Raw genomic sequence first — 57,671 nt, forward strand, 5'->3', positions numbered from 1 at the left:
TGTAAATCTCTAATTAAATCTTCAATAACCGTCGATGCAATCGGATCTAAACCTGCGGTAGGTTCGTCATATAAAATAACTTCTGGAGTCTCCCTGGGATTTTCGGGATTTGGCATAATTGCACGGGCAAAACTCACTCGTTTTCGCATTCCTCCAGACAGTTCTGCGGGATAGCGATCGCCAATATTGGGTAATCCTACCATTTCTAACTTTTCATTCACTAATTCTTTAATTTTTCGAGGAGGTAATTTTGTATGTTGATACAATAAAAAACCAATATTTTCCGTAACGGTTAAAGAATCAAATAAAGCCGCCTGTTGAAACACCATAGCAATTCCAATCGGATCAGTAATATCATCGACCCATCCTTCTCGTTTTTTTCCTAATACATAAACTTCCCCCTGGTCAGGAGGTAAAAGTCCAGCAATAATTCGCAAAATCGTTGATTTTCCTGTTCCTGAAGGGCCAATAATTCCTAACGCTTCTCCCCGATAAATCGTTAAATCAACCTGCTCTAAAATCACTTGAGAACCAAAAGCCTTACTGACTCCTTTTAACTCAATTAAAGGTTCTAAGGATTCTGATCGTTTAGATAAGACCAAGTTATCTTTCAAATCCCTGGGTTCAACTTCAATTCGATGACTTTTTCCGGTTGTACTGTCTTTCATGATCTTGCCAAACCCTTCTCATCATTGTACCTTTCACCCTATGCCCTTATTCTGAGCCTGAAGGGATAACCCTCATCCCCTTGATTTTTCCTTGGGGGAATCCTCAGAATAAGATAGAAAAATAGCCTTGTTAAGTTCAACTCTAGTCGTTATTTTACGGCCAGCCTCCCATACTGTATTGTAAATTGGTCGTCAAACCCTGCATATCCATCTGAGATCTATACCTATGCCAACTGGTTCATTCAAACACACCCTTCGCAGGATGATGAAATTCAGACTCTATCTGGGTTTTTCCAACTCTCGTTCTCCTCGGATGATTAACCAATGGTTTAAATGGTTAGCCCCCGGACTATTTGTAAAACGCTGGATGGCCATTAGCGCCACCGGGGTGTTAGTAACCAGTTTGGGGTTAGCGATCTGGACGGGAATGACCCCAATTTATTACATCCTACAATTGCTGAAAAATTTCTTAGGATGGATTACCACTGTTATTCCGAATTATATTTCAGGGCCATTGATGATTGCTTTGGGAATTCTTTTGATTCTGTGGAGTCAAACCCGCAGTTTAAATTCTATTAGTGAAGCGTTTCATCCGGCTGGAGATGAACAATTAGTTGATCGATTATTAAGTCATCGTCGTTTATTACGGGGGCCGAAAATTGTAGCTATTGGAGGCGGAACTGGGTTATCGACTTTATTGCGAGGATTGAAAGAATATAGCGCTAATATTACCGCTATTGTTACCGTTGCTGATGATGGGGGTTCTTCCGGTCGATTACGTCGAGAAATGGGGGTTTTACCACCGGGAGATATTCGCAATTGTTTAGCAGCTTTAGCGGATGAAGAACGATTATTAACGGAATTATTTCAATATCGATTTACCGCAGGAGATGGATTAACCGGACATAGTTTCGGAAATTTATTCTTAACAGCAATGTCAGAAATTGAAGGAGATTTAGAACAAGCAATTGCCGCCAGTTCTAAAGTTTTAGCCATTCGAGGTCAAGTTTTACCTGCTACTTTAACTGATGTTCATTTATGGGCAAAATTAGCCGATGGTCGGCGGATTCATGGGGAATCTAGTATTACCGAAGCGAAGGGAAAAATTGTAACGATTGGTTGTATTCCCCCGAATCCTCCCGCCCTTCCCAAAGCCGTACAAGCGATTTTAGAGGCAGATTTTATTATTATCGGCCCTGGGAGTTTATATACCAGTGTGATTCCTAATTTATTAGTACCCGAAATTGCCGCAGCAGTAGCGTCTCGAAATATTCCTCGGATTTATGTTTGTAATATTATGACTCAGCCGGGAGAAACGGACGGTTATAGCGTTTCGGATCATATTAAAGCCATTGATAAAGCTTGCGGTTATCAACTCTTTGATGCGGTGTTACTTCAAGGGACAGTTCCCCCAGCCAATGCCTTAATTCGCTATGCTCAAGAAGATTCTCATCCGGTTACTTTAGATCGAGATCTTGTTAAACAATTAGGCCGAAGAATTGTGATGAGTAATATTATGGATGTGGATGAAAATACGGGATATTTACGCCATAATCCCTATCGTTTAGCTCAAGTTCTATTACGCTGGTATAACAAAAACTAACTTTATCCTAGATAATTAATAACTGACGATGGGCGAGAAAACCTCGCCCCTACTGATAACTGATAACTGATAACTGAATATGACTCAATTTCATCTACCCAACGCTGAAGCTACCCATGAATTCGGCAAAAAATTAGGGCGATCGCTCCCGGCTAATAGTATTCTATTATTAGAAGGAAATTTAGGAGCCGGAAAAACCACTTTTGTCCAAGGTTTAGGAGCAGGGTTAGGCATTCCTGAATCCATTGAAAGCCCGACATTTACCTTGATTAATGAATATACAACTGGGCGAATTCCTCTCTACCATTTGGACTTATATAGATTAGACCCCTCAGAAATTGAAGACTTGAATTTAGAACAATATTGGGAAGGAATTGAAGTAGAACCGGGAATTGTTGCCATTGAATGGGCTGATCGTTTACCTTATAAACCGGACAGTTATCTACAAATTGAATTAACCTATACAGAAACAGGGGATCGGATTGCGACTTTATTGAATGTTGGCCAGGATAATGTTAACTGGGGTTCTAAGTTGGGGACTAATTAATAAAATGCGATCGCAAAACAACTTTACAAAATTATCCTGTTGTAAGATAATTTAAACAGATTGAATTCCAGTCTAACCGATTGCAAAAATAACCCCATGATTCACCCAGCAAAACCCTTAGTATTTCTCGCAGCTTTTCTGTGTTTGAGTGCTGTTAGCATTCCTCTAACTGTTCAAGCTCAAACTAAAAGCAAAATTACTCTCAGCATTGACGGATTAAAAAATAAAAATGGACAAGTTTGTGTGAGTTTATTTGCGAGTAATAAAGGCTTTCCCAGTAATGGAGACGATGCGATTCAAAGTCGTTGTACCAGTATTACACAAGTTCCTGTGGTCATGACTTTTGATAATTTACAACCGGGTAGTTATGCCATTGCGGTTCTTCATGATGCGAATAACGACAAAACAGCTAACCGTAATGGGTTAGGAATTCCTACTGAAGGATTTGGTTTCTCTAAAAATCCCGCTATTCTCACAGGGCCACCAAAATTTAATGATGCGGCTGTTGTCGTGGCGGGAGATAATACTAATATTAATATTAAATTGCAGTATTTATTTGGGGGTTAAGGATGAATTTAGGTTATATCCCGATTAATATGATATGATTAGAATCAGGTTAACCTTGAAACTCTTTAGGTATGTATATTGAGGAACTTCATCTCCAAAATTTTAGAGGATTTAAAGAATTAAAGCTTCAGTTTCCCCGTAACTTAGCTGTTATTATTGGTGTGAATGGTTCGGGGAAATCTTCTATTTTAGATGCGATCGCTATTTTTTTAGAATTTTATGTCAGTAAAATAATGTTTAAAACACGGCGAAACAAATCAACATCAAGTGATAAAACAGCATTAACAAAAGATGATATTTATATTAAATCTCACGAATCTTATAATTTAATTCAGGTTGTCATTGAACCTTATAAAAAAATTTCATGGTCAATTAGAAAAAGTAAAGATAATTCCAAGAATCAAAAAGTTGAAAAGCAAGAATTATTAAACCACATAAAAAATACTTTAGAAGATTTAGGGAATGATCCATCGTTAAGCCTACCAGTATTAGTTTATTACCAGACTCATCGAATGGTTTTAACATTTCCATCTCAACTAAGATTATATTCATTAACAACCGCTATCAGACCCGGAAACCAACTCAAGGCTTATGAAGGAGCTTTTTCAAATGAAGTGAATAATTTTCAAGACTTCTTTCAATGGTTTAAAGAGGAAGAAGATTATGAAAACGAAATTCGCTTAAGAGAAAATACAAACTATAGAAATAAAAATCTTGAAGTTGTTAGAACAGCAATTACAAAATTTTTGAATCACTTTCCTCAAACGTATTTTTCTAACCTTCATGTTGTTCGATTGAGGACAGATCAAGAATTGGAAACCCGCCGATTTACTCCAACGTTAACCATAGAAAAAAATGGTCAAAATTTCAAATTAGAAAAACTATCGGATGGGGAGAAAATGTTGTTAATGGTGGTAACAGATTTAGCTAAACGATTAGCAATACTTAATCCATCGGTAGAGGAACCTGAAAAAGTATTAGAAGGAAAAGGGATTGTTTTAATTGATGAAGTTGACTTACATCTACATCCCCAATGGCAAAGAATCGTTGTTCCAGCATTAACTAATACCTTCCCCAATTGCCAATTTATCGTTACTACACACTCACCTCAAGTATTAAGCCGAGTTCATAAAGAAAATGTGTTTATCTTAGAAAATTATCAAGTTATTGAAGAGACTCCTTATACTTTTGGAAAAGATAGTAATTCCATCCTTTATGAACTGATGGGAGTTACAGAACGTCCGCTTGAAGTTCAACAACAGTTAGATGAATGCTTCCAACTGATTGATGATAATAAAATTGAAGATGCCAAAATTAAGTTAAAAAAATTAACCAATTTACTTGGAGAAGATGATCCAGAATTGGTTAGAGCTTACACCCTAATTAATTTTTTTAACCGAAAAGAATGAAGCGAATTATTAAAAGAACAGAACCCTCTTGTTTGTTGAAATATCGGCAAACTGCAAATGCAACCTATGAGGATTATCGACCAAAAGACCCCCTCAAAAAAGCATTACTGGAAGAACAAGGTTATATTTGCTGTTATTGTATGAAACGGATTTCCGAAGAGAACATGGAAATTGAACATTTCAAACCTCAATCCGTTGATCAATATCCAGAATTACAGTTAGATTATCGCAATTTGTTAGGTTCTTGTCAAGGAAATCGAGGAAAACCTCAACAGATTCAACATTGTAATGCTCGGAAAGGGGATAAAGAAATAAGATTAAATCCTGCTGACCCTCAAAGGAATTGCGAGGATTCTATTAAGTATGGAAGTGATGGAAAAATTTATTCAGATGATACAACAATTAATCATGAGTTGGATAACATTCTAAATCTTAATAATCAAATATTAAAAACTAACCGAAAAAAAGTTCTTGAAACAATTATTGATGAGTTAAATAAAAGGTTTCCAGGAAAAATATGGTCTAAAGAATTCTTGCGAAAAAAACTTAATGAATGGCAAAATAAAAATAAAAAAGGGCAATATAATGAGTATTGCCAGTTTGTTATTTACTATTTAAGTAAGCGGTTATAAGATATTCATCAGTACATCCTAAGACGCATCAAACCTTAACGCTTTCCCACAAACATTAGAACAAATTCGTCCTGACTCATAAACCACTTTTCCCCCAACAAGGGTATATTCTGGCCATCCAGTTAACTCCCACCCTTCAAAGGGACTCCAACCACATTTTGTTAACAATTCTTCCCGCAAAACCGGATGATAAGTTTCTAAATCTACTAAAATTAAATCGGCATCATAACCCACTTCTATTTTGCCTTTATTCGGTATTTTATATGCTTTTGCCACAGCCGTAGACATCCAATTAGAGACTTGTTGAACCGTGCATTTTCCCGTCATGGCTTGTGTTAACATTAAGGGTAAAGAAGTCTCAACTCCCGGCATTCCTGATGGCGTATTTGGATAGCCTTTTGCTTTTTCTTCTAACGTGTGAGGAGCGTGATCTGTGGCGATAAAATCGATTACCCCATCTAATAATGCTTGCCATAAGATTTCATTGTCTTGAGGCGCTCGCAATGGCGGATTCATTTGGGCTAAAGTTCCGATTGTTTCATAAGCATTAATATTTAATAATAAATGCTGAGGGGTAACTTCTGCTGTCACCCATTCCGGTTTATCTTGACGTAATAACTCCGCTTCATCTCCCGTTGAAAGATGCAGAATATGTAATCGCCGTTGATATTTTTTAGATAATTTTAAGGCGAGTTGAGTAGCTTGTAAGGCAGCTAAATTATCTTGAATGGTAGAATGAATGGCTGGATCAGTGATTCCGGCAAATTCTTGACGACGTTGATTAATTCGAGCTTGATCTTCAGCATGAACCGCAATTAAGCGATCGCCTTTTGCAAAAATACCGTCTAATATTTCTTCTTGAGAAACCAATAAATCTCCGTGCATCGACCCCATAAATATTTTAATCCCTGGAGTCGGATTAGCTTCTAATAAATCGGGTAAATTTTCGGCTGTCGCCCCAATAAAAAAGCCATAATTAACAATACATTTTTCAGAAGCCCGTCTTAATTTATCATCTAAATTTGCTTGCGTTGTTGTTAAGGGGCGGGTATTGGGCATTTCTAAAAAAGAAGTTACGCCTCCTTTTGCACAAGCACAACTCGCCGTAAATAAATCTTCCTTATATTCTAAACCCGGTTCGCGGAAATGCACCTGCGGATCAATCACACCCGGTAATAAAGTTAACCCTTCTGCATCAATAATTTCCCAATCATCGACCCCGAAAGTATGATGATCAATGTCAGGAGCAACCTCAACAATTTTATCATCCAGAATGACGACATCTCCGAGCAGAAAATCACCATTCGGTAACAAAATCTGAGCATGATGAATCAATACACCATAAGAATTAGACATAATCTGCTTTATCCCATCTACTATTAAACGATTTAACCTCAAATTTGTCTTTTGATGATCAGGAACTTTCATTCCCCAATTTCAGACAAATTTGATATGATGAATGTAGTTTCTTGTCCAGTGATCCGTTGCGTATGAGTAGCCCGCCCAATCAAGAGCCAAATCCCGTTAAACCTTCCCCTCAACAGCAAGAGAACCCTTGGGTAGAAATCCTCAAAACCATTACTTTGAGCATCTTTTTGGCGTTAGGCATTCGCACCTTTGTTGCTGAAGCTCGCTACATTCCCTCTGGGTCAATGTTACCAACTTTGGAAATTAATGATCGATTGATTATTGATAAAGTTGGCTATAAGTTGGGAGAACCCCATCGGGGTGATGTGGTGGTGTTTAGCCCCACAGAGGAACTCAAAAAACAATATAAAGATGCCTTTATCAAAAGAATTATCGGTTTACCCGGGGAAACGGTGGAGGTAAAAAATGGGTTAGTGTTTATTAATGGTGAACCTCTCCCGGAAAAATATATTGCGGAAAAACCTCAATATAATTGGGGGCCAGGAACAGTCCCAGATGGCCAGTATTTAGTGCTCGGTGATAACCGCAATAATAGTTACGATAGCCATTATTGGGGTTTTGTCCCCCGTGAAAATATTATCGGTCGAGCTACGGTTCGTTTTTGGCCTCCTGACCGCATGGGTGGACTGGGTGATCCTGATTATCCGCCTGATGAACAAAAATAATAAAATAATAAAATCAAGACGGTTTCTAGGCTAAATTATAAACCCTGAGTCTTACATTTAGCCTAGAAATTTCTGTTTTTATCCTAAGTTTGGGGCGACCAAGTTTGTACAACTCGACCTGTAATTTTTTGTCCCAACCAAGGGGTATTAATAGAGCGAGATTTCAGGGTATTTCCATTGACTATCGAAGGCTGTTGAGGGTCAAATAATATCATTTCTGCGGGTTGGTCGGGTTGAATAGAAGGGGGTGTTTGTTGTAAACAAAGAGCAGGTTGACTGCTTAAGACTCGCCATAAATCTAAGGCTGACCATTGCCCAGATTCTACAAAGGTTTTCCATAATAAGGGTAAGGCTAATTCTAAGCCAATGGCACCCGGAGGAGCGTCGGAAAAAGCGACGGTTTTTTCTTCATAAGAATAGGGAGTATGATCAATAGCGATCGCATCAATAACTCCCGTTTCAATTCCTTGAATTAAAGCTTGTTGATCCGCAGGATTTCCTAAAGGCGGATCTAATCTTAAGTTAGGATCATAGGGGAGAGGAATAGAATTAACAACAGTTAGATTTTCTAAGGTTTCAGCATCTTCTAACGGTTGATTCCAAATGCGATTAATGGATGTTGTATTTAATAATAAGTGCATCCAGGTTATACTGGCTGTTATTGGTAAATTTCGGGCTTTCGCTTGAGCAATTAATTCCACACTTCGCGCCGTAGAAACCCGCATAATATGAATGGGGGTTTTTGTGACTTCAACTAATTCTAATATAGCGGCTAAGGCTACGGTTTCAGCATAGTCTGGAATTCCGGGTAAACCGGATAAGATAGAATCATGACCTTCTCGCATGACTCCATTAACCACTAATGTGCGATCGCAAGGATAGAAGGCTAAGGGTTTATTTAAAGGTTTTAAATATTCTAATATTCTTCGTAATAAGGCTAAATTTTGTAACGGTTGACCATCGGCAAAACCGACAACACCTGCATTAGCTAATTCGCTAAATTCTGTCATGTTTTGACTCGCAACATCTTGGGTGAATGCGCCCCAAAAATGCAAGTTTGGAACCGAAAATCCAGAATTTAGAGAAACTTTCTGAGATCGTTCTTTTAATAAGGTTACTGTTGCTGGATTATCAATAGCAGGAATCGTATTAGGTAAAATCGCTAACCGAGTAAATCCTCCGGCTGCGGCGGCATTTAATAAGGTATTTAAAGTTTCCCGCTCCTCAAATCCTGGTTCTCCACTATGACTATATAAATCAACTAATCCAGGGCCTAAAATCAACCCTTCGCTATTAATAATTTGGGTATTTTCTGGGTAATGATTAATATAAGATTCAATGGTCTTAATATAACCATCTATCACTAAAACATCAGCAATTTGATCTCGTTTAGAAACCGGATCAATCACACGAACTTGCTTTAACAGTTGACAATTCATATTCAGAAGAAAACAGTTAAACCGATAACTGATAACTGGTAGAGACGTGCCATGGCGCGTCTCTACACTGATAACTGATAACTGATAACTGATAACTGATTATAACGCTCCAGCCGCAGTTTTATCGAGAATACTACCGGATAAATGGGTCGTAATATTAGCAGCTTGTAACACAGGTAAACCCTCAATTCCGTGAGGATAATCAATCACTGTCACCGCACCATTCCCTTGTTTAAAATTCCAAAAATGCTCCGGTGGTAAATTAAATAACTGACACAAAAGGGCTTTATTAATGGCATCATGGGCAACCACTAATATTGTTACAGATTGGTGATTATAGGTTTCAACAATTTTCTTCCAAGCCATTAAAGATCGTTGCCAAACCTGTTGTAAATTCTCCCCTTCCGGCATTTGAACCGTTTGGGGTGCTATTTTCCATTCCTGTAATAATCCAGGGTAAAGCTGTTCGATTTCCGTCTCGAATTTACCTTCCCATAACCCGTGACTAATCTCGCAAAATTCCGATTCTAATTGTAATTCAATTCCTGGATGTTCTTGCAAAATAATCTCGGCGGTTTCTTTCGGACGTGCCATCGGACTTGTGACCGCAAAATCAATTTTAATGTCTTTTAAAAATTCTGCGGCTTTGCGACCTTGTTCTCGACCATTATCATTTAATGGCACATCAATTTGCCCTTGAAATTGCCCCATACGGTTCCATTCTGTTTCCCCATGACGCACTAATAATAATCGTGGCCCTTGATGTCCGGGGCGCACCGAAGGCACTTTATGACCGACGTGAGTAGTTAGGTTCATCGACTCTAATTGAACATCCGCAGGTTTCGGTAATTCTCCGGGGATAATATTAGTAAAATTCAAAATACTAATGCCACAATTAGATTGTTGTAAACCTTGGTAAAATTGAGGTTGAATTCCCAAAGCCGTCGCAATTAAACAGCGATTAATTCCATTATGAGCTACTAATAAAACCGTTTGATTTTGATGACGGCTTAAAATTTCGCGCCAAAATTGTTTAGCTTGTTCAAATAATGCCAATACCGGAAAATGTTGTTTTTCCCCTTCCGGTGTCGGAACCCGCATCGAAAACCCATGGGGACAGTCTTGCCAAGCTTGATATTCATCAGGAAACTGTTCGAGAACCACTTGACGTTCCATCCCCGCCCACAACGGTAAATCAATTTCCATCAACAAATCATGGGGCTGAAGTTGAGGTGGGTTTGACAGGCGCGTTACAATAATTTCAGCCGTTTGTTTCGCCCGTTGCAGGGGACTGCAATACAAGGCATCGAACGTCAAACCAGTCAAGGCATCACCCACTTTTTGCGCCGCCACAGAACCTTTTTCTGTTAAAACAGAGTCGTCCAAGCGACCTTGAATTCGACGTTGGGCATTATAGGTACTTTGACCATGACGGACAAGAATTACACGGGTCGTCATTTTTTAATTGAGGAGTTGGACTTTTAAACTAGAGTTGAGCCGAATTTAAGCCAGATGTCATTGTACCTTGTTTAGGACAGCATCAGTTAAAATATTGTGTTTCTGGCTCAAACTCGGTAATGTTTTACCCTCACGCTTGCAACTCATGACACTAAAACGCTGGATTTTAGCAATTTTAACAGTAGTAGCGGTTAGCTTTTTGAGTTTATCTTTACTTGATAGTTGGACTCAACCGCAAATTCAAAGCCGTTTGGAATTATATCAAACCAATTTACTGCTTCATGCCTCCCAATGGCAAAGCCAGGGGACAGAAGAAGAAAGTTTAATGACATTGAAGGATAACTTAATTGGCAAAACTCCCGTAGAGGAAGCTTATAAGCAATATCAACAGGTACAAGAATCTGCTGGAAAAAGTTTAGCTAAAGTTCAAGCCAATGAAACTTCAATTGCACCGGATTCTTTAAAACAATTACAACAACTGAATCAAGATTTACAATTGCAAATTGGCATCTTACAAACTCAGTTAGAACAACCCGATAAAGCCTTAAAAACCTGGAAGGGTTTAATCGAACCTCAAGATAGTGAATTTCTCGTTTTTCCAGCTGAAAAAATGACAGCGCAAGTGTTAACAGGATTATGGAAAACTCCCGCCCGATTATTACCCGATGCTGAACCGATTTTACAAAAACAGTTAGACGGTTGGTTTCGTTATCAAGCTTTAGTTAAGCTCTATACCTTACAACAGCGTCCAGAAGCATTAGTTGCTTTAGAAACCCAAGAACAACAACGGGCAGAACAAGCGGTTGTTAAGTTAATCATTGTGAGTGCTATTCCAGGAATGGGATTAGTTATTGGACTTTTATTAGCTATTGTTTTAGGCATTCAAACCCTTCTCAAAGGCAAGGCTTCTATCCTTGCAACAAATATGGATGTTGCTTGGTTAATTCCTTGGAATGGAGAAACAATTTTACAAGTTTTTGTGGTGGGATTTGCTTTACTGGGTCAACTGTTTATTCCCCTAACCTTAAGAGCCATTTTCCAAGCGTTAAATATTCAGCCCAGTAGTTTTGAAATTAGGACTCAAGCGGTTTATATTTTAATCACCTATCTATTATTAATGGTAGGGGGATTTTCCGTTTTGTATGTTTCAATTAAACCCTATTTTCCTTTACCTGAAGGCTGGTTTACCCTGAATTTTAAAGGAAATTGGTTTCTCTGGGGTTTAGGGGGATATTTCGTAGCCTTACCGTTGGTGATTTTAGTCTCTTTAATTAATCAGAAACTTTGGGATGGACAGGGGGGCAGTAATCCGTTATTACCCATTGCCTTAGAAAGTCGGGATAGTGTGGCGTTAACGATCTTTTTTATGACTGCATCCATCGCTGCTCCAATCTTTGAAGAAATTATGTTTCGAGGATTTTTATTACCCTCCCTAACTCGTTATTTACCTCTAGGGAGTGCGATTATTTTAAGTGGTTTTTTGTTTGCAGCAGCCCACTTAAATATTTCGGAAATTTTACCGTTAATGACGTTAGGAATTGTGCTAGGGTTTGTGTATACGCGATCGCGTAATTTATTAGCCTCAATGTTCATGCACGGCTTATGGAATAGTGGCACTTTGTTGAGTTTGTATATTCTCGGAAGTGGGGGAATTTAGCAATCAGAAACCGGGTTTTTGCCTTAACTTCATACTCAACCTCAAAATTCCTATAAAAACCCCGTTTCCCGACTTTGCAGTTAGGTTTCAGAAACCGGGTTTTTGAGTTAACTTCATACTCAGTATCAAAATTCCTATAAAAACCCAGTTTCTCGACTTTGCAGTTAGGTTTCAGAAACCGGGTTTTTGAGTTAACTTAATACTCAGTATCAAAATTCCTATAAAAACCCGGTTTCTCGACTTCACAGTTAGGTTTCAGAAACCGGGTTTTTGAGTTAACTTCATACTCAACCTCAAAATTCCTATAAAAACCCGGTTTCTCGACTTCACAGTTAGGTTTCAGAAACCGGGTTTTTGAGTTAACTTCATACTCAACCTCAAAATTCCTATAAAAACCCGGTTTCTTACTCTAATATTAAGAAATATGAAGCAATTGAGGATCAACGCGGGTGAACACGGGACGACGGGTGATTGTGATTGGGGCGGGAATTGGGGGATTAACCGCCGGGGCGTTATTAGCTCATCGGGGATATTCCGTTTTAATCTTAGACCAAGCTATTGTACCGGGGGGGTGTGCTTCCACCTTTCAACGTCGGGGGTTTACCTTTGATGTCGGGGCGACTCAGGTGGCGGGTCTGGAACCTGGTGGGATTCATCACCGCATTTTCAACGAATTAGGCATTGAACTGCCCCCAGCGACCCCCTGTGACCCCGCTTGTGCGGTGTTTTTACCCGGAGAAACCCAACCCATTCAGGTGTGGCGAGATCCGCAAAAATGGCAACAGGAACGACAACGACAATTTCCGGGGAGTGAACCGTTTTGGCAGTTAATGGCGACCTTATTTCAAGCCAGTTGGCGGTTTCAAGCCCGTGACCCCGTGTTACCGCCTCGGAATTTATGGGATTTGGGACAGTTAATTCAGGCCGTGCGTCCCGATACCTTAATTACTTTACCTTTTGCCGGGATGACGGTGGCTGATGCGTTACGGTTATATAATTTACAGGATAATTTGCGCCTCAAAACCTTTTTAGATTTACAACTGAAATTATATTCTCAAGTTGATACGGAAGAAACGGCTTTATTATATGCAGCAACGGCGTTAGGGGTGTCTCAGGAACCTCAAGGATTATCCCATCTTCAAGGTAGTATGCAGGTATTAAGCGATCGCTTAGTTGAAGCCTTAGAACGAGATGGCGGTAAACTATTAATGCGGCATACCGTTGAAGGAATTGAAACAGAAAAGGGTCAAGCCGTAGCCGTTAGAATTAGGAATCAAAAAACCGGGGAAGTTTGGCGAGAAACAGCAGATCAAATTGTTGCTAATGTCACGGTACAGAATTTAATTCAATTATTAGATGAAAAACCTAAGAATACACGCCCGACCTTATCGATTTCATTACCTTTATATCAACGACGAATTGAAAAAATACCGCCTGCATCTGGCGCATTTGTGATTTATTTAGGAGTGCAACAACAAGCCCTTCCAGCCAATTGTCCTCCCCATTTACAATTTCTCTATGATGATCAAGGCGTTATTGGCGAAAATAATTCTTTATTTGTATCAGTCAGCCACCCCGGAGACGGACGAGCACCTGAAGGACAAGCTACAATTATTGCTTCTAGTTTTACCGATACTCAACAGTGGTGGAACTGTTCAGATTATCAACAATTAAAACAACAGTATACCGACACCGCCATTAACCGTTTAAAGTCTTATTTTGACTTAACTCCAGAAACCATTATTTATCAAGAAGCCGCCACCCCTCGCAGCTTTGAACGTTATACCGCCCGTGCTCAAGGAGTCGTTGGGGGAGTGGGTCAACGACTTTCCACCTTTGGGCCTTTTGGATTAGCAAATCGTACCCCCATTAAACACCTTTGGTTAGTGGGAGATTCTACCCATCCGGGTGAGGGAACCGCAGGGGTTTCTTATTCCGCTTTAACCGTTGTTCGACAAATTGAAGCCATGAAATCTTTATTCGTAATTCCTAATTCGTAATTCGTAATTCCTAAAATTCTGAGTGACGGAGAACGGTAAGAATCAGGGTTATATCTTCATTCGGAAGGGGAATTTTAGAAGACTTTAATAACTCTGGTTTGAAAGAATCAGCAAGGACGAGATAACCCTCGGAATCAAATGTAAAATCTTCTAAGGTTAATCCTGAAACAAGAAGTTTGTTAGAGATTTCTTGATGAATCACGTCCCTAACATTGACTTCTGGTTCTAAACAGTGGGGATGCTGTAATAACCAAAGAGTTGTTTGAGGACAGGTATTAACGACGGCTTGAACAGCCTTGATCAAGACTTCTTTAATATGATTAGGATTAGGAATAAAGCTGAGAAAATTTTTCAGAATAGAAAGGTTATTGACGTTTTTATCTTTCAGTAACGCAATAGCAATATTAATAGCTATTTCAAAATCTTGTGAGTAGGTATACATTGTTTTGATGATTAATTAGGGACTCAAGAATAACGCTAATGATTTACATCTAAGATTTATCCGGGAATTGAGGAAACTTTAATAGAGGCAAAAACTAGCTTTATTTTGTTTTGGTTCATCCGGCAAATAACAATGCAACATTTCTAACAACATTTGGGGCCAGAAGGGTTTGTATAAAATGGCATTGGGTAAGTAATTAGTTTGCCAGCTATCAGTAGTTTTCAATTCATATCCAGTGGTTAAAATAAACGGCGTTTTTTCATCCTTAAAATCCCTGCGAATTTTTTGTAGCAATTCTAATCCAGTCCCATCAGGAAGGGTGTAACTCGATAAAACGAGATCAGGATTTTCTTCTTTTAGCCGTTCATAACCTTCTTGAACTGTATGAGCTTTTACAGAATAAAAACCCATTTCCATTAGCCATTCCGATAAAATTTCCAGCAGAAATCTATCATTTTCAAGAGTTAATATTTTGTACATAAATGCTCCCATTTGGGGATTTTATCTATCTTCTATTTACAAAAAATTTATGAATTTTTTATGAATTCAATAAAAACTTAATATTTTCTTTAACAATAGGGAATCACAAACAGCCAGAAAAAGAATTGACCCTTTAACTATATCCGTTATTTTCTATAGCAGGCAACAGGACTAACAACTAACAACTGGTAGAGACGTGCCATGGCACGTCTCTACTGATAACTGATAACTGATTTTAGTCATTCCAATTCAACAGCAAGCGCATCTGTTGAACTAAATCGGGTGCTGTGAAGGGTTTAGTAATGACTCCAGCAATAGGAAGTTCAATCAATTGTTGCTTTTCGTAAATCTGAGCTTTTGCCGTTAATAAAATCACCGGAATCGATGAAATAATTGAACTTTCCTGTATTTTTTTAAAGGTCGTAATACCATCCATTTCTGGCATCATCACATCTAATAGAATAACATCAGGATGGTCTACTAACGCTCGATCAATGCCTTGCTGACCGGATGTTTCCATCAATACCTCCCAACCCGCAATTGCTGTTAAGGAAATCTGGACAATTTGACCAATCGCCCGATCATCATCAATAATAAGAACTCGCTTCATAATTAATAGGAATTGTAAAATAAAATGTGCTGCCGACTTGGAGACGACTTTCCACCCAAATTTGTCCCCCATGCTGTTGAATAATACTCCGACAAATAGCTAATCCTAAACCAGTTCCCCCTTTTTCCCGCGAATCAGAACTGTCAACTTGGTGGAAGCGTTCAAAAATACTCTCCAGGTTTTCTTTCGGAATTCCCCGTCCTTGATCTCGAATTGCAAATAACAAAAAGTCAGAGGTTAGGGGTGGATAAATTTTGTTGGAGGTTGAAGCTTGATGTGTATTGATAGTCGGTTGTTCATCATCTGAAGAAGATTGATAAAGATGCACTGAAAGATGAATTACAGAGTGATTAGGAGAGAATTTAATGGCATTACTCAGCAGATTAATCAAAACTTGTAATAATCGATCTGGATCAGCATCAATCTCAAAAGGTTGAATCTGACTTTCAAGGACAATCCCACCTTGATTGGCTAACTCCTGCATTTGAGCAATCGCGGTATTGATTAAAATCGTAACATCACAAGGGCGAATTGCCAGACGAATTTTACCCGATTCCAAACGCTCTAAATCTAAAATATCATTCACCAAACGCACCAACCGATTAACCCCGGTCATGACAATATCCAGGGTAATTTGTCCTTCAGGAGACTGCGGTGCAATAATATTGCTATGAAGTAAACTCAAACCCGCCTGCATAGCAGTTAGTGGCGTGCGTAACTCATGACTGACCATCGAAATAAATTCAGCCTTCATACGTTCGAGTTGATAGCGTTCTGTAATATCTTCTCCAATACTGAGGGTACCAATAGGCTGACCCTCAACATTTTGTAATAAAGTATTATTCCAGGCGATTATGCGTTCCTCTCCTGATTGGGTGAGAATAGAATTTTGATAATAGGGATGGAAATCAGTCGCCATAATCTCTTGGAACGTCTTGTTGACTTCTAATTTTTGATCAAGGGGAACAAAGTGATCAAACCACATTTTTCCTAAAACTTCCACTTCTGAATATCCGGTTAATTTCAGGAAAAAAGGATTGACATATTCAACCTGACTATCCTGATTTAAAGCTACAACAATTAACTGCACATTATCGAGAAGAGATTGCCAACGTCGGTTGGATTCGCGTAAGGTTGCTTCTGTTTGTTTTTGCTGTGTAATATTACGAATAATAGTAGAAATAAATTGAACTTGATTCGTCCCAAATGTATGAGCCAGGATCACTTGAGAAACCGGAATTTCCGCTCCATCCGATTTCAAAATAGCCGTTTCTCCCATCCAAACCCCTTCTCGAATCGCAGTGGGAATTCCCTGATTTTTAAGAATAGAAAAAGCCCAGGGCGGGTGTACATCAGGAATCGAAAGTTGATCAATTGGTGTGTGTTCTGAAAAGCCAAACACTCGACAACCTGACAAGTTCAGGTATTCTACCTCCAGGGTATTCACCGCCGCCGTTGCGATAATATCGGACGTTACTTCTAAAATATCAATTAGTTTTTCTCGCTCGATTTCAATTCGTTTGCGATCGCTAATTTCTATAATAATATTCCCAATTGCATTTTGATTTTTACTGTTTCCTGGAATTGGAAAATAGGACACTAACCAATAGCGCATCACGTTGGGTTCTTGGGGTAAAGCGATCGCCATTTCTAAATTAGATACGGCTTCTCCCGTTTCCAATACCTGTTGTAATAAAGGTTGAATTGAGGGAGCTAGATGGGGTAAAATTTCTGTGACTGAATGATTAAGATGGGCTTCAATAGAATAACCATTCATATCAGCAAAGGCTTGATTGACTTGCACAAAGCGGAACTGATGATCTCGAATTCCTAAGCCAATATTAGCAACGGAAGCCGCATCAAAGAAGCTTTGTAACAGTTGTTCGGTGTTTTTTAATTCGTTCTCCATGATTTCTCTGGCTATCAGTTCTTCTTGCAGACGATTATTGATTTGAGTTAATATTTTTGTGCGTTGTTTAACCTTTTCTTCTAGTTCTGTATTCAGATTATGTAGGGCAATTTCTGCTTGTTTACGCGGGGTAATATCCTTGATCACCCCTAACATTCGAGTCGGTTGATCTCGGAGAATGTTACCCGCACCCCAAATCCAATGCAAGCTCCCATCGGGCTTAATAATTCGATATTCTACCGAGTACAATTCTTGAGTTTGGATGGACTGTTGCAATCCTGCTTCTACGTCTTCGATATCATCAGGATGGACAGATTTTTGCCAGGTTGCATAGTCGGAAACTGCCGTTTCTGGATCTAATCCCAATAGGCGGAAGTGATTTTCATTCCACACAACGTCCTGAGTTTGCAAATTCCAATCCCAGCAGCCAATTCCGGTTAAATCTAGGGCTAAATTTAACCGTTCTTCGCTAATTTGCGCCTGGGTTTCCAGGTGTTTATGTTCTGTGAGATCAAGCACGCAACCCGCTACCATGACCACATGACCTTCTTGATCAGACAACGGCTTCCCCTTAGCCAAAACCCAGCGTACTGTACCATCGGGCCAAATAATTCGATACTCGGCGTTATAGGGTTGTTGATGGGCGATGGTTTGTCCTATGGCTTCCCTGACCCGATGGCAATCATCGGGATGGATATGTTGGATAATCGAGTTAAAGGTTACGGTTCCTGGGGTGGGGGGAAAGCCAAAGATCGCCTTAAACCGATCAGACACCGTAGAAACTTGAGCCGCTACATCCAGACACCAGGTTCCTAAATCGGCCGATTCTACTGCGGTTTTTAAGTGTTCTTGACTGTGTTGTAATGCGATTTCTGCCTGTTTTCGGTCTAATAATTCCTGTTGTAGTTCTTCGAGTAAGGTGGCTTGTTGAATGGCAATACTGACTTGAGTGGCTAATTCCTGCATTAAGTTAACTTCATTGGCTGTCCAAAATCGAGGAGCGGTACAATGATGGGCAATTAATAACCCCCAAAGATGATCTCGCAATAACAGGGGAACGATGAGGTTACTGCGGACGTGTAACTGTTCGAGAAATTCTCGATGACAGTCACTGATGTCAGGATCGGTATAAATATCTTGGATCACTCGGGTTCGTCCCTGTTCGTAGGGTGTGACCCAGGTGTAGGGAAAGTGTTCTTCTGGCATCACCTGTCCTAGAAGGGATAAGGTTGGATCACAAACCGATTCCTGTAGGATGATACCTGTGCGATCAGGTTGAAATTGATAGACAATCACGCGATCGCTTTGTAGAATCTGTCTAATTTCTGTAACGGTTGTTTGCAGAATTTCGTCTAAATTGAGAGACTGACGAATCGATAAAGCCGTTTTAGCAATCAATTGTTGGCGTTGTTGTTGCCATTGTTGTTCCTGTAAGAGTTGAGTTTTTTGAACTAAATGAGTCACGGATCGATTTAAACTATCCGCAGTAATCTGGCTTTTATCTAAATAATCTTGAGCACCTTGTTTGAAGAATTCAACGGCAATTTCTGTATTTCCCTGTCCTGTAATAACCAGAGCCGGACATTGATGATTTTCCCAATATGTCCGAAATTGGATTAAAAATTCTAACCCGTCCATATCGGGTAAACTATAATCTAATAGCAGAATATCGGGCTGATTTTGTTGACACCAACTTAAAGCTTCTTCCCCTAAATTAAAGTTAATAATCTCATAATTATACTCCTGATTTTGTCTGAGGAACCGTTGATAAATATTGCGATAAACTTCACAATCTTCTACACATAGAACTTGCAGGGATTTACCATTTTCCCTAGAACTCAAGTAATTTACCAACAATGACGGTTTAGACGGGCTCTGTTCTGTTACCTGTGTTAGGGTTGCCACCTGCGCCCGTAGCACCTCTAACTCCGCGATTAATTGTGCTTTCGTCTTCAGGTGATCCATAATCAGTTATCAGTTATCAGTTATCAGTTATCAGTTATCAGTTATCAGTTATCAGTTATCAGTTATCAGTTATCAATTATCGGTTGACAGTTTTTGCTGATTCTAGTATTTTTAAGGATGGCAAAAAGAATTTTTCCGACTTCATCAGCATCTTGATAGATACTGTTAAAAGCTTGTTCATCTAAATAGCCTGTGTCTTTTAATAAAGAAAGCCAGTATTTAGTTTCCAGACATTCTTTATAAGCAATAGACATTTTGGCAGAAAAATCTGCTGGAGATATTGCACCATTAGCTTCAGCAATATTCGCTCCCATTGATGTACCACTTCTAATTAACTGCTTAGACAAAACCCACTCCTGTTTATTTTGAGTTAGATATTTATAAGCATTAACAACCCGAATCGCAAATTTATAAGCTTTATCATAAACCAAACTTTTTTGAGACAATCCTTCATCACTCATCAATCCCTCCTTTTAGATCAGTTATCAGTTATCAGTTATCAGTTATCAGTTGACAGTTGACAGTTGGCAGTTGACAGTTATATATCAGTAAAACAGTAAACAGTAGTCAGTAATCAGGTTAGCAGTTATTAGTAGTTTAGTTTTTAGTTTTGAGTAGGAACCTAATCTGATTACTTGTCAACGATTAACGATTGGCTCACGCTCTAATATCCACTGTCTACTGCTCACTCTTGCACTAATAACTAATAACTGATCACTGGTACAGACGCGCCATGGCACGTCTCTACACTGTCAACTGATTACTATTCGACTTCTGCCTTGGGCTTTAGCTTGGTAAAGGGCTGTATCCGCAGCTTGGTAAAGGGTTTGTATGTCTTTGCCATCATCAGGAAACTGAGCAATTCCTCCACTAAAGGTGACTTGAAAGGGAATTCCATTCTTAGCCCAGAATTGGTGCTGGCTGAATACCTCAAAAATCTCCTGTAATCGATGAATTCCAGTAGATTTCATTATCCCATATATGCCTATTACAAATTCTTCACCTCCCCAACGTCCTACCACGTCTTCTTGTCTTAAGGATTGTTGTAAAAGTTTGCCCAAATAACTTAAAACCTGATCTCCGATATCGTGTCCATATTGATCATTGATGCGTTTGAAATGATCTAAGTCCAACATTACTAGACTGAAGGGTTGTTGTTGTCGTTGGGCTAAATGCAGTAACGAAGTCAGGTCTTGTAACGCTTTTCGCCGGAGACTGACTCCCGTTAACTCATCCAATTCCGTCATTTTCCAGCGTTGTCGCTGTTGTAGTCGAATTTCAATCCGAGTCAGCAATTCTTGGGGGCCAATGGGTTTCGATAAAACATCATCAGCCCCGGCGGTAAAACTGCGTTGAATGGTTTCAGGGTCAGTATAACCGGATAAAACCAAGATGGGTAATCGGTTCCAGCGTGGATCACGGCGAATAATTTCACACAAATCCCAACCCGTGACACTGGGGGAGGGTATGGGATCTGTCAGGTTCAAGGCGCAGATGTTGGATAATTCCAAATCCAGAATTAACAAATCAGGAGCCGTTTGTTCTAAGATTTCCCAAAATTTTTCAGCTTGATTCAGCAAGATGACCTGATAACCTGCGTCTTCTAATACACTTTCTAAAGCTTCTAGTAAAATTAGATTGTCATCAACGACTAAAATCCGAGTCGATAGGGAATTTTTTTGCTCTAAAACTTGGGATACCGCCTGCATGATTTGATTGGGAGTTAAGGGTTTTTGCAAGAAGCAGGGACTTCCCAACCGCGCCGCCTCAATTCGCTTCATCCAGGCGGGTTCTGCGGTTAACATCACCACTGAAATATTGGGATATTGATCTCGTACCGTTGCGAGAAAATCTAATCCCGTTTCTGTAGAATTCGGGAAGTTGAGATCCAAGATCATGCCATCAAATTGATACTGAGTCAACAATTGTTGGGCTTGGCGGAGATCCGTGGCAATATGAGATTCATAGCCCCAATTCACGGCTTCAATAGCAATAATTTGAGCCAGGGGAAAATCATCATCTACAAGTAACAATGTGCTGCGAATCGGGGTTTTAGATTGAGGTTGAGGTTGGGGGTCACTTTTGGGGTGAATCTGTTGATTGGTCTGTTCAATGGCGTTCCGTAATTTGGTTGTTAAGGTTTGGAGTTGGTCGGCTTCTGCTAATCCCAAGGGTTCTCCCGATTTCAAAATTTGCTGAATTTGGCGGGATAAATCCGAGGCTGACATTAATCCAAAACACCCTAATGATCCGATTAACGTATGAATTTCTCGTTCTGCATGGTGTTGTTGTTCGGGGGTTAATCGTCCTTCATATAAGGCTGCGATCGCCTGTTGAACAATAGATAAGCGCTCACAGTAAAGGGGTTGGGACTCCTGCCACACGGGCCACAATTCCGGTAGCATTTCTGAAGTTAGGAAAGACGGATCTAATTGTTGAGAAAATTCCTTCAAAACTTCCGGTTTTTTTGGTGATTTTTGGGCTTTATTTGGGGTTTGATTCTGTTTTTCTAATCTTAATCGATAGCCTAATTTATAAAGGGTTTCTATAATATCTTCAGAACCCTGCTCTTTGAGTTTCTTTCGTAATCCTTTAATATGCGCTCGAACTGTTCCTTCACTGGGAAAATCATCGTAGTTCCACAGACAATCTAATAAGCGACTGACACTAAAAATCTGATGGGGATTTCGCAGAAAAAGCTCTAATAATTCATATTCTTTTGCGGTTAATAAAAGCGGTTGATCTTGATAAGTTACTTGACAACTATTAAGATTCATACATAATTCCCCCCAAGTTAATTGGGGTGAGCGAGTTCCTGGATGTCGTCGCAATAAGGCCCTAATTCGAGCTAAAAATTCTTGTAAATCAAACGGTTTAACAATATAATCATCTGCTCCTGCATCCAAACCCATGACTTTATTGGTGACTGTATCCAAAGCGGTCATCAGCAGTACGGGTGTATCAGAATTCCGGCTTGAGGGGGAGGAGGAATTTACTCGAAGTTGTTGACAAAACTGTAAACCATCTAATCGAGGTAAACCTATATCGAGTAAGATTAAGTCGTAGGTAAAGGTTTCTGCAAAGTTCCATCCGATCAATCCATCTCTGGCTAAATCGACCTGATAATGATGCTGCACTAAGAGAGTTTCTAATAGTTTAGCTAAATTGGGATCATCTTCTACACACAGAATTTTCACATTTTTATTCCTTGTGGATGTTATGCGGGATGATTCAATTTTACGCACTATTGCCTACTTCTTAATCAAGTATTATAAAGGAGGTCGGTCAGCGTAATAAAGATAGAACCAGAGAAGGTTGACTAGGGAGAGAAGTCTCTTTGCGGGATAAAATGCTGAGGGGCGGATTTTTAAGCTCGAATACAGGCATTTCTTCCCAACAATGACGACAGAACCAATAGACTTGATGGTTGCGGGTATGACGAAGCATTGATTCAGAGCAGCAGGGACAAGTATTCATATTCATAGGAGGGTTAAGGAATTTTATTCAAAGTAAAGTATTATTAAGAGCGAACTGGGACTAAAAAGTTATTCCCGGTATCCAATTCTAATGTAGACTCAACTTGTGAAAATTTTGTGAATATTCTATTTTTATTTTGTTTTTTCTATTTCTGATTGATTATTCTCTATTCCTGTTCTCACTTTCATAAAAACAACCCATTGATAGAGGTTGAGAAAACCCGCTACAATTAAGATGAATCAAGAAGTAGGAGGACAATGGGATGCGACCGTTGCTGGAGATGCACCGACAACGCCAAATAATGGCTGCATCTCGACCCAAACCCGTTCAGAAGTTATGGCGTCAGTGGAGGAAATACTTTTATCGTCGTTTTATCCACCGTCAAGGTAAACCTGAATACTTAGCTAGAGGTTTAGCTGTTGGGGTGTTTACGGGTTGGTTTCCGTTTTTTGGCTTACAAATCATTTTAGGGGTGGCTTTAGCAACCCTCCTGCGGGGTCATAAATTGTTGGCGGTCGTCGGAACTTGGGTGAGTAACCCGATTACCTCTATTCCGATTTATTGGTTTAATTTTCATATCGGTCAATGGTTATTAGGGTTTCCCACCCTTTCTTTAGAACAAGAACAATCTTTATCCTTTGATAATATTCTCAATTTAGGCACAGATTTTATGAGTGCTTTATTGGTTGGATCTTTCACAGTTGCCTTAATTTGTGCAATGATTAGTTATTGGGGAAGTTTATATTTTATTCACCGTTTGCATCAAAAACAATTTTATCGACGGTATCGAAAAATGCACTCATCTGATTACAATTGATTCTGGGTTATTAATTTCTAATATAAAGCTAGTAATCTTAACAAAATATCAAAAATACGTTACAATAATAGATTAGAAAGTTATTTTAGGATTGAGAATTAATGAAAACGGCATTAATTACAGGAGCGTCTGTTGGAATTGGGGCGGCGTTTGCAAAGGAACTAGCATCTCGCAAAATGGATGTGGTTTTGGTAGCTCGTTCTCAAGATAAATTAGAAAAACTGGCTGAACAATTTCAAACTCAATATAATATTAAAGCTCATGTCATTCCTCAAGATTTAACGAAACCGGGTGCAGCAAAAGCGGTTTATGATGCTATCTCTCAAGCGGGATTAACTGTTGATTTACTGATTAATAATGCCGGGTTTGGAGATTATGGAGCCTTTGTTGATCGAGCCTTAGAAAAACAAGTGCAAATGGTTCAGTTGAATATTCTAGCTTTAGTTGAACTGACTCATTTATTCTTAACCGATATGAAAAAACGCAGGTCGGGTGCAATTGTTAATGTGGCGTCTATTGCGGGTTATCAACCTTTACCTTATTCTTCGGTTTACTCTGGAACAAAAGCTTTTGTTTTGACGTTTACAGAAGCTTTATGGGCAGAAAATAAAGACTCTGGGGTGAGAATTTTAGTCGTCTGTCCGGGCCCTACAGAATCTAACTTTTTTGTAGAAGCAGAATTTCCCCAAACCTTTGCAGGTGCAGGACAAAATTATGCAACGGCGGAGCAAGTGGTTGAAGAGACATTACAAGCCTTAGAAAAAGAGTTTTCAACTTTAGTAACGGGGGGGTTTAGTAATCAATTTATTGTGAATTTACCTCGATTTTTCCCCAGGGATACGATTGTTAGTATTGTGGAAAAACAGTTTAAACCGAAAAAATAATTGTGTTGTTGGGCTTGAGCATAAAGATTATAAGGCTAAAGCCCAACAACGATTTCTACGGATAAGTGTCGCTTAGTTTATCAACCTGAGTGGGAGGCTATTGTTGAATGGATTGCTCATTAAGTTATGCAGATATCCTAAAAAAAGGAGATGGTGTCTTGATTCCTGGTCATAGCCGAAAGTATTTCAGGAAGCCATATCTAAAAGCGTTAAGTTTTTTTTCAGGTTGCATGGGTTTGGATTTGGGACTAGAAAGAGAAGGAATTGAAATACTTCTGGCCTGTGAACTTGATCGAGCAGCCCGAAAAACTATTCAAACAAATCGACCAGATCTAGCCATTATTGGGGATATCAGAGATTATTCAGCGACAGAAATTCGGGAAAAGGCAGGATTGAGTTTAGCCACAGAGATCGATATAATCGTTGGTGGCCCACCGTGTCAAGCGTTTAGTAGTGCGGGTAAGCGTCAAGGATTTAACGACGAACGTGGAAATGTTTTCTTAAAGTTTATTGATTTGATTACTGAACTTCAACCCCGATTTGCAGTAATTGAGAATGTCCGAGGATTACTATCTGCTCCGTTACAGCACAGACCCCATGAAATGAGGGGGAAGAACTTTCCATCTCTATCTCAAGATGAAAAAAGGGGTGGCGCACTCCTGTTTATCATTCAACGACTCAAAGAAGCCGGGTACAGCATTTCCTTCAATTTATATAATGCTGCTAATTTCGGGTCGCCACAACAGCGAGAAAGAGTAATTATTACTTGTAACCGGGATGGAGAAAAACTCCCCTATCTCACACCAACTCACTCAGAAAAAGAGTTATATGGTCTTACACGATGGCGGACATTGCAAGAAGCACTGGAAGGACTACCTAGAGATGGGCACCACTTTGTTAAGTTTCCTGAAAAACGACTCAAATACTATCGGCTGTTGAAACCTGGACAATATTGGCGGGACTTACCAACAGGACTTCACCAGGAAGCACTTGGGGCTTCTTATCATACAGGTGGCGGGAAAACTGGTTTCTACCGGAGGTTAGCTTGGGATAAGCCTTCTCCGACCCTAGTAACCCATCCAGCTATGCCTGCAACTGACCTCGCCCATCCAGAAGAGGATAGACCCCTGAGTATTGAAGAGTACAAGCGAATACAAGAATTTCCCGATGATTGGATCATCACGGGTACTTTACTCGATCAGTATCGACAAGTCGGAAATGCAGTACCCTGTTCTTTGGGAAGAGCTATCGCCAGAATGTTATTGACTTATTTGAAAGGAGAAACACCGATTGTTTATCCAAACTTTCCCTATTCGCGCTACCACAAGACTGACGATGTGAGTTGGATGGTTGAAACTCTGGGTGATCTTGAAGAAACATTAGGAAAGCAACTTTCTTTGAATTTAATCTGAGTGACTAAGTACCCTACTCATGGTTTTCTTGATTATACAGATCTGAGATATATTTTTCTAATTTTTCTTCCGACATCGAATCATCACCCAATAAACCGATAATCTTATTAAGTTCGTCCCAATTTGTATTTCGCTTATCGGGGGGGTTGACCAAATCATTAAAACCAAGCTGTCGTGCTAAATCAATCCATGTGTTCCACTGTTGATAATTTCCTATTGGTTTAATATGTTTTAAATTTGGCTCTTTCTTAAGCTTTTCCTTAAACTTTTTCAGTTTACTCTTATCCGTTACTTCTATTCCTAATTTTTCGTATATGTTATTTTTTAAACTATCTCGTTTCAGTTCCCATTTAGAATAAGATCTACACCAAAGTTTACTATCAATACGATCCTTATAATCCTTATCTTTAAATATCTCCCTAATTTTTGAGCTAGAGCTATTTTCCGTATTGTCTCCATTTTTGACTTGTAAACAAATCCATTTTTCTTGAGGTGGGGTAGGAAATTTTATAAAATCAGTCGCAAGAATGATCTCACTACGACACCAAATCCAGCCATGATTTTCAATGACACCTGCAATATATCTCTCCAGAAGACTTCCAAGAAGATTTTCTGCTGACATTGCGAGAATATGACTATTGATGTGGGCTTCAGCTTCCTCATCAGTACATTCTTCACTCTTTTGAAGTATCAATCGAACCATCTGATCTGGAATAGTTCCGCCAATTTCTAGCTCTTTCCTGATTTTCAAATTAGCTTCTTTTCTACCATTTTGGTATTTTTTTAGAATACCTATAAACTTTTGTTGAGTAGTCTTCTCTTCCGTTTTTACGTCATTTTTTTTGCTTTTTTTTTCTTCTGTAGTGTCCTCTTTTTTCGTTTTTACGTCGCTTTTATCTTGATTTTCTTGTTCTTTTGTTAGGAGTTTAGGAAACTGATTTATGAAGAAAAGTAGCTGACAAACTTTTTCTTTATGTTCAGGATCTAGCATAGCCTCTTTCATGGCTATCTGAATATCAGTCTTATTTTCTTCCTTGAAATTTTCGTAATCCCTAAATATTTGACTTTCCAAATCCGAACTATCTATACTGTTCTCGTGCATAAAACCAATGCAAAGTATTAAAACTGAACTTATAATTGCTATTTTATCATTAAAGCAGTCCCAACAGCAACAAAATATTAAGAGTGCGTTACAATTATTATTGTTGATTTACCTCGATTTTTCCCTATAGATACGATTGTTAGTATTGTAGAAAAACAGTTTAAACCTAAGAAATAATCCCGTAGAGACGTGCCATGGCACGTCTCTACAACGGTTTAAGGATAGAAACACAATTGCGGTAAACCTAATGTTTCTTCCCAACCCATCATAATATTCATACACTGCACTCCTTGTCCGGCTTGACCTTTAATTAAGTTATCAATAGCCGACATCACAATCACTCGTCCGGTGCGTTGATCAACTTCAATTCCTAAATAACAAAGATTAGTTCCACAAGCCCATTTTGTTTGGGGATAAGTTCCACCCGGTAAAATTTTAACCAAGGGAGAATTGCGATAAAACGCTTTATAAATGGTGATTAAATCTTCTCGAACTAACCCCGGATCTCGTAAGGTTGCATAAACCGTTGCTAAAATTCCCCGTACCATTGGCATTAAATGGGGAGTAAATTGAACTAAAATATCATGTCCGGCTAACTCACTACAAATTTCTTCAATTTCTGGGGTATGACGATGATGACCCCCCACACTATAAGCGCCAATTGAACTATCAGCTTCTGCTAATAACATATTAACTTTCGCTTGTCTACCGCCTCCAGAAGTGCCTGATTTAGCATCAATAATTGCAGTATCAGGAACCACTAATCCCTGTTTTAATAAGGGTGCAATGGCTAATAAGCTCGCTGTTACATAACAACCTGCACAACCGACTAATTGAGCGGTATAAAGGCGATCGCGATACAGTTCAGGTAAGCCATAAACTGCCGTTGCTGCGATCGCTTGATCCTGACGATCTCCCCCATACCATTTTTTATAAATGTCTAAATTAGAAAATCGATAATCTGCCGATAAATCTAATACTTTGCAGCCTTTTTCAAGCAAAGGGGGAGCCATTTGATAAGCTAAACCATTGGGGAGAGATAGAAAGACAATTTGACATTTAGAGGCAATTTTATCAAGATCAATGGGTTCTATCACTAAATCCACACATTCATTCAAATGGGGATAGAGACTGCAAAAGGGTTTTCCAGCACTACTATCACCCCCCAAATAGGCAATCTTGACCAGGGGATGATCCTGCAATAAGCGAACCAGTTGCACCCCACCATAACCTGATGCTCCCACAATCCCCACAGGAATCCGTTCTGTATTACTCATATTACCTAACTCCTAGTAAAATCCTATAATCCGTTAGACAAGCGACTGACAAGCTTTTGCTGCATGATAGCGGATTCTGGAAAAATTTGGAAAAATCTTTTGGAATTTCTCTGGGATATCTCACAGTCGAAAACCCATTTCCGCGAGTCCCATCCGTAAGCGTTCAGCTTCGGGGGAGTTGTTTTGTTCGTGTAATTCAATGGCGGCTTTAAACATCAGAAAACTATCGCTGAGTTGACCAATTTGGAGTAATAAAACTCCTAAATTTTGGAAGGTTTCGGCAGAATTGGGATTGAGTTCTATGGCTTTTTGATAAGCTGCGATCGCTTCTCGATAAGCCCCCATTGCTCTTAAGGTCATGCCTAAGTTATAATGAGCGATCGCTAAAGTCGGATCAATTTCAATAGCAGTTTGATACGCTATTTTAGCAGATTCTAGTTCTTCTTCTTGTTTAAAAATATTCCCTAAATTGTTATAGGCTCCTAGCTTCAATTGAGGTAAAATATTGATCTCAATAGCTTGTTGATAATAATGTTTTGCTTCTGTGAATTGTTGTTGTTTTCCATAAGCAATTCCTAAATGATAATGCAGTTCATATAAAACCCCTTCTTCTATCTCATTTCCTTGAGATAAACCTAATTTTAAGAGTTCAATTCCTCGATTTAAGTCTCCAATTTCGACATATAAAGCTCCTAATTTACTCGCAGCATAGGCATCATGAGGATGTTCTGTTAAATAACGTTCCATTGATGATTTTGCGGCTTGCCATTTGTTGCGTTTAGTGATAGTTTCAGCTTGATATCCATCATGTAAAATCGCTACTTTCGGTAAAGTTCCAATTTTCCATTGAGGTTTTTGGCGAATTAATTCGGTAATACTATCATCCACCATTGCATGATAGGGACGAGAAAAACAAATTTGGGGATGATTTCTAAATAATCGAGACACCAAAGAATAGGGAGATTGACTCGCACCGATTTCTTGGCGAATTAAGTTAATCACAATTAAATCCCGGTTTTGCATCATTTGATGGAGGTATTCTCCCATTCCCGGTGCTAATCTTTCATCTGCATCTAAGACTAAAATCCATTGTCCCGTTGCATAACTTAAAGCTGCATTTCTGGCTTTAGCAAAATCATCACACCAGTCAAAAAAATGAACACTCGCCCCAAATTGTTGAGCAATTTTTGGGGTTCTATCCGTTGACCCCGTATCTACAATAATAATCTCATCAACAATTCCTTTAACGCTGTTTAAACATTTAGCTAAAGTCTCCTCTTCGTTTTTAACAATCATGCAAAGGCTTAATTTCATAACCGGGAATAAAGTAGTTTTTTAGATGCAATCAAGATTAATTTTACCTTATTCAGGTAATACCATCACTTTATCAATAACATGAATAACTCCATTACTCGCCGGAATATCAGAATCAATTACCCTGGCATCTTCGACTTGAATTTGATTATTATCGGTTCCTACCGTAATAGAATCTCCTTCTAAAGTTGTTACTTCTCCTGCTTTTAAATCCGTTGCGGTGACTTTCCCTGGAATCACATGATATTTTAATAAATCAGTAATTTTACTCAAGTCTTTTGATTTGAGGATAGCTTCTAAAATTTCTTGGGGTAATTTAGCAAAGGCTTCATCCGTTGGAGCAAAAATTGTAAAATCTCCCTTTTTTAGAGCATCTAATAATCCGGTTGTTTGTAAAATCGCTGCTAAAATTGTAAAACGGTCATCGGATAAAATAATACTAGCTAAATCTCCACCCACAGCTTTAATCACTTCTTTAGGAATTGGAAGTTGGGCAATATCTTGGCGACAAATTAGGTCTGAATGGGGAGATATCTGAACTTCTGCTGCGACAACGGGGGAAATTGTTCCTAAACTTAGAATACTCAAAATACTAATCAGTCCTACCCGTTTACCTGAGTTTCGATATTCTGTTAAATTTTTCATGATTAAATCCTCTTTAAATTATGTAAATTAGTTGGGTTTAATTACGGTATCAATGACATGAATGACCCCATTACTAGCTGGAACATCAGCTTTAATAACTGTTGCATTATCAATTTTTACCGATGCACCCACTTGTACGTTAATGGTATCTCCTTCTACGGTTTCGACTTCCCCAGATTTGAGGTCAGTTGACAATACTTTTCCCGGAACAACATGATAGGTCAAAATCTTGACTAATTCTGCTTTATTTTCGGGTTTGAGTAAGTTTTCTAAAGTTCCTGGCGGAAGTTCTGAAAATGCTTTATCCGTTGGTGCAAATATTGTAAATGGCCCTTCTGCTTTCAGGATATCGACTAAATCCGCCGCTTGCAAGGCTTGGGTTAAAATTGTAAACTCACCCGCACTCACCACCGTATCCACAATATCCAGTGATGTTGTAGCGGGAATTTGGGCCATATTAACAAAGTTTGTTAAGGTGTGATTGTACAGTTGCGCTTCAACGGGTACACTTCCGCCGAGTATCACCCCAACAGCGCTAAAAAATACTGTTATTTGTTTCAATTTTTGAGTGTGATTTTGAGGATTCATAAAAAATTTACAATGAGGATTTATCAGTTATCATTTGGTAGGGGATTCATCAAAATTTTAGTTAATTTTAAAGATCCCGACTGTACTTGTTAACAACTAAAGATTAACTGTAAACTAAAACCTAACTCCTTGGATTATTATCAAAGTTATAACTTAAGACATCAATTCTGGGGCCTTGTTTGGGTAAATTATCGGCGGTTAATGTCAGGGTATCTGTTTGTTGAATTTGTATGGAGTTTCCTGCCATTACGGTTAAAAAATTATCAATGGGTTCAAGATCACAGGTTGTTGCATCCGCCGCTAACGTTCGATAATGGGTGGGAATTACAATTCGCGGATTCAAAAATTCAATGGTTTTTTTGGCTTCTTCTGGGGTATAGGATTTTGCACCTCCGCCAACCGGAATTAACATTAAATCAGGACGACCAATTAAAATACGTTCTTCCATTCCTAAAGGGGCTGCTAGTCCTCCTAAATGTAAAATTTTAATCCCGGCTTGTTTCCATAACCAAGCGACATTAACGCCAAATCTGCGCCCTTCAAATCGGTCTTTAATCGTGCGAATCCCTTGAATTTGAGTGCCATTAAATTGATAGACACCCGGTTCATATAATAAAGCGGGATTTCCTGTAAATCCTTCTATCACTCCCTCATCTAAGAGACGGCTACTAATTAAGACTAAATCCGTTTGAAATTGTTGCGGACTGCGATAACCACTGGTGCACCCAATTTGGCGAAAAGGATTGACTAAAACTCTTAATCCTCCCCCTGTAAATAAAAAAGCCGTATGTCCTAACCATTGGACAGTTAAAGTATTTCCAGAAGCAGATTGGGCTGTAGATTTTTGCCATTGAGACGTTAACCCAGTTGCTAACGTTGTTAATAGCGTGGTGGTTGTTAATTGAATTAATTTTCGCCGTTTCATAATTTTTGGGTTGACGGAAGCAAGGGATTAAAGCCGGGATGACCGTTCCGAGTTAACAATTATCTAGGATCTCGGTTTGAAGGTACTATAGTTACAGCTTTGCTTAACGGTGGGATGAAAAACCGAGGAATATACCCAGTGTAGCACGATATAGAAACAGTTGACACAAAACAGAAAACTTGTGCTAACCTAGATTTAGGTCGAGATAGGTAGCATAAATGTTGGTTTTAGAATTTAAAGTTAGAGCCGCATTGCAACAACGCAAGGCAATAGATGAAGCGATTCGTACAGCCCAATTCGTCCAGAACAAGTGTTTAAGATATTGGAGGGATAACAAAGGGGTTAATAAGTACGATTTGAACAAATATTGTCGTGTATTAGCTCATGACTTTAAATTCGCGTCGGAATTGAATTCTCAAGCTAGACAATCTAGCGCCGAGAGAGCATGGTCAGCTATCGCTCGATTCTACGATAATTGCAAACGGAAAGTTCCCGGCAAAAAAGGCTTCCCTAAATTCAAAAAGAATTGCCGTTCGGTTGAATATAAAACAACCGGATGGCAATTAAATTTAGAAACTCGTAAAGCCATTACCTTTACTGACAAGAAAGGGATTGGGCGGTTACGGTTAGTAGGAAGCTATGATCTGCACTTCTATCAACCCGAACAAATTAAACGAGTTCGATTAGTTAGGCGTGCAGACGGCTACTATTGCCAATTTCTACTCTCAATTGACGTTAAGATTCAATCTGAACCAACTAATAAAACAATCGGTTTAGATGTAGGATTATCTGCTTTCTACACTGATGACCAAGGTAATAAAGTAGATCACCCCAAATTCTTAAGAAAAGGAGAGAAGAAAATTAAGCGGTTACAAAGACAACTTTCTCGTAAACAGAAAGGGTCTAATAACCGCAAAAAAGCCAGACAGAGATTATCTAAGGCTCATCTAAAAATTAGTCGGCAACGAAAAGAGTTTAGCAAGCGTGTTGCATACTCCGTCATCCAATCTAACGATTTGGTCGCCTACGAAGATTTAAGAATTAAGAACTTAGTCAAAAATCATTGTCTAGCTAAATCAATTAGTGATGCAGCTTGGTATCAATTCCGTATTTGGTTAGAATATTTTGGGAGAAAGTATGGCAAGGCTACTATTGCTGTTCCTCCTCAATATACAAGCCAAAATTGCTCTAATTGTGGAAAAACCGTCAAAAAATCCCTATCAACAAGAACCCATGTTTGTAGTTGTGGATGTCAGTTAGATAGGGATGAAAATGCTGCAAAAAATATTTTAAGAATTGGATTAAGTACGGCAGGACATACCGGAACTTTGGTTCGGCTCCGCTCACCGAGCGAAGTCGAGGTGAACGCTTTGGGAGAATTGACCTCTACTTTGACAGAATCCGTTCTGTTAAGGCAAGTCGATTCGCTGAACAAAGAATCTCACCTTACATCGCTTCGCGATGTAAGGTGAGAGTGTCAAATCTGCTCTAGGAAATTTCTTAAGAGTTGTTTTCCAGAACGGGTGAGAACGCTTTCCGGGTGAAATTGTACCCCCTGAATATGGGGATAGTCCCGATGGCGAACCCCCATAATTGTCCCATCTTCTACCCATCCGGTAATTTCTAAAACGTCAGGACAGGTTTCTCGTTCAATCACTAAGCTATGATAGCGAGTGGCGGTTAAGGGATTCTCGATATTAGAGAAAACACCGACCCCAGTATGATGAACGGGGGATGTTTTTCCGTGCATCAGTTCCGGTGCAGAAATAATATTCCCCCCGAATACTTGACCAATACTTTGATGACCTAAACATACGCCTAAAATGGGTAAAGTTGGCCCTAATTCTCGAATTAATTCTAGGGAAATTCCGGCATCTTCTGGACGACCTGGCCCTGGAGAAATCACCACAGCATCAGGTTTCATCTGACGAATTTCTTCGATAGAAATTTTGTCATTTCTAAACACTTGAACTTCAGAAGCAATCGGTAATTCTTGACCTAGCTCTCCTAAATATTGAACAATATTGTAAGTAAAACTATCGTAATTATCAATAACAATAATCAAGGTTTAAACTCCTAATAAGGTAAGGTTAATCCAGGCGATGAAAGGAGGTAATAGTAAGATTACAGCCACAAATAATGCCACGATAGCAGAGATTAAAACGGCCGCAGCAGCGCAATCTTTAGCAATTTTGGCTAACTCATGGTAAGACTGACCCACCGTTAAATCAACAACGGATTCTATGGCTGTATTCAATAATTCCATTGTCATTACCGCCCCAATGGTTAAGCCAATAATTGCCACTTCCACCTTGGGTAAATTTAAAAAAACACCCAAGCCAATGGCTAGGGTTCCAATAATAGTATGAATCCGAAAGTTTCTTTGGGTTCTAAAAGCATAGATGATTCCAGCCCAAGCATATCTAAAGCTAACTAATAAATTAGATGCTATTGTCCAAGATAATTCTCGGTTATATTTTTTTCCCATAGCATCAGACCGGTTGGGCTGTACTGGTGTTGTTCCTTGAGGTAGAGAAATCAACGATGAGGCTGCAAATTCGGAAATAGAGGGTTTGTTTAGGTGCATTAGTGGATAGATCCTTCACTGATTACATTTTTAACCACATTCAGTTTCCATAGGCATACTGCAAGCAATCTACCATAATTTTATAAATCTGTGCTTCATGGTTCTACCTGAGAATTTGTGCTGTACTCAGGGAGTCACTGTAGCGAGTTAACTAATCCAATGGTTTCTAAAAGAACTCGTTGTTGGTTTAACATTTCCGTTAAACTTTCATCATCAGGATGATCCCAACCTAAAAGATGTAATAACCCGTGAGTCGCTAACCATCCTAACTCGGTTTTGAGGGAATGCCGCTGTTCTTGAGCTTGGTTGTAAGCAGTTTCCACTGAAATGACAATATCACCCAAATACAGGGATTGAGAAGATAAAATTTCGGGAGGTCGGGGACAATCGACCTCTAATGTAGCAAAGGCTAACACATCCGTAGGTTTATTTTGGGAACGATACTGAGTATTTAACGTTTCTATCTCCGTATTATCCGTCAGACGCAAGCTTAATTCATAACTGGATGCTCTGGGAAGATCAAACTGTAAATGATTCAGCCAAATTTGAAACCAATTTTCCCATTCTGTTTCCTTGATGGGACAGTCAATTATAACCGGGGAAGACTCTATAATCTCGTCTGGGCTGGAGTTAGGTTCTGGGTTTTCTAATACAAACCGATCCCAAAAACAGTCCTGTATACTAACTTCAATTTTAACGCTCATTTATAGAAGGAAACAGAGAATTACGAATTACGAATTACGAATGGGGAACAGGGAACAGGGAGGAAAAGACAAACACAAGTCTAGCTTTGCTGTATCACTCTTTGTCTTAATAGGTCTGGCGACTGCTATCCGATAAAATTTAATTAAAATTCTAGGGGTTAGCGAGTCAGGTAAGCCATCCCGATGAGAAATCCTAATAAACCCATCGTGGTTAATGCCAAATGAAACAACGACTTTCCGCCTTTGCGAACCATATTTCGCATCGCTAATTTAACATAGCTGGGTTTGGATTCGTTAGGTTTAACTTCTGAGGATGCTGGAGAGGAGGGGGTATTCATCACGCTTGGTTTAGAAATTAATAGGGGAAAATAGACCGACTGACTCAATCTTAACAAAAATGTAACATTTTATGAAGCGATCGCCCGGTCGAATCTACAATCCACAATATCCCCAACGGTTTTAACGCTGAGTTTCTACTAACTCGGTGTTAAATTCATTGAAAGAACGTCGCCGCAATTCCACAGATTCAGACCGAGGAAGTAAATCAAAAACTTGACGAAACACATCATCGACACGTTCAAAAGCAACTTGTCCGTTTTGATCAAGAACCACTTTCCCCGACTGGTCAATTAATACGGTTTGAGGAACATAGCCTTTGTAATAATAGCCCGGTTCCTGGGGGGAAAACTGGGTATCGGGTAATAAAGTATCAACATTGACCGGAATAAAATCAGCAGACCTTCCGTAAAAACGCTGAAGTTCAGATACAGTTGTTGTAAATTTTTTACAATCTTTGCTATCGTCCAAGAAAAAGACTAATAAAGCGGGTCTACCTTGTCTACGGGATTCTGCTAAGGTAACTCTGGGAGGGACTAGGGAACCATTTCCCCCATACAGCGCAAAAATATTACCATCAAAGCGATCATCATCCAAATTGGCTAACGCGGTCGGAACAAGGGTAAAAAAGAATACACTAACAATCACTAAGGTTGTCAGTAGGGTTTTGAAACCGTTAAAACCCGGAAAGCACTGTTGTAGAACTTTGAACGGAGGACAATTCCATGGAGTTAGACGCATATTCTGGAAGCAACAATTCAGATAGAAACCGAATCTATTGTGACATTAGTTTTCCGGTGTTCTCAAAAAATAGATATAGTTTTTGACTGGGCTTAGGGTTGATGATGTTTTGGATTAAATTTTACCTGCAAAAACCAGTGGACACCGCTCCCGCCTCGTGGAATGTTAAAAACTATTACAATCCCGCTAAGAATGTGGGCTCTATGCCTCAAAATACAAGCGATAGGTAGTAACAGTATTGGGCGAATGTCCAAAGCGAGTTACAGTCGCCGGAAGGCATTCGGAGACTCTAAACGGGCGTGGAGAAAGAAAGCATAAGACCTAAGAATTTAGGCTGTGATCAAGGAAGCGTCAACCCATCAGATGCAGACCCGAATCGGGAGCAGGCTGGGAATTCACTTGCTTTCGGGCAGTGGAGGATGTCAAGCTTGTGAACTGTCCCCTAAAAATCTCAAAAATTTTTGAGGGCTAGGAACAAGCCAAAAGTGAACCGATAAAAATCTTAAATAAAAATAGATTTGATTGCGGATCACAAAGCAGATACACTCTAAGATCATGCCTTGATCCAGAATGTATCTGAACAAGCAGGAACGCTCAGAGGTCACTCTGAGACTCTCCAACTCAATTACATGGGTTTTCGGGAGAGTGTCAATCAGGAAAACGTTAGCTAAACGCTTTTTGTAGAAAATGAGTATCGTCACAAAATCCATCGTTAATGCCGACGCCGAAGCGCGTTACCTCAGCCCTGGTGAATTAGATCGAATCAAAGCCTTCGTCACCTCTGGTGAGCGTCGCGTTCGCATCGCCGAAACGCTGACAGGTGCCCGTGAGCGCATCATCAAAGAAGCTGGAAGCCAACTCTTCCAGAAACGCCCTGATGTGGTCTCTCCTGGTGGCAATGCTTATGGCCAAGAAATGACCGCTACCTGCTTACGCGACCTCGACTATTACCTGCGTCTGGTCACCTATGGAATCGTTGCGGGCGATGTTACCCCCATCGAAGAAATCGGGATTGTTGGCGCTCGGGAAATGTACAAATCTCTGGGTACCCCCATTGAAGCCGTTGTCGAAGGAATTCGTGCTACGAAGAATGTTGCTGCTGGTCTGTTATCTGGTGAAGATGCAGCCGAAGCCTCAGCTTACTTCGACTATGTGATCGGTGCAATGTCATAGTTCCGATTGCTTTATCACCTTTTTTAAACGATTCCTAGATTCAGCGACTACAAGGAAATAGAACAATCATGCAAGACGCCATTACCTCCGTAATCAATTCTTCTGACGTTCAAGGTAAGTACCTGGATGCCAGCGCCCTGGGCAAATTAAAAGCCTACTTCGCCACTGGCGAACTGCGGGTTCGTGCTGCTTCCACGATTAGTGCCAACGCAGCCACCATCGTCAAAGAAGCAGTAGCCAAATCTCTGCTTTACTCTGACGTCACCCGTCCTGGTGGAAATATGTACACCACCCGTCGTTATGCTGCTTGCATTCGCGACTTAGACTACTACCTCCGTTATGCCACCTACGCCATGTTAGCTGGCGATCCTTCCATTCTCGATGAGCGCGTGCTCAACGGTTTGAAAGAAACCTATAACTCTCTGGGTGTTCCCATCGGTTCTACCGTTCAAGCCATCCAAGCCATGAAAGAAGTCACCGCTAGTTTAGTGGGTGCTGATGCTGGCAAAGAAATGGGCATTTACTTTGACTATATCTCCTCTGGCTTAAGCTAAAACCGATGTTAGGTTTTTGAGGGTGAATTTCTAACTAAATTCCCAATTCAAAATCCGAACAACCTTCAAGGCCAGGGAAGTCTGGAGTGAGTGCTAGACCGCCAAAGGCTTGTCTGTTATTCCTGATAAGTTTTAGCGAGCTAGTATTGACTTCTGACTCCCGGCCTTTGAGCATTTAAAATTGATCTAAAACTTGTTAAATTTGCTCAGGAGAGACGAAAAAAAATGCGGATGTTTAAAGTAACAGCTTGTGTGCCAAGCCAAACCCGGATTCGTACCCAACGGGAATTACAAAATACTTACTTTACAAAGTTAGTTCCCTATGACAATTGGTTCAAAGAACAACAACGCATCATGAAAATGGGCGGTAAAATTGTTAAAGTGGAACTGGCAACGGGCAAGCCCGGAATGAATACAGGATTACTGTAGAAGGCAGGAGGCAGGGGACAGAAGGTAGAGGGAACTGGGAAAGAAGAATAGAGATTTATTCTTAATTCTTTATTCTTAATTCTTTATTCCTCCTGCCTCCTGCCTCCTGCCTCCTCCTATTTCCTGACTCTGATTCCGCTATTATATTGTAGGAAAGACAAAACACCACCTGATATAGAGGCGGGAAATGGCAAGTTGGGAATTTCTAGTCCAAAAAGAAGGGGATAATAGCTGGCTGACCTTAGAATCCCCCGATGTTGAAATTTTAGAAGGGCGCTATCGGATGGTCGCCCGTTCTGGCTATACAAACACTTCCATTGATGTTCGCATTATCTATCAAGATTTTGAAGCCCTTCCACCCGTTCAACAGATTCAAACACGGACACTAACGACCAATTCCGAAGGGTTAATGGTGGTGATGCCTTATACCTCCTTAAAACCGGGAAATTGGCAGTTTTCCTGCTCCCCTCAACTGACCTCTGGATTATTATCAACCGTTGGCAAAAGAACAATCCAACTCCGAGTTCTCCCCGTAGACCTAGAAGACCTTGATCAGCCCTTTGAAGAAACTGAACCAGAGACAGTTAATATTATCCCTACAGAATCGGTACATACTGAGCTAACACCGGAACCTTCCCCTAAAATTGTACAATTTCCCACCTCTCGTTCAAATCCGGTTGCTGAACCCCCACAACCCCAAGTTTTAACCCCTGAAACTCCCCTGTCCCTGGTTGAAGAGTCTCCCCAACCTCTGCAAGCGGTAGAGACTTTACTTAAGGCACTGCACCTGAGCCTCGATCAAGATTCCTTTGTGGCCCGTTTGGGACAACCTGTAATCCTATGGGGACGCATCGAACTACCCATCGCTTCCCCCTCTCAGCCTTCAACTTCTGTTTATCCCGTCCTTCCTTCCTGTGAACTGCAATTTCGTTTACGCGACCCCCAAACGGCAGAACCGTTATTTCAGGTCAGCCAACCCCTTCGGTTCTCGGATTTTCCCCTGTCTTTTTCCGGTGTGGTTTATATTCCCTTTGAATGCAAAACCCGTTTAATTTTAGGGGAAGTCATCTTTTCCCATGATGGAGTTCCCGTCACGACCGAATCTTTTAACATTGTGACTCAGGTTGAACATCTCCTCGAAGCTATTGATCAAGGTTTTGGCACCCAACAGGATCAAGAAGACTTCCCTGACCTTTCAACCTTGGATTTGGGAGTTTTGGAATTACCCGACCTCAGCGATAACATAAAAACGGCTCAATCCCCTTCTGCTGAACCCTTTGCTCCTGAGATTGCCACCATTTTGCCGCCCAAAATTCATTCGTCTGGAACCGACTCTCGACCCTCTACCCCCCTAGATTTACCCACATTCAGCCAGAGTTCAACGACTCAGGAGGTTCAGACCCCTGGGGTTCCCGTATCTGAGGATTTATCAATCGGTGTTGAAACGTCCGAATCAACGTCTACAGATATCCCCGTTTCAATTTCACCCTTGTCGATACCTGCTCCAGATTCAATAGTAGAATCCGAACACCATATCCCTAAACCCAAACAAGATCCAGAGGTTCAACAAGCGTTTCAAGCGTTGGATCTCAATAATCGATTTTGGTCGCGGTTAAATTCTCTAGCCCAGGATCGGTCATGGTCACAATGGGTTAAACGCGCTAACGTTAATCCTCTACCGGAGATTCCGTTTAATGCTGCTACTAATATTGTTAAACGTTCTGATCATGACAGTGATGACGACAGGCAAGATGCCTGTTCCACTGTTTTCTCAGAAGTGATTCATCCCCAGGAAGAATTAGAAGAAATTGTTGTCGATGATGAACCTTTGGAATCTCCTGCGGCATTTTTTTCAAAACGTAAACTAGGGAAAGAAACGAAACCGGAAACTTCTACCACAAATCAACCCATCCCCTATATTTTATCAGAGGATCAACCCGTTCCAGATCCAGAAATTGAAGTCTTAACTACAGAAATTATTGCCGGACGATTGGTAAAAGTTCGGGTGCGACTTCCCGATGGTTTACCTCGAATTTATGTCAAAGTTTGGCTGTTTGATCGGCAAACTCGCAGTGTTGTTGATGGCCCTCGGTGGTTAACAGAATTTTCACCTAATGGGTTTGATCAAATTGAAACCACTGTTGATTTAGAAGTTCCTTACAGTAGTTTAGAGGTACTTTTTGAAGCGATCGCCGTTGAAATGCAAACTCAACGAGAAAGCAATAAAATCACCATTGAACGCTCTGTTAACCCTCCTCCAGCACCTTCTTTACCTCTTTAATAACAGGGAACAGGGAACAGGGAACAGGGAACAGGGAACAGGCAATAGGCAATAGGTAATAAACTGATAACTGGTACAGACGCGCCATGGCGCGTCTCTACACCGATAACTGATACAGACGCGCCATGGCGCGTCTCTACACTGATAACTGATACAGACGCGCCATGGCGCGTCTCTACACTGATAACTGATGATTAAATCCTATTATCAAGTTGGGGGGAGTCTGGCTACTTATATACCGAGTTATGTTCCCCGAAAAGCTGATAAAGAATTATATGAAGCTTTAAGAAAGGGAGAGTTTTGTTATATTCTTAATTGTCGGCAGATGGGGAAATCTTCTCTTTTAGTACGGACAACTCATCGACTTCAAAATCAAGGGTTTCAGTGTGCGATTATTGATTTAACCGTGATTGGAAGTGAAACCGTTACTCCTGAACAGTGGTATAAAGGAATTGTTGCGGAGTTATGTAGATATTTTCATTTGTTTGGGCAATTTAATTTAAAAGCTTGGTGGTTAGACAACGCTGAATTATCTTTAGCGCAAAGATTAGGCTATTTTATTGAAGATATTTTATTAGAATATTTCCCTGATCAAAATATTATCATTTTAATTGATGAAATTGATAGTGTTTTAAGTTTAAAATTTCAAGTCGATGATTTTTTTGCCCTGATTCGCTCCTTTTATAATAAAAGAGTCATAGCTCCCCAATATTATCGAATAACTTGGGCAATTTGTGGAGTTTCCACACCCAGTGATTTAATTCAAGATCGGAATCGAACTCCTTTTAATATTGGGAAACCCATTCATCTTGACGGCTTTACCTTTGAGGAAGCGCAACCTTTAGCGGTGGGATTAAATGATCAGTGTGAAAATGGCACAGAAATTTTAAAAGAAATTTTAAATTGGACAGGCGGACAACCTTTTTTAACCCATAAATTTAGTCAATTAATCTTTCAATTAATGACTGTTAATTCCGTTTCGAGGTTAAGGATTTCCCCGGGTCATGAAAAAAATGCAGTCGAGTCTATTGCTAGACAATATTTAATTACTAATTGGGAAAAACAAGATGAACCTGAACATTTAAGAACCATCCGCGATCGCCTGCTGAGAAACGAACAAAAAGCCGGAAGACTCCTGGGTATCTACCAACAAATTTTAAATCAAATAGACGTAAACGTTGATGATAGCCGAGAAAAAATTGAACTACTGTTGTCGGGTTTAGTGATTCAAGACAAACAATCTCTAAAAATTAAAAATAGAATTTATCGAGAAGTTTTTAATCTTCAATGGGTTGAAAAAGAATTTAACAAACTTCGTCCTTACTGGCAACTATTAGAAGATTGGGTCGCCTCAGAACAAACGGATCAATCTCGTTTATTACGCGGAAAAGCCTTACAAGATGCTCAAGAGTGGGCACAAAATAAAAGTTTAAGTGATTTAGATTATCAATTTTTATCAGCGAGTGAAGCCATAGATAGGCAAGAAGTTCAACAAGCTTTAGAAGCCCAACGACTCAAAGAAGTTGAAAAAAATGCTCACAGACAACGGTTATTAATGATAATATTAATAGTAGCATTTATTACTGTAACAGCGTTAGGATTAACGAATTTTTGGCAATATCGTAAAGTGGTTATCAGTGAACGAAAAGCTCGAATTAGTGAAATTCAAGCCCTAGCCTCCTCTTCTGAAGGGTTATTTGCGTCTAATCATCGTTTAGATGCCTTAATTGAAGCGTTACGCGCTAGAAAAAAACTATTGTTATTAGGTCAAGTTGATCCGAAAACTCAAAGCAAGGTGGAATTAGCCCTTCAACAAGCAATTTTAGGGGCTGATGAATATAACCGCTTATCCAAACCTTGGGCCGGAACTCGTGGGATTAAGTTTAGCCCCGATGGAAAACTGATGATTGTCGCCGGTCAGGATAATGCTGTTAATCTGTGGACAAAAGAAGGCAGACTGTTGAAAAGCCTGAAAGGGCATCAGGCACTATTGGGGGGTGTGGCCATCAGTCGAGACGGTCAATTGATCGCTTCCGGTTCTGGCGATCGCACGGTGAAACTCTGGGCACGGGATGGGACTTTACTCCACACCTTAAGGGGTCATCAGGCGGTAGTTCAAAATGTAGAGATTAGTGGCAATGGGGAATTAATTGCTTCTGGAAGTGAAGATGGGACAGTAAAACTCTGGGGACGAGACGGAACCCTGCTCAGAACCTTCATGACCGGGAATGGTATAAATTTAGGTCTGGCGTTTACCGCAGATAGTCAAAAAATCCTGGCAAGTCGAGAAGATGGGAAACTGATGATTTGGGGGGTTGACGGTCAACTCTTAACCACTGTCCCCGGTCATAATGCCGTAATTCTCGGTATAGCGATTAATCCTCAAGGGAATACCATTGCCACAGCCTCGGCCGATGGAACCCTGAAATTGTGGGAATTTTCTGGAGATCCCCCCGTTGGTACAGACGCGCCATGGCACGTCTCTACGACCCTGAAACAACACAAGGGCATGGTTATGAATGTAGCCTTCAGTCCCGATAACCAGCAACTAGCCTCTGTATCCGATGACAAAACCGTTAAACTCTGGCAACGAGTGGGGCCAACTTGGAGCCATCCCCAACTCCGCAGCACCTTTGCGGGACACCAGGGGATGATCATGGATGTGGAGTTTAGTCCTGATGGTCAAACCCTCGCTTCCATGTCTTCAGACAGTACAGTCAAACTCTGGAAATGGTCGAACCCTTTACTTAAATCTTTAAAAGCCCATCAAACTGCCGTATTTAGCGTTGCCTTTAGTCCCGATAGTCAAATTTTGGCTTCCGCTAGTCTTGATAGGACGGTCAAACTCTGGAACACTCGCGATGGGGTACAGTCGTTACTGCCTCTAGGCATCTTAAAAGCCAATCACCCCTTGATGGGAGTCACCTTTAGTCCTGATGGCAAACGGTTAGCCTTTGTCAGTATGAATGGGATGCTGCAATTGTGGACAAGGGATGGGACATTGCTATCAACGGTCAAAGGACATCAAGGCGCTCTGAGAAAAAGTCGGTTTAGTCCCGATGGTAGCCGACTGGTCACCGCCAGTGGAGATGGAACCGTTGGACTCTGGAATGTCGAGGGGAAAACTCCGGTTTTACTCCGGCAATTCAAGGGACATCAAGCGGGTCTTTGGGTGGCTGATTTTAGTCCCGATGGTCAGGAGATTGCCTCCTGTAGTGGAGATGGCACGGTGAAACTTTGGACAAAAGAGGGTCAGTTGTTGAGAACGATTAAAGCCAGTCAAATGCTGGTTCGGTCAATCGCCTATAGTCCTGATGGGCAACTTTTAGCCAGTGGTGGCGATGATAAAACCGTGAAACTCTGGAAACCCGATGGCACGTTAGTCAAGACTTTAACGGGACATCATGATATGGTGCGGGCGGTAGCCTTTAGTCCCGATGGACAACTCCTTGCCTCTGGAAGTGGGGATGGCATGATTAAATTATGGCAACCAGACGGAACCTTATTAACCACCCTCAAAGCCCACACCGGAGGGATTTGGGAAGTTGCTTTTAGTCGCGACGGTCAAAAACTGGCTTCTGCGAGTGAGGATAGTACCGTTGTTTTGTGGAATCTTCAGCAAGTGCGATCGCTGGATCATTTGATTGCTCACGGATGTAACTGGGTACAAGATTATTTACAGACAAATGGGGACTTAGAAGAAAGCGATCGACATTTGTGCGACGATGTGACGGTTTCACCCTCAACCCCTAAATAAAAGGGAAGAATGCGACAGCCTTTACGGTATGATTGGGGTCAATAGAAACATCTATCTCGTTAAACTTTAGCCTGGTTTGGGCGATGCCATTGTTAGGAGGAACAAGGTGATTAAAGTCGCAATTAACGGTTTTGGACGGATTGGACGTAACGTTTTACGCTGCTGGTTAACTCGGCAAAATAGCAATTTAGAGTTCGTGGGAATCAATGATACTTCTGATCCCAGTACCAATGCTCATTTGCTGAAATATGATTCCATGCTGGGGACGCTCAAAGGCGTGGATATCAAAGCCGATGAAAACTCCATTATTATTAATGGCAAAACCATCAAATGTGTCTCTGATCGCAATCCCTTGAATTTGCCTTGGCAAGAATGGGGTGTGGATTTAATTATCGAATCCACTGGGGTATTTATTACGGAGGAAGGAGCCTCTAAGCATATTCAAGCCGGGGCTAAAAAAGTCCTAATTACGGCTCCTGGAAAAGGAGATGGCGTGGATACCTTTGTGGTGGGTGTGAATCACCAAGACTACAATCACGATCAACACCGGATTCTCAGTAACGCCAGTTGCACCACTAACTGTTTAGCTCCCTTTGCTAAAGTGCTGCATGAAAAATTCGGCATTGTCAAAGGAACAATGACTACAACCCACAGTTACACTGGAGATCAGCGTCTGTTAGATGCTAGTCACCGGGATGTGCGTCGGGCCAGAGCCGCTGCGGTGAATATTGTTCCGACTTCTACGGGTGCTGCGAAAGCCGTTGCTTTAGTGATTCCTGAATTAAAAGGAAAACTCAATGGGATTGCTTTCCGAGTTCCTACCCCTAATGTCTCTATTGTGGATTTAGTGGTACAGGTGGAGAAGAAAACCTTCGTCGAAGAAGTTAACCAAGCTCTCCAAGAAGCAGCCGAAGGCAATATGAAGGGAATTCTGGAATATAGCGATCTGCCTTTGGTGTCTTCTGACTACAAGGGACATGACGCTTCTTCTATTGTGGATGCCAGCTTAACGATGGTTATGGGTGGCGACATGGTGAAAGTCGTGGCTTGGTATGACAACGAATGGGGTTATAGCCAACGGGTGGTTGATTTAGCCGAATTAGTGGCTACAAATTGGAAAGCGTAGATTGAATTTGGAGAGAGGCAGCGTTTTCAGTTTGTGGCGACCGTTGGGAATCCAGAACTTGAAACGCCCTACTCCGATTTCATATTAGCCGCCGATGGCTTCGAGTTTTGAAGGTTTAATTTAAAATTAATGATTCATAACTCCCTGTTCTGATTAGAAGTGCTGAAATCCTCGACTGAGGGATAGTTCTTCTCCGATTGAGGGTTCAGCATCATCGATTAACAGGATCTTTGGGTTGGATGTGATCTCACCGATGATTGAGGCTCCTGTTCCTAATTGTTGAACCAGTGTTTCACCTAAACTTGGAGGTAGACACAACACCAGTTGGAAGTCTTCACCGCCATACAATGCCCATTCTAAGGCTTGTTGAAAGGGAACAAAGGTTTGTAAAGCTTCTGATATCGGAATTTGACAACGTTGTACCTGAGCTCCGACTTGACTCGCTCGACAAATTTGGACAATGGCATCGGCGAGTCCATCGCTACTATCCATTCCCGCAATTACATAAGAAGGGTGGGACGTTAACAAGGTTTGAAGTTTTGGTAAAACATCCAAGCGGGGTTGAGGACGTTGATGAGCTTGGATTAAAGATAATCGTTGATCAAGTGTTAATTGGGTTTCTAATTCGGGATGCAACAGTAATTCTAATCCGCCTCGTGAGTCACCGTGATATCCCGTAACCACAATCACATCCCCAGGACGGGCAGCAGAACGCTTAATGGCTAAATCTGGGTTAACACTTCCAAAAGCAGTAATAGAAATACAAGTAACCGAAGATTTGCAAATATCACCGCCAATAATGGGGGTATTGTACGGATTTAAACAGGTTGTTAATCCTTGATAAAGTTGTTCCACCCATTCAACGGGTTTATCGCCTGTTATTCCTAATGCAACGGTAATTCCTAATGGAAACGCACCCATCGCAGCCAGATCGGATAAATTAACGGCGGCTGAACGCCATCCGACATCAAAAGGGGATGTGGTGCGATCGCTAAAATGCACGTTATCGACTAACATATCCGTTGTAATCACTAAGGATTCATCCCCAGGAACTGACAAAATCGCCGCATCATCCCCCACCATTTCGGGGGAACAAAAACGCTGCACCATTGCCAATAAACCTTGTTCTCCAATCTCTTTAATTAGCATCGTCAGTATTAATTAGTGATCAATCATCCGTGTATAGTCTTTAGGGAGACACCCAAAGTTTGTAACTATCAACTGTTAATTATCTGTCAACTCTTCACTGATGACTGATAACTGATGACTGATAACTGATATTAAACTAATGCTCGTAATAAAGCTTGTAATTTTAACTGAATTTCAGCGAGTTCTTTTTCCGGTTCTGACCCCGCCACAATTCCCGCTCCTGCATAAAGTCTAGCACGATTTCCATCTAATAAAGCCGAACGAATTCCGACAACAAACTCTCCATTTCCTTGATGATCAATCCAACCAATAGGAGCCGCATAAAGGGAGCGATCAAAAGTTTCATAATGATGAATTTGCTGTTGAGCAATATCTCTAGGAGTCCCCGCCACAGCCGGAGTGGGGTGCAATTGCGCCAAGATTTCTAATAGATGAATATGAGTTGAAACTTGACATTGAATTGGTGTCCAGAGGTGTTGAATATTGGTGAGTTGTCTTAAACAAGGTAAACCTGTTAAATTCGGAGTTAACCCTAAATTTAATAACCGTTCAACAATAAAATCTACCACCACTTGATGCTCACGCAGATTTTTTTCACTATTCAGTAATTCTTGACCTAAATTAACATCTTCTAAAGGCGTTTTGCCCCGGGGGGCTGAACCCGCCAAGGCATCGGTAATTAACTCCTGATTTTTTAAACTAATTAACCGTTCTGGACTCGCACCAATAAATTGTTGACCCTTGCCATTTCCCGTTGAAAAAATATAACAATCGGGGTACAAAAATCGTAAATTATTTAAAGAATGAATCAAATTAAACGGTTTTTTAGAAACGACATCAATGGGTTGAGAAAGCACCAATTTCTTTAAAGATTTAGCTTGAATTAAATCTAAAGCAGAATTCACAGACTGTTTAAACTGTAAATAAGGTTTCGGGTCAGTTTCTACTTGTTTTGTCAATAATAAACTAGAATTTTCAGAGGCAACCGAGAGAATTGAGGTTTTTTCTAACGCATTAATTTGTTGACTTTTATACCAAACATCACTCAAAATATTTTCAATTTTAGAGTTTTTCTTCAAAACAATATTAACAATTAAAATGCAGCGATTTTTTTTGCGAATCACTTGCCATTTTGGTAGAAATATGGTAGTAGGCGGAAAATAAACTCGTTCTTGATGAATTGAAGAATCCGGCAAAGAATCTGCCGATAAATTAGAATTAAAATGTTGATCAAAAAAAGTAAAACTACAACAGAAATAAGGTTTAGGTAAATTACTGTTTTTAGAACCAATAATAACAGTTTTATCTAAACAAGACTGAATAAAGTTTTGAGCTTCTAAAAACCGATTTTTTCCTCCTGTGGTGAACTTTATAGCCGTATCAACCGCAACAAAGGATTCCTCAATTTGAGGTTTCTCAAAATAAAAATGAATTAAATTAGGATGATAAAACTCCTGTAAAACTGCTAACGGATCAATCCATTGAATTTCATGAGCAATACTTAGAATTTTAGTCTGGTAATCCTGTAATCCATGATGCTGAAACTCTAACAAAAAACGATGCAGTTCTTGGCGATCTTGCAATAACGGGGTTGCAGAAGGAAAAACTGGCATATAAAAAACGAACAAGAAAAGGTTAGAACAGGGAAAAGTATTACCGAAAAATCGTTAACTTTGATTATCGTAATATAACTTAACGACTTTCAGCGCGATTTACCCTTTATTCATAATCTCTCTTGTAAAAATCTTCCCTTCAGTCTGTAAAAAAAGTTTATATAGCAGGGAACAGGGAACAGCTTAACACCGAACAGACAGGAAAAGAGTGCTCTGCACAGGGTTTTGGCATCAGTCTCTGTCCTAACACCCCCGACGCGACTACTATATCAGGGGTCAGGTATTGACGCCCCTGCTCTGCTGCCCCTGTCCCTCCACTCCCTCTGGGTTCCTGTTTTGGAATTCTCGACCATTATCAGTTATTCTTATAGGACAATCAGGCCGTCAAACTGGTGGAACGTGGAATGATAATTAAGCCATCTAGCAACTTTTATTTAAGGGGAGTTAGGGGTAAACTTCTAGGAGTTTGATGGGTCAAAAATGTGTTGAATGATAGGATGTCATCGTTTTAAATCCTCTTGCTATGACCACAGAACTGATTACAGCATCAAAAAATAAATTATGGTTAGCGGCGATTAAGCCTCCGATGTATAGTGTGGCCATTATGCCAATTTGGGTCGGCACTGCCGTTGCCGTCTTTGAAACCTCTACCCTCAATTGGAAAGTTTTTACCACCTTTATCACGGCTGCTATTTTAATTTTAGCCTGGGAAAACCTTTTGAATGATGTCTTTGATTCAGAAACAGGAATTGACAAAAATAAGCATCATTCCTTAGTCAATTTAACCGGAAATAAATTATTTATTCTCGCTATTGGGAATGGTTGTTTAGCCTTAGCTCTTTTAGGATTATTAGCAATTTGTTGGTGGCAAAAGGATTTAACCGTTTTAGGATTAATTCTCCTGTGTTGTGGGTTGGGGTATTTATATCAAGGGCCTCCCTTTCGGTTAGGATATCAAGGATTAGGAGAATTTTTATGTTTTTTTGCTTTTGGGCCTTTGGGGGTTTCCGCCGCCTATTATAGTCAAACCCAAAGCTGGTCATGGGTTTGTTTAGCCACATCAATTATTGTCGGAATTCCAATCACCTTAGTTTTATTTTGTTCCCATTTTCATCAAGTGGAAGATGATATTTTGGCGGGTAAAAAGTCTCCAATTGTTCGTTTAGGAACAGAAAAAGGTGCCAAACTTTTACCTTGGGTTTGTGGAAGTATTTTTCTGTTAACCGGGGGATTAGTGCTATTGGGAATTTTACCCATTTGGACGTTACTCAGCTTTGTTGGCATTCCCTCTGCTATCAAACTCTGTCGTCATGTTAGTCAATATCATAACCAGCCTAACTTAGTTAGCAATTGCAAATTTATTGCGATTTCTCTACAATTTTGGAGTAGCTTATTCTTAGGAGTAGGGTTAATTTTACATTAAATGAACACCCTTTTGTTATTTATTGATTTGGTGGGCTTTGCCCACCAGAAAAATTTGCAGGTTATACACCACCACTACGCATTACAGTTAGGATACTTCTAAATCCAGTAAACTTATTCATGACTTACTGTTCCCTGTTCCCTACTATAAAAAGAGGTTAAATAATGATACAGTTTATTCCGTTAATAGGACGAACATTTTTAGCAACGATTTTCATTCACGCTGCGGTTAATAAAATCTTGGATTTTGCCAATACTCAAACGATGATGACAGAAAAAGGTTTACCGTTTGCAGGGGTATTATTAGTAGTAACTATTATTATCCAAATTGTCGGAGGATTATCCTTAGTGGTCGGGTATAAAACCCATTTAGGAGCTTGGCTTTTAATTCTATTCTTAATTCCAACAACCTTCATCTTTCATAATTTTTGGGATATCCCTTCAGAAAAAATTGATTTTTTCAAAAATTTATCAATTATGGGTGGGTTACTGATGATTACCTATTTTGGAGCAGGGCCAGTAAGTGTTGATGAACATATTACGATGAGTAATACTGACTTTACTGATCCTGATAATCCTTAAGGAATTCTTGCAGCAGTTTTTGATTTAATTTCCCTTGAGAATTGCGAGGTAACTGTTCTAAAGGAATCCACAATTTAGGATGTTTAAATTTAGATAATTTTCCGATCATTGCCTGTTTTAATTCCACCAGAGAAACCTGTTTAAAACTCGGAACATAGACCGCAACCACAATTTCACCCCAGTATTCATCCGGTTTCCCTATTACACAAATATCCTGAACTAAACCCGTAGAAAGAATAACCGCTTCTACTTCTGTGGGAAATACATTTTCTCCCCCAGTAATAATTTTATTACTCTGTCTTCCTACTAATGTTAAATATCCCTGTTCATCCCAATAACCTAAATCATCAGGGATAAAACTATTAATCCGCCTTTGAGGATCAAAATTATCGTGATAATATCCTAACATTAAGGAATCCCCTTCAATTGTAATCAGTCCGGGTTGATTTGGTTTTAATTCGGCTCCATTTTGATCCTGAATTTTAATTTTAGCATGGGGTAAAACCTTCCCACAGCTATTATTTCCCCGTAAAAAATCCGGGGGTTTTAAGGTAACAATTTGAGAAGCAGTTTCTGTCATTCCATAGGTTAACGCCAGAGGAATTTGAGCCAAACGACTTTGTTCTAATAACTCTAACCAAGGGGGCGCTCCTCCTAATAAGACTATCTGAAATTGAGATAACCAATTTGTTAAGGAGGGCTGTTGTAATAAGCGATATAATTGGGTGGGAACTAAGGAAATAAAATAGTCATGAGGATTAAAATTAATCCAGTCTTCTGCTTCTACAGCTTTAAAGGATGTAATCATGAATTGTCCATCGGTTAAAAGCGATCGCATCCACTGCATTAATCCACTAACATGATAAAGGGGTAAAGTACAAAAAGAATGAATAGCAGAAGTTTGAAAATATTGTTGAACGCCAATAACTGAAGCCGTTAAAGTATCTAAAGTATGAACAGCAAACTTAATATTTCCTGAAGTTCCTCCCGTGGGAATCATAATCAGATTTTGAAGCAATTCATGAGTTTTAGGGAGAGAATTTTGATACTCTAAAATTCGACCTTGAGAGATTAACAAATTAGGTTTAACTAATTCATAAACTTGTTTCCATTCTTCTTTTCCCCATTGAGGATTGCATAAAAACACAGGACATTTTACTGTCACCGCAGCTACAAAAGCCGATAAAAACAAAATCGGATCAGATTCTGATATTAAAATTTTAGGATAACTTTTATTTGATTTTTGCCAGTGATTAATCTCTTGTAAATAATTTATTAAAAATTCTTTCTGATCTAAATTAACCTGATTTTGGCTTTTGATTTTATCAATAAGATCCATAGTGAACTCTACTGAACTCTCCCTTAATTTTCCTGAAAAGGGTTATAGTGCTACCTCTTACAGTTGTAGAGACGCGCCATGGCGCGTCTCTACATGGCGCGTCTCTACATGGCGCGTCTCTACATGGCGCGTCTCTACATGGCGCGTCTCTACATGGCGCGTCTCTACATGGCGCGTCTCTACATGGCGCTGTTCTAAGAGTGCTACGCACTAAAGATTTCATTCCAACTTAGGTGTAGTAATAGGTTGAGAGTCTGGGGAAGGAAGGGGAGTAGATTCTGGGGCTGGTTCTGGAGTCGGCTCTGGTGTGGGACTCGGTTCCAAGGACGGTGCTGGAGTCGGTTCTGGTGCTGGAATTGGGGCTGGTTCCGGGGTAGGAGCAGGAGTCGGAGGCGGGGTAGGCTCCGGCGTAGGTTCCGGGGTAGGTGCTGGTGTCGGAGCAGGCTCCGGTGCTGGAGCAGGGACGGGTGCAGGCTCCGGTGCAAAGGTCGGTTGAGGACTGGGTTCCGGTTCAGGAAGGGGGGCAGGTTCCGGTTCAGGAAGGGGAACAGGTTCCGGTTCAGGTTCTGAAGGCGTAATGGGGGAAAGGGTATTAATTAACGTCAGGTCTAACTTATAGTTACTTTCGGGTAGACCAGGAATAGGATTGAGAATTACGGTATACTCCCCGGTGGAGGGTAAAGTTCCTTGCCATAAAGAAACCGCTTCTCCCTGATTAATCGGTTTTTGATCCGGGCCAAGTAAGGTTAACAAAACTCCTTCCCCACTGACAGAGGCATAAAACTGTTGTCCAGCTTCAGCCAGAACCACATAGTTAGCAGCTTGATTAGCTTTGAGATTACCTTCAACCACCGTTGGTTCTCCCACTACTAAATTCAAGCGCTTTGTAGTGGGGGTGGGTACAACCGGAGAAGGGGTCAATCCGGGGCTGAGGGTGGGGTTCGGAGTTAAGTTGGGTAAGGGGAGGGACGGTATAGGACTTGAAGGACTAGCCAGGGGAGGATTGACTTGCGAGGGGGGCTCTTCGGGGTTGCGGTCGGCAATTTTCAGGAATCCTTTAACTAAAGCCCAAGATCCCCAAGCTGCTAAACAAGCCACCAAAACACCCGCTATAATCACGGTGATGGGTTTATCCCAGAGGGATTGAGAGCTTGAGAAAATCGGATCAGGGTTAGGAGTGAGGGCAGGGGTCGGAGGCGTAACAACAGGACTATTATTGTTCTGGACTTGCTGTTGACCTTGTTGAGTAACTAAGGGTCGTCCGACCGCTAGGGTGGGGAGTTGAGAAAAATTCGGGTCTGGGGGTTGGGGCGTGGGTGAAGGAACGGGAATCGGTACAGTTTGAGTCGGGGGAAAACTCAACGGTTGATTCAGGGTTTGTAATGCTTGTTCAACGTCTTGAGCCGATGGATAGCGATCGCTCGGTTGCCGACTCAACATTCGATTAATAATTTGAGCAAAATTCGGACTGACATTACTATAAGGTTGCCAATTCCAAGATAAAGCCGTTTGGTCGAGTAAATATTGAGGTTCTTGACCCGTTAATAAAACAATAGCTGTTACCGCTAAAGCATATAAATCACTACTGGGAAAAGCTTGTCCCGTTTGAATTTGTTCAAAAGGAGCATACCCTAATTTTCCCACGCGAGTAGCCGGAGGTAAGGTTAAATCAGGGGTATTGATCCGAGTTGCTAATTCAATTACCACCCCAAAATCAATTAATATAGGCAGTTGATCTCGTTGACGTAAAATAATATTATCCGGGGAAATATCTCGATGAATAATTCCCAAACTATGAATATGGGCTAAAACGGGCAACATTTGCCGTAAAAATAGCACAATTTCAGCTTCTGTAAAGGTTGGAGGAAAACCTGGTGCTGCTTTTTTCCGCTCCATTAATAAAGCGTGATAGGTTTTCCCTTCCACATAATCTTGAACTAAAAATAACCGTTGATTTTCTTCAAAAACCGCTCCAAACTGGGGAATTTGAGCATGATGAATTTGGTAGAGAATTTGGGCTTCCCGCCGAAACAGTTCTTTAGATTTTTGTAGGGCGTAGGTTCCCGTTTGGACGGGAATAAATTCTTTTAAGGCGCAGCGCTCGTTAAATCTTCCTTGATCTTCGGCTAAATAGGTACGACCAAACCCCCCCTGGCCTAAAACACCAATCAAGCGGTAGCGGTTTTGCAGAATTGTCCCAACGGGAATAGCAGTTTGCGTCATGCTTCTAGCAGGTGAGTGATCAAGAAACCCAGATGAAAATTAACCTTTCGTATTATAGATCTTAGGTACAATTCCACAGGTTCATTGACACTCCCCAGCCTAAAGGCGTGGGGATTCTTCGTTCACAGACCCAACTTGCCCAGACAAGATTACTCCAGCCTGAGTAGAGGTAGAATCTCCCGAAGCGTTCGGATTTAAAATCCAGGTTCCTACGTGACCCGTAGTACCCAAGGCTAAATTCAGAATATTGATAGCCGCGTTCCAATCTCTATCTAACTCACATCCACACTGACAACGGTGGGTTCTTGTCGATAGAGATTTTTTCACAACTGCACCACAGTTAGAGCAATTTTGAGAAGTATAAGCCGGATTAACCGCAATCGTGATCTTGCCAAATTTAATTCCAAAATACTCTAACCATTTCCTGAATTGATGCCAACCCGCATCATTAATCGACTTGGCGAGACAATGATTTTTGACTAAATTTTTAATCCTCAAGTCTTCATAGGCGATCAAATCGTTAGATTGAATAACGCAACGCGCCAGTCTCTTGGCGTGTTCTTCACGTTGCCTACTTATTTTGAGGTGGACTCGCCCGAGTCGATTAACGGCTTTCGTTCGGTTAGCCGAGCCTTTCTTTTTGCGTGAAACTCGTCTTTGTCGAAATTTCAGACGCTTCTCACCGATTCGATAAAATCTCGGATTCGGTTCAGTCTGTCCATTGCTATCGGTGTAGAACTCTTTGAGTCCTACATCTAAACCAATCGTTTTACCTGTGGGTTTAGATTCTACTTTGTGATCAGCATTAACTAAAAACTGAACATAGTAGCCATCTGCACGTCGAACTATCCTCACCCGTTTAATCTGGTCTATTGGGTAGAAGTTTAAATCCCACGTTCCTTTGAGTTTTAACTTGCCTATCCCTTTGCTATCGGTGAAAGTAATCTGTTTACGGGTTTCAGAAAGTTTCCACCCGCTCACTTTATATTCAACTGAGCGGCAGTTTTTCTTAAACTTTGGATAGCCTTTTTTGCCCGGAATCGACTTTTTGCAATTGCTATAGAACCGAGCAATTGAGCTATAAGCTCTTTCAACTGCTACTTGGCAAGCGTGAGAATTCAAGGCTTTCACAAAGGGAAACTGGGCCCTCAATACGGTGTTCTGACGATACAGTTCTTTCTGCCCTACGTCTCGATTGTCCATCCAGAAACGAATGCACTTGTTCCGAACAAATTGGGCTGTGCGAATTGCATCATCGATAGCAGCATATTGAGTTGTTTTTCCTTTTGCCTTAAACTCTAAAACGAGCATTTGACGTGGATAAACCCTACGGCAATTATCATAACACAATTAAAGTTGTCCTAGACTGGCGAGGCTTGAAACCCATATCTTTGGTCACGGCTGACTACAGTAGGGACGGTCTGGATTCCGCAATCGCGGTTGGCTGTTAAGCGTCAACAACCAACCGTCCACTCTCAACCTAACTTTGCTTTCACCAGTTCCTGAACCTTTTTACCGTCGGTTTGACCTTTTAAGCGTTGCATGGCTGGCCCCATCACTTTCCCCATATCTTTAGCAGAAGTTGCACCCACCTCGACAATAACGGCATCAATAATGGCACTCACTTCTTCATCGCTGAGTTGTTGGGGAAGATATTCTTCGATGATGGCAAGTTCAGCTTTTTCCTTGTCGGCTAAATCCTCCCGTCCAGCGTTTTGATATTGTTCAATGGAATCTCGACGTTGTTTCGCCGATTGAATTAACACTTCTAATTCTTGCGCTTCGGTGAGGGAATCTTTTCCGTCTGCTCCAGGGCTGGTTTCCTTCTCTAACAGCACTTTTTTAATGCTGCGAACGGTTTCTAGCCGCACCTTGTCCTTAGACTTCATGGCAGCTTTGATATCTTCACTAATCCGATCTTTGAGACTCATGGCTTCTAAGCTAACTTCTATTTATTCCCCAAATCATAGGAGGGAGACTCCTAGAGCAAATATACAGTTTCTTCTTGCTTTATTGACTGAATTGTCTTAACATTAATTCAGGATTTTCCCTATTTTAATTTGATCACTCTTTCTCCACAATTAATATAGAGGACGTTTGATTTGCACAATTTCAAGCAGCAGTGCTTCCGCTTACCGAAAAACGTCGTTTTCCGTTGGCTTGGCTGCTGAGATGTACTCAACAGACAACAGCCAAAATTCAATTCGCCAAACCTGTTCCGAATTCCAGTCTTTTCTGGAATGATTAAGATTGATTGCCATGTCATGAACTGTGAGGGTTCGCCGTGATCCGTTCTGCTACATTACCCCTTCCGTATTCTGAGCCATTAGTTGCTGATCACAGTCGGTTACGACTCTTTTCAGGATCGGCAAATACGCCCCTATCCCTAGAAGTCAGCCGTTATTTAGGAATTGACCTGGGGCCAATGGTTCGTAAGCGATTCGCTGATGGAGAAATTTACATCCAGATTCAAGAGTCGATTCGAGGCTGTGATGTCTATCTGATTCAACCGTCTTGCTATCCGGTCAATGACAACTTGATGGAGTTGTTGATCATGATTGATGCTTGTAGACGGGCTTCTGCGCGTCAGATTACGGCGGTTATTCCCTATTATGGATACGCCAGAGCCGATCGCAAAACCGCAGGTCGTGAGTCCATCACGGCTAAATTAGTGGCTAACTTGATTACTGAAGCGGGTGCTAGTCGAATTCTCGCCATGGATTTACACTCGGCTCAGATTCAAGGGTATTTTGATATTCCCTTTGATCATGTTTATGGTTCTCCGGTAATTTTAGATTACCTGATGAGCAAACAGTTATCCGATATTGTTGTTGTTTCCCCGGATGTTGGTGGAGTCGCCCGTGCTAGGGCTTTTGCTAAAAAACTCAATGATGCTCCTTTGGCAATTATTGATAAACGTCGTCAAGCGCATAATGTCGCAGAAGTCCTAAACGTGATTGGGGATGTCAAGGGGAAAACGGCTGTTTTAGTCGATGACATGATTGATACAGCCGGGACAATTGCTGAAGGTGCTCGTTTATTACGTCGAGAAGGTGCCCGTCAAGTCTACGCCTGCGCCACCCATGCGGTCTTTTCTTCTCCCGCCATTGAACGTTTATCGAGTGGGGTGCTTGAAGAAGTGATTGTTACCAATACAATTCCCGTTATTCCCGAAAAACAGTTTGATCAGTTAACAGTTTTGTCTGTTGCGAATTTACTGGGGGAAACAATTTGGCGAATTCACGAAGATAGCTCTGTAAGCAGTATGTTCCGATAATCAGTTATCAGTTATCAAGTATCCGCATCATCAGTTATCAGTGTAGAGACGCGCCATGGCGCGTCTGTACCAGTTATCAGTTATCAGTTATCAGTAAAAAATTGACAGTTTATTGTTGATCGTTATTAATATTTTAACTTGTTTCTGATTCCTGAAAATTTCAATAAAAATCCTAATTTTAATAATTATGAAAACTAACTCTATAAAGCTTAACTAAATGTAACAGAGACGGATTTTAGGATTGATCAGGGGAGTCGGGAAGCCATTATGTTTAAGATCAATAATTTGATTTCCTGACGGCTCACTGCTGTCATTTGGCCATCTAAATTCATAAAATTTAATTCTAGGGCTTCTAACTAGATGAAAAATAAAGTATAGAGTAACATAATAGCCAGATTCTCAGTTTTGAGTCGAAAACCATAGAGGATAGTTCGATTATTCAGTCATAATAGGACAAT

The 57,671-nt window shown here is 40.5% G+C and carries 51 protein-coding genes (1 of these 51 only partly in view); 22 read left to right on the plus strand and 29 right to left on the minus strand.

The genetic code is table 11. From position 1 onward, the window contains the following. Window positions 1-668: the 5' portion of an ABC transporter ATP-binding protein gene (locus tag IQ236_RS05845; protein WP_193868384.1), read on the minus strand. It extends 205 nt beyond the left edge of the window; only the first 668 of its 873 coding nucleotides appear in the window; the start codon lies at window positions 666-668; its stop codon lies beyond the left edge, outside the window. Between the two features lie 226 nt (window positions 669-894). On the opposite strand from IQ236_RS05845, the gene IQ236_RS05850 reads away from it, so the two are divergent. The 5 genes from IQ236_RS05850 (at window position 895) to IQ236_RS05870 (ending at window position 5,426) form a co-directional block, all read left to right on the plus strand. After that, window positions 895-2,271, plus strand: coding sequence for a gluconeogenesis factor YvcK family protein (locus IQ236_RS05850; RefSeq protein ID WP_193868385.1), 1,377 nt, complete (start codon window positions 895-897; stop codon window positions 2,269-2,271). 79 nt (window positions 2,272-2,350) lie between these two features. Next, on the plus strand, window positions 2,351-2,818 hold the full coding sequence (gene tsaE, locus IQ236_RS05855) for a tRNA (adenosine(37)-N6)-threonylcarbamoyltransferase complex ATPase subunit type 1 TsaE (RefSeq protein ID WP_193868386.1): 468 nt from the start codon (window positions 2,351-2,353) through the stop codon (window positions 2,816-2,818). A 96-nt stretch (window positions 2,819-2,914) separates the two neighbouring features. Next, entirely contained in the window at window positions 2,915-3,385 is a 471-nt protein-coding gene (locus IQ236_RS05860; RefSeq protein WP_193868387.1) for a DUF2141 domain-containing protein, read from the plus strand. A gap of 71 nt (window positions 3,386-3,456) precedes the next feature. Beyond that, window positions 3,457-4,794, plus strand: a complete 1,338-nt coding sequence (locus IQ236_RS05865) for an AAA family ATPase (protein ID WP_193868388.1) — start codon at window positions 3,457-3,459, stop codon at window positions 4,792-4,794. Beyond that, window positions 4,791-5,426: a retron system putative HNH endonuclease gene (locus IQ236_RS05870; protein ID WP_193868389.1), complete on the plus strand. Its 636-nt coding sequence runs from the start codon at window positions 4,791-4,793 to the stop codon at window positions 5,424-5,426. The genes IQ236_RS05865 and IQ236_RS05870 overlap by 4 nt, the downstream gene beginning before the upstream one ends. A gap of 18 nt (window positions 5,427-5,444) precedes the next feature. Here the strand turns inward: IQ236_RS05870 and IQ236_RS05875 are convergent, their stop codons facing one another. Continuing rightward, complete coding sequence (locus tag IQ236_RS05875) at window positions 5,445-6,782, minus strand: dihydroorotase (protein ID WP_193868390.1); 1,338 nt, start codon at window positions 6,780-6,782, stop codon at window positions 5,445-5,447. A 134-nt stretch (window positions 6,783-6,916) separates the two neighbouring features. Between IQ236_RS05875 and lepB the strand changes: the two genes are divergently transcribed. Then, window positions 6,917-7,519: a signal peptidase I gene (lepB, locus tag IQ236_RS05880; protein WP_190518204.1), complete on the plus strand. Its 603-nt coding sequence runs from the start codon at window positions 6,917-6,919 to the stop codon at window positions 7,517-7,519. A gap of 83 nt (window positions 7,520-7,602) precedes the next feature. Here the strand turns inward: lepB and IQ236_RS05885 are convergent, their stop codons facing one another. Further along, window positions 7,603-8,958: a dihydroorotase gene (locus IQ236_RS05885; RefSeq protein ID WP_193868391.1), complete on the minus strand. Its 1,356-nt coding sequence runs from the start codon at window positions 8,956-8,958 to the stop codon at window positions 7,603-7,605. Between the two features lie 99 nt (window positions 8,959-9,057). Next, window positions 9,058-10,416: a histidine phosphatase family protein gene (locus IQ236_RS05890; protein WP_193868392.1), complete on the minus strand. Its 1,359-nt coding sequence runs from the start codon at window positions 10,414-10,416 to the stop codon at window positions 9,058-9,060. A 145-nt stretch (window positions 10,417-10,561) separates the two neighbouring features. Between IQ236_RS05890 and IQ236_RS05895 the strand changes: the two genes are divergently transcribed. Both IQ236_RS05895 and crtD read left to right on the plus strand, forming a co-directional pair. Next, a complete protein-coding gene (locus IQ236_RS05895; protein ID WP_193868393.1) occupies window positions 10,562-12,073 on the plus strand; it encodes a CPBP family intramembrane glutamic endopeptidase in 1,512 nt (503 codons plus the stop codon). 449 nt (window positions 12,074-12,522) lie between these two features. Then, window positions 12,523-14,073, plus strand: coding sequence for a C-3',4' desaturase CrtD (crtD, locus tag IQ236_RS05900; RefSeq protein ID WP_193868394.1), 1,551 nt, complete (start codon window positions 12,523-12,525; stop codon window positions 14,071-14,073). A 10-nt stretch (window positions 14,074-14,083) separates the two neighbouring features. Here the strand turns inward: crtD and IQ236_RS05905 are convergent, their stop codons facing one another. From IQ236_RS05905 to IQ236_RS05935, 7 genes are all read right to left on the minus strand, one after another. Continuing rightward, window positions 14,084-14,515 carry a hypothetical protein gene (locus IQ236_RS05905; protein ID WP_193868395.1) on the minus strand — a complete coding sequence of 144 codons (432 nt, stop codon included), beginning with the start codon at window positions 14,513-14,515 and terminating at the stop codon, window positions 14,084-14,086. 78 nt (window positions 14,516-14,593) lie between these two features. Further along, complete coding sequence (locus tag IQ236_RS05910) at window positions 14,594-14,995, minus strand: response regulator (RefSeq protein WP_193868396.1); 402 nt, start codon at window positions 14,993-14,995, stop codon at window positions 14,594-14,596. Window positions 14,996-15,230: 235 nt separating this feature from the next. Continuing rightward, entirely contained in the window at window positions 15,231-15,605 is a 375-nt protein-coding gene (locus IQ236_RS05915; RefSeq protein WP_228041445.1) for a response regulator, read from the minus strand. After that, entirely contained in the window at window positions 15,583-19,479 is a 3,897-nt protein-coding gene (locus tag IQ236_RS05920; protein WP_193868398.1) for a PAS domain S-box protein, read from the minus strand. Before IQ236_RS05920 ends, IQ236_RS05915 begins: the two co-directional genes overlap by 23 nt. 65 nt (window positions 19,480-19,544) lie before the next feature. Then, window positions 19,545-19,940 (minus strand): four helix bundle protein, encoded by a 396-nt coding sequence (locus IQ236_RS05925; protein WP_193868399.1) that lies wholly within the window; start codon window positions 19,938-19,940, stop codon window positions 19,545-19,547. A gap of 291 nt (window positions 19,941-20,231) precedes the next feature. Further along, window positions 20,232-22,676, minus strand: a complete 2,445-nt coding sequence (locus tag IQ236_RS05930; protein WP_193868400.1) for a response regulator — start codon at window positions 22,674-22,676, stop codon at window positions 20,232-20,234. A gap of 88 nt (window positions 22,677-22,764) precedes the next feature. After that, the gene (locus IQ236_RS05935) at window positions 22,765-22,956 is read right to left on the minus strand and encodes a hypothetical protein (protein WP_190518251.1); all 192 of its coding nucleotides are present in this window, start codon (window positions 22,954-22,956) and stop codon (window positions 22,765-22,767) included. A 262-nt stretch (window positions 22,957-23,218) separates the two neighbouring features. On the opposite strand from IQ236_RS05935, the gene IQ236_RS05940 reads away from it, so the two are divergent. From IQ236_RS05940 to IQ236_RS05950, 3 genes are all read left to right on the plus strand, one after another. Then, a complete protein-coding gene (locus IQ236_RS05940) occupies window positions 23,219-23,773 on the plus strand; it encodes a DUF2062 domain-containing protein (RefSeq protein WP_193868401.1) in 555 nt (184 codons plus the stop codon). A 101-nt stretch (window positions 23,774-23,874) separates the two neighbouring features. Next, window positions 23,875-24,657 carry an SDR family NAD(P)-dependent oxidoreductase gene (locus tag IQ236_RS05945; RefSeq protein ID WP_193868402.1) on the plus strand — a complete coding sequence of 261 codons (783 nt, stop codon included), beginning with the start codon at window positions 23,875-23,877 and terminating at the stop codon, window positions 24,655-24,657. Between the two features lie 107 nt (window positions 24,658-24,764). Next, the gene (locus IQ236_RS05950; RefSeq protein WP_228041446.1) at window positions 24,765-26,069 is read left to right on the plus strand and encodes a DNA cytosine methyltransferase; all 1,305 of its coding nucleotides are present in this window, start codon (window positions 24,765-24,767) and stop codon (window positions 26,067-26,069) included. A 13-nt stretch (window positions 26,070-26,082) separates the two neighbouring features. Here the strand turns inward: IQ236_RS05950 and IQ236_RS05955 are convergent, their stop codons facing one another. From IQ236_RS05955 to IQ236_RS05980, 6 genes are all read right to left on the minus strand, one after another. Next, window positions 26,083-27,171, minus strand: coding sequence for a SinI family restriction endonuclease (locus IQ236_RS05955; RefSeq protein WP_193868403.1), 1,089 nt, complete (start codon window positions 27,169-27,171; stop codon window positions 26,083-26,085). Between the two features lie 215 nt (window positions 27,172-27,386). Continuing rightward, on the minus strand, window positions 27,387-28,448 hold the full coding sequence (gene argC / locus IQ236_RS05960) for an N-acetyl-gamma-glutamyl-phosphate reductase (protein ID WP_193868404.1): 1,062 nt from the start codon (window positions 28,446-28,448) through the stop codon (window positions 27,387-27,389). A 120-nt stretch (window positions 28,449-28,568) separates the two neighbouring features. Continuing rightward, entirely contained in the window at window positions 28,569-29,762 is a 1,194-nt protein-coding gene (locus IQ236_RS05965) for a tetratricopeptide repeat protein (protein ID WP_193868405.1), read from the minus strand. Window positions 29,763-29,810: 48 nt separating this feature from the next. Then, window positions 29,811-30,407 (minus strand): fasciclin domain-containing protein, encoded by a 597-nt coding sequence (locus tag IQ236_RS05970; protein WP_193868406.1) that lies wholly within the window; start codon window positions 30,405-30,407, stop codon window positions 29,811-29,813. Window positions 30,408-30,434: 27 nt separating this feature from the next. Then, complete coding sequence (locus tag IQ236_RS05975) at window positions 30,435-30,995, minus strand: fasciclin domain-containing protein (protein WP_193868407.1); 561 nt, start codon at window positions 30,993-30,995, stop codon at window positions 30,435-30,437. Window positions 30,996-31,116: 121 nt separating this feature from the next. Continuing rightward, window positions 31,117-31,920: an MBL fold metallo-hydrolase gene (locus IQ236_RS05980; RefSeq protein WP_193868408.1), complete on the minus strand. Its 804-nt coding sequence runs from the start codon at window positions 31,918-31,920 to the stop codon at window positions 31,117-31,119. Between the two features lie 218 nt (window positions 31,921-32,138). Here IQ236_RS05980 and IQ236_RS05985 point away from each other — a divergent pair, with 218 nt between their 5' ends. Next, the gene (locus tag IQ236_RS05985; protein WP_193868409.1) at window positions 32,139-33,392 is read left to right on the plus strand and encodes an RNA-guided endonuclease InsQ/TnpB family protein; all 1,254 of its coding nucleotides are present in this window, start codon (window positions 32,139-32,141) and stop codon (window positions 33,390-33,392) included. 5 nt (window positions 33,393-33,397) lie between these two features. Here IQ236_RS05985 and IQ236_RS05990 read toward each other — a convergent pair whose 3' ends face one another. From IQ236_RS05990 to IQ236_RS06010, 5 genes are all read right to left on the minus strand, one after another. Continuing rightward, the gene (locus IQ236_RS05990; protein WP_193868410.1) at window positions 33,398-33,985 is read right to left on the minus strand and encodes an anthranilate synthase component II; all 588 of its coding nucleotides are present in this window, start codon (window positions 33,983-33,985) and stop codon (window positions 33,398-33,400) included. Window positions 33,986-33,988: 3 nt separating this feature from the next. After that, on the minus strand, window positions 33,989-34,408 hold the full coding sequence (locus IQ236_RS05995) for a diacylglycerol kinase (RefSeq protein WP_228041453.1): 420 nt from the start codon (window positions 34,406-34,408) through the stop codon (window positions 33,989-33,991). 233 nt (window positions 34,409-34,641) lie between these two features. Next, a complete protein-coding gene (gene ybeY, locus IQ236_RS06000) occupies window positions 34,642-35,211 on the minus strand; it encodes an rRNA maturation RNase YbeY (protein WP_193868412.1) in 570 nt (189 codons plus the stop codon). A gap of 158 nt (window positions 35,212-35,369) precedes the next feature. Beyond that, window positions 35,370-35,549: a DUF3285 domain-containing protein gene (locus IQ236_RS06005; RefSeq protein ID WP_193868413.1), complete on the minus strand. Its 180-nt coding sequence runs from the start codon at window positions 35,547-35,549 to the stop codon at window positions 35,370-35,372. Between the two features lie 121 nt (window positions 35,550-35,670). Beyond that, on the minus strand, window positions 35,671-36,288 hold the full coding sequence (locus tag IQ236_RS06010) for a thylakoid membrane photosystem I accumulation factor (RefSeq protein WP_193868414.1): 618 nt from the start codon (window positions 36,286-36,288) through the stop codon (window positions 35,671-35,673). 687 nt (window positions 36,289-36,975) lie between these two features. Between IQ236_RS06010 and apcA the strand changes: the two genes are divergently transcribed. From apcA to IQ236_RS06040, 6 genes are all read left to right on the plus strand, one after another. After that, window positions 36,976-37,461 carry an allophycocyanin subunit alpha gene (gene apcA, locus IQ236_RS06015; RefSeq protein WP_072720268.1) on the plus strand — a complete coding sequence of 162 codons (486 nt, stop codon included), beginning with the start codon at window positions 36,976-36,978 and terminating at the stop codon, window positions 37,459-37,461. 68 nt (window positions 37,462-37,529) lie between these two features. Next, entirely contained in the window at window positions 37,530-38,015 is a 486-nt protein-coding gene (gene apcB, locus IQ236_RS06020; protein WP_072720267.1) for an allophycocyanin subunit beta, read from the plus strand. 225 nt (window positions 38,016-38,240) lie between these two features. Then, window positions 38,241-38,444 (plus strand): phycobilisome linker polypeptide, encoded by a 204-nt coding sequence (locus IQ236_RS06025; protein WP_190518281.1) that lies wholly within the window; start codon window positions 38,241-38,243, stop codon window positions 38,442-38,444. Window positions 38,445-38,631: 187 nt separating this feature from the next. Continuing rightward, on the plus strand, window positions 38,632-40,725 hold the full coding sequence (locus tag IQ236_RS06030) for a hypothetical protein (RefSeq protein WP_193868415.1): 2,094 nt from the start codon (window positions 38,632-38,634) through the stop codon (window positions 40,723-40,725). Between the two features lie 190 nt (window positions 40,726-40,915). Continuing rightward, window positions 40,916-44,482, plus strand: a complete 3,567-nt coding sequence (locus IQ236_RS06035; RefSeq protein ID WP_193868416.1) for a WD40 domain-containing protein — start codon at window positions 40,916-40,918, stop codon at window positions 44,480-44,482. 106 nt (window positions 44,483-44,588) lie between these two features. Beyond that, on the plus strand, window positions 44,589-45,608 hold the full coding sequence (locus IQ236_RS06040; RefSeq protein ID WP_193868417.1) for a type I glyceraldehyde-3-phosphate dehydrogenase: 1,020 nt from the start codon (window positions 44,589-44,591) through the stop codon (window positions 45,606-45,608). 153 nt (window positions 45,609-45,761) lie between these two features. Here IQ236_RS06040 and thiL read toward each other — a convergent pair whose 3' ends face one another. Together thiL and IQ236_RS06050 are read right to left on the minus strand one after the other, a co-directional pair. Beyond that, complete coding sequence (thiL, locus tag IQ236_RS06045; RefSeq protein ID WP_193868418.1) at window positions 45,762-46,757, minus strand: thiamine-phosphate kinase; 996 nt, start codon at window positions 46,755-46,757, stop codon at window positions 45,762-45,764. Between the two features lie 131 nt (window positions 46,758-46,888). Further along, window positions 46,889-48,370 carry an isochorismate synthase gene (locus IQ236_RS06050; protein WP_193868419.1) on the minus strand — a complete coding sequence of 494 codons (1,482 nt, stop codon included), beginning with the start codon at window positions 48,368-48,370 and terminating at the stop codon, window positions 46,889-46,891. Window positions 48,371-48,893: 523 nt separating this feature from the next. On the opposite strand from IQ236_RS06050, the gene menA reads away from it, so the two are divergent. Together menA and IQ236_RS06060 are read left to right on the plus strand one after the other, a co-directional pair. Continuing rightward, the gene (gene menA, locus IQ236_RS06055; RefSeq protein WP_190518292.1) at window positions 48,894-49,793 is read left to right on the plus strand and encodes a 2-carboxy-1,4-naphthoquinone phytyltransferase; all 900 of its coding nucleotides are present in this window, start codon (window positions 48,894-48,896) and stop codon (window positions 49,791-49,793) included. Between the two features lie 164 nt (window positions 49,794-49,957). Beyond that, entirely contained in the window at window positions 49,958-50,374 is a 417-nt protein-coding gene (locus IQ236_RS06060; RefSeq protein ID WP_193868420.1) for a DoxX family protein, read from the plus strand. On the opposite strand, the gene IQ236_RS06065 is transcribed toward IQ236_RS06060, so the two are convergent. Next, the gene (locus IQ236_RS06065) at window positions 50,352-51,713 is read right to left on the minus strand and encodes a 2-succinylbenzoate--CoA ligase (RefSeq protein ID WP_193868421.1); all 1,362 of its coding nucleotides are present in this window, start codon (window positions 51,711-51,713) and stop codon (window positions 50,352-50,354) included. The two genes, IQ236_RS06060 and IQ236_RS06065, sit on opposite strands and share 23 nt — an antisense overlap. A 47-nt stretch (window positions 51,714-51,760) precedes the next feature. Here IQ236_RS06065 and IQ236_RS27620 point away from each other — a divergent pair, with 47 nt between their 5' ends. After that, window positions 51,761-51,946, plus strand: a complete 186-nt coding sequence (locus IQ236_RS27620) for a pentapeptide repeat-containing protein (protein ID WP_322744088.1) — start codon at window positions 51,761-51,763, stop codon at window positions 51,944-51,946. Here IQ236_RS27620 and IQ236_RS06075 read toward each other — a convergent pair. From IQ236_RS06075 to IQ236_RS27980, 4 genes are all read right to left on the minus strand, one after another. Beyond that, complete coding sequence (locus IQ236_RS06075; RefSeq protein ID WP_193868422.1) at window positions 51,933-53,936, minus strand: serine/threonine-protein kinase; 2,004 nt, start codon at window positions 53,934-53,936, stop codon at window positions 51,933-51,935. The genes IQ236_RS27620 and IQ236_RS06075 overlap by 14 nt on opposite strands. Window positions 53,937-54,035: 99 nt before the next feature. Then, window positions 54,036-55,247 (minus strand): RNA-guided endonuclease InsQ/TnpB family protein, encoded by a 1,212-nt coding sequence (locus tag IQ236_RS06080; protein ID WP_193868423.1) that lies wholly within the window; start codon window positions 55,245-55,247, stop codon window positions 54,036-54,038. 164 nt (window positions 55,248-55,411) lie between these two features. Then, on the minus strand, window positions 55,412-55,867 hold the full coding sequence (locus IQ236_RS06085; RefSeq protein ID WP_193868424.1) for a GatB/YqeY domain-containing protein: 456 nt from the start codon (window positions 55,865-55,867) through the stop codon (window positions 55,412-55,414). 201 nt (window positions 55,868-56,068) lie between these two features. After that, on the minus strand, window positions 56,069-56,197 hold the full coding sequence (locus tag IQ236_RS27980; RefSeq protein ID WP_265578678.1) for a hypothetical protein: 129 nt from the start codon (window positions 56,195-56,197) through the stop codon (window positions 56,069-56,071). A gap of 23 nt (window positions 56,198-56,220) precedes the next feature. Here IQ236_RS27980 and IQ236_RS06090 point away from each other — a divergent pair, with 23 nt between their 5' ends. Beyond that, on the plus strand, window positions 56,221-57,213 hold the full coding sequence (locus tag IQ236_RS06090; protein ID WP_193868425.1) for a ribose-phosphate pyrophosphokinase: 993 nt from the start codon (window positions 56,221-56,223) through the stop codon (window positions 57,211-57,213). Window positions 57,214-57,671: the final 458 nt, after the last annotated feature.

This window comes from Planktothrix mougeotii LEGE 06226, from assembly GCF_015207485.1.
Lineage (GTDB): Bacteria > Cyanobacteriota > Cyanobacteriia > Cyanobacteriales > Microcoleaceae > Planktothrix.

Coding starts and splice junctions, on each gene's coding strand:
- IQ236_RS06085 (WP_193868424.1), bottom strand. CDS start 55,867: ATGAGTCTCAAAGATCGGATTAGTGAAGATATCAAAGCTGCCATGAAG.
- IQ236_RS05945 (WP_193868402.1), top strand. CDS start 23,875: ATGAAAACGGCATTAATTACAGGAGCGTCTGTTGGAATTGGGGCGGCG.
- IQ236_RS05850 (WP_193868385.1), top strand. CDS start 895: ATGCCAACTGGTTCATTCAAACACACCCTTCGCAGGATGATGAAATTC.
- IQ236_RS05895 (WP_193868393.1), top strand. CDS start 10,562: ATGACACTAAAACGCTGGATTTTAGCAATTTTAACAGTAGTAGCGGTT.
- IQ236_RS06025 (WP_190518281.1), top strand. CDS start 38,241: ATGCGGATGTTTAAAGTAACAGCTTGTGTGCCAAGCCAAACCCGGATT.
- IQ236_RS05865 (WP_193868388.1), top strand. CDS start 3,457: ATGTATATTGAGGAACTTCATCTCCAAAATTTTAGAGGATTTAAAGAA.
- IQ236_RS06030 (WP_193868415.1), top strand. CDS start 38,632: ATGGCAAGTTGGGAATTTCTAGTCCAAAAAGAAGGGGATAATAGCTGG.
- IQ236_RS05970 (WP_193868406.1), bottom strand. CDS start 30,407: ATGAAAAATTTAACAGAATATCGAAACTCAGGTAAACGGGTAGGACTG.
- lepB (WP_190518204.1), top strand. CDS start 6,917: ATGAGTAGCCCGCCCAATCAAGAGCCAAATCCCGTTAAACCTTCCCCT.
- IQ236_RS05950 (WP_228041446.1), top strand. CDS start 24,765: ATGGATTGCTCATTAAGTTATGCAGATATCCTAAAAAAAGGAGATGGT.
- IQ236_RS05985 (WP_193868409.1), top strand. CDS start 32,139: ATGTTGGTTTTAGAATTTAAAGTTAGAGCCGCATTGCAACAACGCAAG.
- IQ236_RS05965 (WP_193868405.1), bottom strand. CDS start 29,762: ATGAAATTAAGCCTTTGCATGATTGTTAAAAACGAAGAGGAGACTTTA.
- IQ236_RS06065 (WP_193868421.1), bottom strand. CDS start 51,713: ATGGATCTTATTGATAAAATCAAAAGCCAAAATCAGGTTAATTTAGAT.
- IQ236_RS05920 (WP_193868398.1), bottom strand. CDS start 19,479: ATGGATCACCTGAAGACGAAAGCACAATTAATCGCGGAGTTAGAGGTG.
- IQ236_RS06005 (WP_193868413.1), bottom strand. CDS start 35,549: ATGAATACCCCCTCCTCTCCAGCATCCTCAGAAGTTAAACCTAACGAA.
- IQ236_RS06075 (WP_193868422.1), bottom strand. CDS start 53,936: ATGACGCAAACTGCTATTCCCGTTGGGACAATTCTGCAAAACCGCTAC.
- IQ236_RS05870 (WP_193868389.1), top strand. CDS start 4,791: ATGAAGCGAATTATTAAAAGAACAGAACCCTCTTGTTTGTTGAAATAT.
- IQ236_RS05875 (WP_193868390.1), bottom strand. CDS start 6,782: ATGTCTAATTCTTATGGTGTATTGATTCATCATGCTCAGATTTTGTTA.
- IQ236_RS06035 (WP_193868416.1), top strand. CDS start 40,916: ATGATTAAATCCTATTATCAAGTTGGGGGGAGTCTGGCTACTTATATA.
- IQ236_RS06060 (WP_193868420.1), top strand. CDS start 49,958: ATGATACAGTTTATTCCGTTAATAGGACGAACATTTTTAGCAACGATT.
- IQ236_RS27980 (WP_265578678.1), bottom strand. CDS start 56,197: ATGGCAATCAATCTTAATCATTCCAGAAAAGACTGGAATTCGGAACAG.
- apcA (WP_072720268.1), top strand. CDS start 36,976: ATGAGTATCGTCACAAAATCCATCGTTAATGCCGACGCCGAAGCGCGT.
- IQ236_RS05975 (WP_193868407.1), bottom strand. CDS start 30,995: ATGAATCCTCAAAATCACACTCAAAAATTGAAACAAATAACAGTATTT.
- apcB (WP_072720267.1), top strand. CDS start 37,530: ATGCAAGACGCCATTACCTCCGTAATCAATTCTTCTGACGTTCAAGGT.
- IQ236_RS06010 (WP_193868414.1), bottom strand. CDS start 36,288: ATGCGTCTAACTCCATGGAATTGTCCTCCGTTCAAAGTTCTACAACAG.
- IQ236_RS05995 (WP_228041453.1), bottom strand. CDS start 34,408: ATGGGAAAAAAATATAACCGAGAATTATCTTGGACAATAGCATCTAAT.
- IQ236_RS05925 (WP_193868399.1), bottom strand. CDS start 19,940: ATGAGTGATGAAGGATTGTCTCAAAAAAGTTTGGTTTATGATAAAGCT.
- argC (WP_193868404.1), bottom strand. CDS start 28,448: ATGAGTAATACAGAACGGATTCCTGTGGGGATTGTGGGAGCATCAGGT.
- IQ236_RS05915 (WP_228041445.1), bottom strand. CDS start 15,605: ATGAAGCGAGTTCTTATTATTGATGATGATCGGGCGATTGGTCAAATT.
- IQ236_RS05905 (WP_193868395.1), bottom strand. CDS start 14,515: ATGTATACCTACTCACAAGATTTTGAAATAGCTATTAATATTGCTATT.
- IQ236_RS05860 (WP_193868387.1), top strand. CDS start 2,915: ATGATTCACCCAGCAAAACCCTTAGTATTTCTCGCAGCTTTTCTGTGT.
- IQ236_RS05980 (WP_193868408.1), bottom strand. CDS start 31,920: ATGAAACGGCGAAAATTAATTCAATTAACAACCACCACGCTATTAACA.
- IQ236_RS05890 (WP_193868392.1), bottom strand. CDS start 10,416: ATGACGACCCGTGTAATTCTTGTCCGTCATGGTCAAAGTACCTATAAT.
- ybeY (WP_193868412.1), bottom strand. CDS start 35,211: ATGAGCGTTAAAATTGAAGTTAGTATACAGGACTGTTTTTGGGATCGG.
- thiL (WP_193868418.1), bottom strand. CDS start 46,757: ATGCTAATTAAAGAGATTGGAGAACAAGGTTTATTGGCAATGGTGCAG.
- IQ236_RS06050 (WP_193868419.1), bottom strand. CDS start 48,370: ATGCCAGTTTTTCCTTCTGCAACCCCGTTATTGCAAGATCGCCAAGAA.
- IQ236_RS05940 (WP_193868401.1), top strand. CDS start 23,219: ATGCGACCGTTGCTGGAGATGCACCGACAACGCCAAATAATGGCTGCA.
- tsaE (WP_193868386.1), top strand. CDS start 2,351: ATGACTCAATTTCATCTACCCAACGCTGAAGCTACCCATGAATTCGGC.
- IQ236_RS05910 (WP_193868396.1), bottom strand. CDS start 14,995: ATGTACAAAATATTAACTCTTGAAAATGATAGATTTCTGCTGGAAATT.
- IQ236_RS05885 (WP_193868391.1), bottom strand. CDS start 8,958: ATGAATTGTCAACTGTTAAAGCAAGTTCGTGTGATTGATCCGGTTTCT.
- IQ236_RS06080 (WP_193868423.1), bottom strand. CDS start 55,247: ATGCTCGTTTTAGAGTTTAAGGCAAAAGGAAAAACAACTCAATATGCT.
- IQ236_RS05935 (WP_190518251.1), bottom strand. CDS start 22,956: ATGAATACTTGTCCCTGCTGCTCTGAATCAATGCTTCGTCATACCCGC.
- IQ236_RS05955 (WP_193868403.1), bottom strand. CDS start 27,171: ATGCACGAGAACAGTATAGATAGTTCGGATTTGGAAAGTCAAATATTT.
- menA (WP_190518292.1), top strand. CDS start 48,894: ATGACCACAGAACTGATTACAGCATCAAAAAATAAATTATGGTTAGCG.